The sequence below is a fragment of the Corynebacterium sp. HMSC063A05 genome (assembly GCF_001809695.1).
Taxonomy (GTDB): Bacteria; Actinomycetota; Actinomycetes; order Mycobacteriales; family Mycobacteriaceae; genus Corynebacterium; species Corynebacterium amycolatum.
Genome location: NZ_KV798509.1, coordinates 57,672 through 114,731, shown reverse-complemented (window position 1 = coordinate 114,731; position 57,060 = coordinate 57,672). Strand labels below are relative to the sequence as shown.

Annotated in this window: 50 protein-coding genes (1 of these 50 cut by a window edge); 29 read left to right on the top strand and 21 right to left on the bottom strand. The window is 58.9% G+C overall.

The annotated features are described in order from the left end of the window. Window positions 1-448: 448 nt before the first annotated feature. The gene (locus tag HMPREF2651_RS08805; RefSeq protein WP_049181217.1) at window positions 449-1,264 is read left to right on the top strand and encodes a hypothetical protein; all 816 of its coding nucleotides are present in this window, start codon (window positions 449-451) and stop codon (window positions 1,262-1,264) included. A 38-nt stretch (window positions 1,265-1,302) separates the two neighbouring features. On the opposite strand, the gene HMPREF2651_RS11180 is transcribed toward HMPREF2651_RS08805, so the two are convergent. Beyond that, window positions 1,303-1,425, bottom strand: a complete 123-nt coding sequence (locus HMPREF2651_RS11180) for a hypothetical protein (RefSeq protein WP_255463556.1) — start codon at window positions 1,423-1,425, stop codon at window positions 1,303-1,305. Window positions 1,426-1,549: 124 nt separating this feature from the next. Further along, a complete protein-coding gene (locus HMPREF2651_RS08795) occupies window positions 1,550-2,812 on the bottom strand; it encodes an aminotransferase class I/II-fold pyridoxal phosphate-dependent enzyme (protein ID WP_070559946.1) in 1,263 nt (420 codons plus the stop codon). Here HMPREF2651_RS08795 and HMPREF2651_RS08790 point away from each other — a divergent pair. Beyond that, a complete protein-coding gene (locus tag HMPREF2651_RS08790) occupies window positions 2,811-4,184 on the top strand; it encodes an aminotransferase-like domain-containing protein (protein WP_070586031.1) in 1,374 nt (457 codons plus the stop codon). The two genes, HMPREF2651_RS08795 and HMPREF2651_RS08790, sit on opposite strands and share 2 nt — an antisense overlap. Window positions 4,185-4,208: 24 nt before the next feature. On the opposite strand, the gene HMPREF2651_RS08785 is transcribed toward HMPREF2651_RS08790, so the two are convergent. Further along, a complete protein-coding gene (locus HMPREF2651_RS08785) occupies window positions 4,209-4,625 on the bottom strand; it encodes an iron chaperone (RefSeq protein ID WP_038627139.1) in 417 nt (138 codons plus the stop codon). Between the two features lie 59 nt (window positions 4,626-4,684). Between HMPREF2651_RS08785 and HMPREF2651_RS08780 the strand changes: the two genes are divergently transcribed. Further along, complete coding sequence (locus tag HMPREF2651_RS08780) at window positions 4,685-6,067, top strand: DHA2 family efflux MFS transporter permease subunit (protein WP_049181218.1); 1,383 nt, start codon at window positions 4,685-4,687, stop codon at window positions 6,065-6,067. On the opposite strand, the gene HMPREF2651_RS08775 is transcribed toward HMPREF2651_RS08780, so the two are convergent. After that, window positions 6,051-6,743, bottom strand: coding sequence for an AAA family ATPase (locus tag HMPREF2651_RS08775; RefSeq protein ID WP_049181219.1), 693 nt, complete (start codon window positions 6,741-6,743; stop codon window positions 6,051-6,053). The genes HMPREF2651_RS08780 and HMPREF2651_RS08775 overlap by 17 nt on opposite strands. Further along, window positions 6,740-7,753: an App1 family protein gene (locus HMPREF2651_RS08770; RefSeq protein WP_049181221.1), complete on the bottom strand. Its 1,014-nt coding sequence runs from the start codon at window positions 7,751-7,753 to the stop codon at window positions 6,740-6,742. The genes HMPREF2651_RS08775 and HMPREF2651_RS08770 overlap by 4 nt, the downstream gene beginning before the upstream one ends. 93 nt (window positions 7,754-7,846) lie before the next feature. On the opposite strand from HMPREF2651_RS08770, the gene HMPREF2651_RS08765 reads away from it, so the two are divergent. Then, entirely contained in the window at window positions 7,847-8,173 is a 327-nt protein-coding gene (locus HMPREF2651_RS08765; protein ID WP_005511827.1) for a transglycosylase family protein, read from the top strand. Here the strand turns inward: HMPREF2651_RS08765 and HMPREF2651_RS08760 are convergent. After that, the gene (locus tag HMPREF2651_RS08760) at window positions 8,170-9,399 is read right to left on the bottom strand and encodes an HNH endonuclease signature motif containing protein (protein WP_049181222.1); all 1,230 of its coding nucleotides are present in this window, start codon (window positions 9,397-9,399) and stop codon (window positions 8,170-8,172) included. The genes HMPREF2651_RS08765 and HMPREF2651_RS08760 overlap by 4 nt on opposite strands. A gap of 281 nt (window positions 9,400-9,680) precedes the next feature. On the opposite strand from HMPREF2651_RS08760, the gene HMPREF2651_RS08755 reads away from it, so the two are divergent. Both HMPREF2651_RS08755 and HMPREF2651_RS11245 read left to right on the top strand, forming a co-directional pair. Further along, window positions 9,681-10,115: a GNAT family N-acetyltransferase gene (locus HMPREF2651_RS08755; RefSeq protein ID WP_311199634.1), complete on the top strand. Its 435-nt coding sequence runs from the start codon at window positions 9,681-9,683 to the stop codon at window positions 10,113-10,115. Then, window positions 10,037-10,201, top strand: coding sequence for a GNAT family N-acetyltransferase (locus HMPREF2651_RS11245; protein ID WP_311199636.1), 165 nt, complete (start codon window positions 10,037-10,039; stop codon window positions 10,199-10,201). Before HMPREF2651_RS08755 ends, HMPREF2651_RS11245 begins: the two co-directional genes overlap by 79 nt. Here HMPREF2651_RS11245 and HMPREF2651_RS08750 read toward each other — a convergent pair. Next, entirely contained in the window at window positions 10,158-11,111 is a 954-nt protein-coding gene (locus HMPREF2651_RS08750; protein ID WP_049181223.1) for an NAD(P)-binding domain-containing protein, read from the bottom strand. The genes HMPREF2651_RS11245 and HMPREF2651_RS08750 overlap by 44 nt on opposite strands. A gap of 54 nt (window positions 11,112-11,165) precedes the next feature. Between HMPREF2651_RS08750 and HMPREF2651_RS08745 the strand changes: the two genes are divergently transcribed. Then, window positions 11,166-12,149, top strand: a complete 984-nt coding sequence (locus HMPREF2651_RS08745; protein ID WP_016421769.1) for an LLM class oxidoreductase — start codon at window positions 11,166-11,168, stop codon at window positions 12,147-12,149. Here HMPREF2651_RS08745 and HMPREF2651_RS08740 read toward each other — a convergent pair. Then, window positions 12,133-13,170: an aldo/keto reductase gene (locus HMPREF2651_RS08740; RefSeq protein ID WP_016421770.1), complete on the bottom strand. Its 1,038-nt coding sequence runs from the start codon at window positions 13,168-13,170 to the stop codon at window positions 12,133-12,135. The two genes, HMPREF2651_RS08745 and HMPREF2651_RS08740, sit on opposite strands and share 17 nt — an antisense overlap. A gap of 146 nt (window positions 13,171-13,316) precedes the next feature. Here HMPREF2651_RS08740 and HMPREF2651_RS08735 point away from each other — a divergent pair, with 146 nt between their 5' ends. Together HMPREF2651_RS08735 and HMPREF2651_RS08730 are read left to right on the top strand one after the other, a co-directional pair. Beyond that, entirely contained in the window at window positions 13,317-14,645 is a 1,329-nt protein-coding gene (locus HMPREF2651_RS08735; protein WP_049181224.1) for a PepSY-associated TM helix domain-containing protein, read from the top strand. Between the two features lie 78 nt (window positions 14,646-14,723). Beyond that, window positions 14,724-15,224, top strand: coding sequence for a hypothetical protein (locus HMPREF2651_RS08730; protein ID WP_049181225.1), 501 nt, complete (start codon window positions 14,724-14,726; stop codon window positions 15,222-15,224). Between the two features lie 29 nt (window positions 15,225-15,253). Here HMPREF2651_RS08730 and HMPREF2651_RS08725 read toward each other — a convergent pair whose 3' ends face one another. Then, the gene (locus HMPREF2651_RS08725) at window positions 15,254-15,589 is read right to left on the bottom strand and encodes a type II toxin-antitoxin system HicB family antitoxin (RefSeq protein WP_038627166.1); all 336 of its coding nucleotides are present in this window, start codon (window positions 15,587-15,589) and stop codon (window positions 15,254-15,256) included. Window positions 15,590-15,591: 2 nt separating this feature from the next. Then, a complete protein-coding gene (locus HMPREF2651_RS11240) occupies window positions 15,592-15,945 on the bottom strand; it encodes a hypothetical protein (protein WP_316247734.1) in 354 nt (117 codons plus the stop codon). A gap of 38 nt (window positions 15,946-15,983) precedes the next feature. Here HMPREF2651_RS11240 and HMPREF2651_RS08715 point away from each other — a divergent pair, with 38 nt between their 5' ends. Continuing rightward, window positions 15,984-16,319 (top strand): YciI family protein, encoded by a 336-nt coding sequence (locus HMPREF2651_RS08715; RefSeq protein ID WP_038627170.1) that lies wholly within the window; start codon window positions 15,984-15,986, stop codon window positions 16,317-16,319. Window positions 16,320-16,332: 13 nt separating this feature from the next. On the opposite strand, the gene HMPREF2651_RS08710 is transcribed toward HMPREF2651_RS08715, so the two are convergent. Beyond that, window positions 16,333-17,184, bottom strand: a complete 852-nt coding sequence (locus HMPREF2651_RS08710; RefSeq protein ID WP_038627172.1) for an SDR family NAD(P)-dependent oxidoreductase — start codon at window positions 17,182-17,184, stop codon at window positions 16,333-16,335. Continuing rightward, window positions 17,181-18,398, bottom strand: coding sequence for a saccharopine dehydrogenase family protein (locus HMPREF2651_RS08705; protein WP_038627174.1), 1,218 nt, complete (start codon window positions 18,396-18,398; stop codon window positions 17,181-17,183). Before HMPREF2651_RS08705 ends, HMPREF2651_RS08710 begins: the two co-directional genes overlap by 4 nt. A gap of 106 nt (window positions 18,399-18,504) precedes the next feature. Between HMPREF2651_RS08705 and HMPREF2651_RS08700 the strand changes: the two genes are divergently transcribed. Continuing rightward, the gene (locus tag HMPREF2651_RS08700; RefSeq protein ID WP_049181226.1) at window positions 18,505-19,713 is read left to right on the top strand and encodes an MFS transporter; all 1,209 of its coding nucleotides are present in this window, start codon (window positions 18,505-18,507) and stop codon (window positions 19,711-19,713) included. Between the two features lie 183 nt (window positions 19,714-19,896). Next, entirely contained in the window at window positions 19,897-21,135 is a 1,239-nt protein-coding gene (locus HMPREF2651_RS08695; protein WP_239393049.1) for a Fic family protein, read from the top strand. Here HMPREF2651_RS08695 and HMPREF2651_RS08690 read toward each other — a convergent pair. Both HMPREF2651_RS08690 and HMPREF2651_RS08685 read right to left on the bottom strand, forming a co-directional pair. Next, a complete protein-coding gene (locus HMPREF2651_RS08690; RefSeq protein WP_016421777.1) occupies window positions 21,126-21,512 on the bottom strand; it encodes a Rieske (2Fe-2S) protein in 387 nt (128 codons plus the stop codon). The two genes, HMPREF2651_RS08695 and HMPREF2651_RS08690, sit on opposite strands and share 10 nt — an antisense overlap. 30 nt (window positions 21,513-21,542) lie before the next feature. Continuing rightward, entirely contained in the window at window positions 21,543-22,265 is a 723-nt protein-coding gene (locus tag HMPREF2651_RS08685) for a YggS family pyridoxal phosphate-dependent enzyme (RefSeq protein WP_038627181.1), read from the bottom strand. Between the two features lie 84 nt (window positions 22,266-22,349). Between HMPREF2651_RS08685 and HMPREF2651_RS08680 the strand changes: the two genes are divergently transcribed. Then, entirely contained in the window at window positions 22,350-23,516 is a 1,167-nt protein-coding gene (locus HMPREF2651_RS08680; protein ID WP_224792251.1) for a glycosyltransferase 87 family protein, read from the top strand. Window positions 23,517-23,528: 12 nt separating this feature from the next. Here the strand turns inward: HMPREF2651_RS08680 and HMPREF2651_RS08675 are convergent, their stop codons facing one another. Next, on the bottom strand, window positions 23,529-25,946 hold the full coding sequence (locus HMPREF2651_RS08675; protein ID WP_070586030.1) for an ATP-dependent RNA helicase: 2,418 nt from the start codon (window positions 25,944-25,946) through the stop codon (window positions 23,529-23,531). A 43-nt stretch (window positions 25,947-25,989) separates the two neighbouring features. On the opposite strand from HMPREF2651_RS08675, the gene HMPREF2651_RS08670 reads away from it, so the two are divergent. The 4 genes from HMPREF2651_RS08670 (at window position 25,990) to HMPREF2651_RS08655 (ending at window position 29,163) form a co-directional block, all read left to right on the top strand. Then, window positions 25,990-26,883, top strand: a complete 894-nt coding sequence (locus HMPREF2651_RS08670) for a cation diffusion facilitator family transporter (protein WP_016421781.1) — start codon at window positions 25,990-25,992, stop codon at window positions 26,881-26,883. A gap of 153 nt (window positions 26,884-27,036) precedes the next feature. Beyond that, the gene (locus HMPREF2651_RS08665; RefSeq protein WP_038627187.1) at window positions 27,037-27,984 is read left to right on the top strand and encodes an alpha/beta hydrolase family protein; all 948 of its coding nucleotides are present in this window, start codon (window positions 27,037-27,039) and stop codon (window positions 27,982-27,984) included. A 12-nt stretch (window positions 27,985-27,996) separates the two neighbouring features. Then, window positions 27,997-28,497 carry a methylated-DNA--[protein]-cysteine S-methyltransferase gene (locus HMPREF2651_RS08660; protein ID WP_048731960.1) on the top strand — a complete coding sequence of 167 codons (501 nt, stop codon included), beginning with the start codon at window positions 27,997-27,999 and terminating at the stop codon, window positions 28,495-28,497. Between the two features lie 3 nt (window positions 28,498-28,500). Then, window positions 28,501-29,163 (top strand): nitroreductase family protein, encoded by a 663-nt coding sequence (locus tag HMPREF2651_RS08655; RefSeq protein WP_049181229.1) that lies wholly within the window; start codon window positions 28,501-28,503, stop codon window positions 29,161-29,163. Between the two features lie 5 nt (window positions 29,164-29,168). Here HMPREF2651_RS08655 and HMPREF2651_RS08650 read toward each other — a convergent pair whose 3' ends face one another. Then, a complete protein-coding gene (locus HMPREF2651_RS08650; protein WP_049181231.1) occupies window positions 29,169-31,229 on the bottom strand; it encodes an NADPH-dependent 2,4-dienoyl-CoA reductase in 2,061 nt (686 codons plus the stop codon). A 183-nt stretch (window positions 31,230-31,412) separates the two neighbouring features. On the opposite strand from HMPREF2651_RS08650, the gene HMPREF2651_RS08645 reads away from it, so the two are divergent. Both HMPREF2651_RS08645 and HMPREF2651_RS08640 read left to right on the top strand, forming a co-directional pair. Beyond that, on the top strand, window positions 31,413-32,174 hold the full coding sequence (locus HMPREF2651_RS08645) for an SDR family oxidoreductase (RefSeq protein WP_048731966.1): 762 nt from the start codon (window positions 31,413-31,415) through the stop codon (window positions 32,172-32,174). A 24-nt stretch (window positions 32,175-32,198) separates the two neighbouring features. Beyond that, the gene (locus HMPREF2651_RS08640; protein WP_038627199.1) at window positions 32,199-32,930 is read left to right on the top strand and encodes an SDR family oxidoreductase; all 732 of its coding nucleotides are present in this window, start codon (window positions 32,199-32,201) and stop codon (window positions 32,928-32,930) included. A gap of 30 nt (window positions 32,931-32,960) precedes the next feature. Here HMPREF2651_RS08640 and HMPREF2651_RS08635 read toward each other — a convergent pair whose 3' ends face one another. Next, on the bottom strand, window positions 32,961-34,658 hold the full coding sequence (locus tag HMPREF2651_RS08635) for an AMP-binding protein (RefSeq protein WP_038627201.1): 1,698 nt from the start codon (window positions 34,656-34,658) through the stop codon (window positions 32,961-32,963). A 539-nt stretch (window positions 34,659-35,197) separates the two neighbouring features. Continuing rightward, window positions 35,198-36,055, bottom strand: coding sequence for an HNH endonuclease family protein (locus HMPREF2651_RS08630; protein ID WP_053088409.1), 858 nt, complete (start codon window positions 36,053-36,055; stop codon window positions 35,198-35,200). Window positions 36,056-36,368: 313 nt separating this feature from the next. Between HMPREF2651_RS08630 and gltB the strand changes: the two genes are divergently transcribed. Together gltB and HMPREF2651_RS08620 are read left to right on the top strand one after the other, a co-directional pair. Next, the gene (gltB, locus tag HMPREF2651_RS08625; protein WP_049181271.1) at window positions 36,369-40,991 is read left to right on the top strand and encodes a glutamate synthase large subunit; all 4,623 of its coding nucleotides are present in this window, start codon (window positions 36,369-36,371) and stop codon (window positions 40,989-40,991) included. Next, the gene (locus HMPREF2651_RS08620; RefSeq protein WP_049181232.1) at window positions 40,984-42,525 is read left to right on the top strand and encodes a glutamate synthase subunit beta; all 1,542 of its coding nucleotides are present in this window, start codon (window positions 40,984-40,986) and stop codon (window positions 42,523-42,525) included. The genes gltB and HMPREF2651_RS08620 overlap by 8 nt, the downstream gene beginning before the upstream one ends. A gap of 8 nt (window positions 42,526-42,533) precedes the next feature. On the opposite strand, the gene HMPREF2651_RS08615 is transcribed toward HMPREF2651_RS08620, so the two are convergent. Both HMPREF2651_RS08615 and HMPREF2651_RS08610 read right to left on the bottom strand, forming a co-directional pair. Further along, window positions 42,534-45,098 carry a multicopper oxidase domain-containing protein gene (locus HMPREF2651_RS08615; RefSeq protein WP_065422979.1) on the bottom strand — a complete coding sequence of 855 codons (2,565 nt, stop codon included), beginning with the start codon at window positions 45,096-45,098 and terminating at the stop codon, window positions 42,534-42,536. A 132-nt stretch (window positions 45,099-45,230) separates the two neighbouring features. Beyond that, complete coding sequence (locus HMPREF2651_RS08610) at window positions 45,231-45,434, bottom strand: hypothetical protein (protein WP_049181234.1); 204 nt, start codon at window positions 45,432-45,434, stop codon at window positions 45,231-45,233. A gap of 366 nt (window positions 45,435-45,800) precedes the next feature. On the opposite strand from HMPREF2651_RS08610, the gene HMPREF2651_RS08605 reads away from it, so the two are divergent. The 6 genes from HMPREF2651_RS08605 to HMPREF2651_RS08580 are packed head-to-tail and all read left to right on the top strand — an operon-like array spanning window position 45,801 to window position 53,548. After that, on the top strand, window positions 45,801-47,678 hold the full coding sequence (locus HMPREF2651_RS08605) for a polysaccharide biosynthesis protein (protein WP_049181235.1): 1,878 nt from the start codon (window positions 45,801-45,803) through the stop codon (window positions 47,676-47,678). A gap of 18 nt (window positions 47,679-47,696) precedes the next feature. Beyond that, window positions 47,697-48,941, top strand: a complete 1,245-nt coding sequence (locus HMPREF2651_RS08600; protein WP_049181237.1) for a lipopolysaccharide biosynthesis protein — start codon at window positions 47,697-47,699, stop codon at window positions 48,939-48,941. 3 nt (window positions 48,942-48,944) lie between these two features. Next, a complete protein-coding gene (locus HMPREF2651_RS08595) occupies window positions 48,945-50,135 on the top strand; it encodes a glycosyltransferase family 4 protein (RefSeq protein WP_049181239.1) in 1,191 nt (396 codons plus the stop codon). Beyond that, complete coding sequence (locus HMPREF2651_RS08590; RefSeq protein ID WP_049181240.1) at window positions 50,135-51,313, top strand: DegT/DnrJ/EryC1/StrS family aminotransferase; 1,179 nt, start codon at window positions 50,135-50,137, stop codon at window positions 51,311-51,313. Before HMPREF2651_RS08595 ends, HMPREF2651_RS08590 begins: the two co-directional genes overlap by 1 nt. Beyond that, a complete protein-coding gene (locus HMPREF2651_RS08585; RefSeq protein WP_070586029.1) occupies window positions 51,310-52,872 on the top strand; it encodes an O-antigen ligase family protein in 1,563 nt (520 codons plus the stop codon). The genes HMPREF2651_RS08590 and HMPREF2651_RS08585 overlap by 4 nt, the downstream gene beginning before the upstream one ends. A 10-nt stretch (window positions 52,873-52,882) precedes the next feature. Then, on the top strand, window positions 52,883-53,548 hold the full coding sequence (locus HMPREF2651_RS08580; protein ID WP_049181242.1) for a sugar transferase: 666 nt from the start codon (window positions 52,883-52,885) through the stop codon (window positions 53,546-53,548). Here HMPREF2651_RS08580 and HMPREF2651_RS08575 read toward each other — a convergent pair. Next, window positions 53,532-54,227, bottom strand: a complete 696-nt coding sequence (locus HMPREF2651_RS08575; protein ID WP_049181272.1) for a NeuD/PglB/VioB family sugar acetyltransferase — start codon at window positions 54,225-54,227, stop codon at window positions 53,532-53,534. The two genes, HMPREF2651_RS08580 and HMPREF2651_RS08575, sit on opposite strands and share 17 nt — an antisense overlap. A 376-nt stretch (window positions 54,228-54,603) precedes the next feature. Between HMPREF2651_RS08575 and HMPREF2651_RS08570 the strand changes: the two genes are divergently transcribed. Then, complete coding sequence (locus HMPREF2651_RS08570) at window positions 54,604-56,577, top strand: hypothetical protein (protein WP_065422980.1); 1,974 nt, start codon at window positions 54,604-54,606, stop codon at window positions 56,575-56,577. A gap of 81 nt (window positions 56,578-56,658) precedes the next feature. Next, window positions 56,659-57,060, top strand: partial view of a class I SAM-dependent DNA methyltransferase gene (locus tag HMPREF2651_RS08565; protein ID WP_049181246.1) — the start only. The gene runs 1,209 nt beyond the window's last position; only the first 402 of its 1,611 coding nucleotides appear in the window; the start codon lies at window positions 56,659-56,661; the stop codon falls past the right edge of the window.

Here is a 57,060-nt window from a genome sequence, read left to right as displayed (position 1 = left end):
TTATCGATGGTTTTTCGGCACTTATGCGCACGCTGTGGGCCAGGCTCTCTCACTTGTCGATGCGCTATTCACTTGTGGACACGCTACAGCGCATCGATAGGTGAATAGCGTGGCCACAAGTCGTCGGATGTGTCGGCCATCTAGCATTGCAGCCAGCTCGCGAGAAGGGAAGTATAAATCTCGAAAACTGATTTTGTATTGAAAGTGGAAGAAAACACGAATAGTTTTGAGATGTGCATGAGGGCAGTCGGCCCCCCATCTGCGACATTGGTATAGCGGTGTTCAGTCATGAATTTGGCTCACGGCCATATTTTAACGATCATTTGGTACCTGTTTATATCGTGAAAAATCAACTCAAGAATGTGTAAGAAATATTAAGAGAGAGAGCTTGCATGGTGAGGAATCTTCTTCCGAGGAAAGCCTGTCCGTTCATAGTCGGAAGGTAAGCATGAAAATTATATTTAGAGCAATTCTGGTTACCGCAATTATTCTTGAAGTAGTTCTTATCCTTCTTATGAATGTGGTATCTGGTTTGCCGGATTGGGTATTCCTGTTACCACTTGCCGTTGTAGTTGCGGCTCTTCTCTTACTGTTTGGAGGTATGCGGCAAGACTATCTCAGAAATGGTAGGTCATGGGCTGCTTCGCTGTCCGAGACGTCAAAGAATTTTGGCGTACCTCGAAAAATACTAGCGCTACTTGTTTCGGAAGTTAGCTCACTGATAGCTGCTTTTACATTCTTTAGACTTCAGAAAAATGTCGACAGTGAAGTCAGATCCTTTACTGTGCACAAAAATCTTCGAACTGTTGTTTTTATGGTATTAGCGCTGAGCATTGTAGAAATCGGCATAGTGCATTTCGCTATTTCTAATACATTTTGGCGATATTTCTTGCTGGTAATTAGCGTTTATGCAGTAGTTCTTCTATCCGGGTTTTACGTAACTGTTCGAGACCAACCACATCTCATAACACCGCAGGGACTAGTACTGCGAATTGGACGGAGGCTTACTTGCGAAATTCCATGGTCACACCTGCGTCAGACGAGCTCCGTAACGGCAGGCGAAGGAGGGGACGTAGCAATTGACGAGGATGGCAATCTCAGGGTGCCTGTTTTGAGTGAAGTGAACGTTAGGCTAGAAGTGGATTCGCCAGTCGTGGCAGAAGATCTTTACAAGGGGCTAATGATGGTTTCCTCGATTGAGATATACTGCGACGACAAAGACGCATTCCTCCGTAATCTCGCTGAGGAAAGGAATGCGCATTAAATGCTTGACAGCTTCCAGGTCCGGCAACCAACCCCGACCTATCGCCAGAACTTGGTCATCCCGCGCTTGTCTTCCATGTTGAACTCAATCATCTTGGTTTGCAGGTCCAGCGGCGTGGACTCGGCCTTGCCGTCCTTTGGCCAGGGGAAGCGGACCATCATTTTGCCGTAGGAGAGGCCGCGGGCATCGAACTCGTCGGCGAACTTTTCAATACCTGCGCGGGTCGAAGATGGACGGCCATTATTGATGAGGATGCCCTGGCGGATTTAGCGATGTAGGTGGGGGCTAGCGCTTAGCGTACTTCTCCAGGTGAGCTGCGAAGCGAGCGGCGAAATGTTCCATTGTCTCGACCTCAGGAAGAAAAGTAATCCGGACATATGTCCCGCCTTTCACATTGAAAGCGCTGCCTTGGACGATGTGAATGTGTTCTGCTTCCAGAAACGAGAGAACGAAGTCCTCATCCTTATCAATTTCGTAAATATTGCCGTCTAGTCGAATGAAAATGTACAGCGCCCCTTGCGGCTCGATGAACGAGATTCCGGGAATCTTGCTGAGTGCTGTAGTGGCAGCAACTTTTTGTTCGAAGAGGCGGCCACCGGGTCGTACTAAATTGTCGATGCTGTGTTCTTTGCCCAGCACGGCAGCAATCGCGTGCTGGGCCGGAATTGAGGCGCACATCCGCATTGAGGCCAGTAGTCGAATTCCTTTAAACAGGGTGTCCTGTTCGCGAAATCCAGTTGCAGTCACCCATCCAGCTCTCAATCCGGCCAAGCGATGCGTCTTGGAAAGGCCGGAGAACGTTAAGCAGGGGACATCCTGCGCTAGGCAAGCTGTTGGAGTGAATGAGGCTCCAGGGTACACAATGCGGTCGTAGATTTCGTCGGAAAGCAGCACTAGATTGTGCTCACGTGCGAGCTGGGCAATCTGGGAGAGAGTCTCCGGTGAGTAGATGGTGCCTGTGGGATTGTTTGGATTGATGATGACAATCGCCCGAGTTTTGGCTGTGATGGACTCGCGTATGTCATCGACGTCTGGCTGCCAATTATTTTCTTCTAGGCAGGGATAGTGCACGGGGACTCCGCCGGCGAGGGTGGTGGATGCGGTCCAGAGTGGATAGTCGGGTGAGGGGATGAGGATCTCATCACCGTCGTTGATGAGAGCTTGTAGACATAGGTTTACCAGCTCCGAGACACCATTTCCGACGAGAACGTGATCGCTATCGAGGGCGGGGAAGTCCTCATTCTGCGAGTAGTAGTCCACGACAGTCTGACGGGTGTCACTCAGGCCGAGGGAATTTGAGTATCCAGAAGTTTCCTCGAGGCCACGGTGCATAGCGGAAAGTACCTCTGCAGATGGCCGGAAGCCGAATGGGGCAGGATTTCCGACATTGAGGGGAATGACCTTTACGCCCTGACGCTGTAGCTCGTCGGCCTTGTCCTGAATTGGTCCGCGCAGGTCATAGAGAACATTGTCGAGGTGATGCGAAAAATGGATTGGGCAGGATAGCACTGCGCGCTTCGATACGATAGCGCTACTATGTATATTCATGGTTAACAGTAGCACGTCTATGTTGGTCGGCGAGCTGGAAACGTGGATTGCGCAACACAAAGCCGGAGAAAAGCTGCCATCCAGCCGTGAAATAACACGGTCGTATTCGGTTAGCCCGGTGACAGTGCGAAACGCTATCCACGAACTGGCTACCCGCGGACTGGTGGAAGTGCGAGTCGGCGTGGGGGTATTCGTCAGGCATCGCCAACAACTCCCACGGGCGGACTTTAGCTGGCAAGTCGGAGCGCTGGGACCTCAGCCCAATACCGGAAGGGTTCTGGCCGCCACCCAGAGAGCTTCCACCGATGAGGCAATCAGTCTGCATTCCGGTTATCCGGATGAATCTCTGCTGCCAACGAACTTGGTACGAAGAGCGCTTACCAGAGTCAGTAAATCGCACGATGCCTATCGACGAGCACCGGTGCGGGGGATGGCAGAACTGCGGCAGTGGTTTGCTTCGCAACTGGTACGGGCAAATGAGCGCGATGTGGTTATTGTTCCAGGCACACAGAGCGGGCTCGGTGCCATTTTTCGTGCCATTTCACCGAAGGAACTCATCATTGAGTCGCCTTCATATTGGGGTGCAATCCTGGCTGCTCGGCAGGCTGGGATTTCTCTGCTACCAGTGGAAAGTGATGATGAGGGGCCAATCCCCGAGAGTCTGGAGAGGCTGCTACGAACGAGTTCTGCACGAGCTTTTTATGGTCAACCCACGTTCGGTAACCCTCATGGGAAACGGTGGTCGACAGCTCGTCGTAAAACAATTATTGAAATCATAAGAGCGTTCAACGCTTTCCTCATTGAGGACGATTGGGCACATGATTTCGCATTCGACGCACCTGATGTTCCGATAGCGGCGGATGATGCCGAAGGGCATGTCATCTATCTGCGATCGCTGACAAAGGTGATTTCGCCTGCAGTTCGGGTAGGGGCAGTAATTGCCAAGGGGCCGGTTCTTCAGCGGATACTCGCAGAAGTTTCAGCCGAAGCGTTGTACACCAGTGGAATTCTGCAGGCCGTGGCGCTGGACGTCGTCAAGCAAAGTGCGTACGCGACGCACCTCAAAAATATGCAGGTCGCACTACGACAGCGACGAAATGATTTGCTTGAAGCTTTATCCAGATATGCGCCGTCGGTGGAAACTCCACACGTGCCTCAAGGAGGACTCAACTTGTGGTGCAGGCTTCCCGATGGCATAGACCCCCAAGAGGTTGCCGAACGTTGCGAAGGACGCGGACTGATAGTTGCGCCAGGACGGGACTGGTTTCCCTCCGAGGAAATCGGCCCGTATTTACGCCTGAACTTCGCGGGTCCCCATCCCGAGAGATTTGTTGATGCAGCGATGATTCTGGACAGCGTGGTTTCGGGCTAGCCACTAAATTCGACGGAGACCTTCCTACCGCCAAAACGTGGTCATGCCACGCTTGTCCTCCATGTTGAACTCGATCATCTTGGCAAGCAGGTCCAGCGGCATGGACTCGGCCTTGCCGTCCTTTGGCCAGGGGAAGCGGACCATCATTTTGCCGTAGGAGAGGCCGCGGGCATCGAACTCGTCGGCGAACTTTTCAATACCTGCGCGCTCCGGGGCAATCGCCATGTGCTTCTTGGCGTAGGAGAAGCCGATAATGAACGTGCCATCAAGGGTGAACATCGGCTGGCTCCAGGCGATTCGAACGCCCAGTTCAGGATACTTTTCGTGGACCCACTCGAGCACCTCGAGAGCCACCGCGCGCTGCATGTCATCATCTACGCGCGAGAGGTGGTCGGCGAAGAACTCGGCGATGGTTTCGTCGGTCATATGCTGAACAGCCATGGTCTGGATTTTACTGTGCCATCAACTAACAACCGAGCCATCAACTAACATGACTCCGAGTGGCTACAGATTTGAATACTCAGTTTGATCCCAAAAAGGCGTGGCCAGCGCTGTGGACCGTATTGCTCGGCTTCTTCATGATTCTGGTCGACGCCACCATTGTCACCGTTGGTATTAACACCATCCAGCATGAACTGGGCGGTGAGCTCAACCAGGTCATGTGGGTGACCAGCGGTTATTTGCTGGCCTATGCTGTGCCGTTGCTTATTACTGGCAGGCTCGGTGACCTCTGGGGAGTCAAGCACACCTATGTAGCGGGCCTGGTTATCTTCGTGTTGGCGTCGCTGGCGTGTGGGTTGGCGCCGTCGTTAAGCATGCTGATCATTGCCCGCGTGGTGCAGGGACTGGGGGCCGCGCTGCTGACACCGCAGACGATGGCGCTGATTACGCAGATGTTTCCACCGGCGCACCGCGGTGCGGCGATGGGGCTGTGGGGCGCGGCGGCCGGAATTGCCTCGCTGACGGGGCCGCTGGCTGGTGGCGTGTTGATTGAGCTGCTGAGTTGGCGCTGGATTTTCCTCATTAATGTGCCGATTGGCGTGGTCGGGCTCGTTTTTGCGTTCCGCTATCTGCCGACCTTTGAGACGCACCGCAACAAGATTGACTATCTGGGCGTCGTGCTCAGCGCGATTGGTATGTTCCTGCTGGTCTTCGGCATTCAGGAGGGGGAGAGTGCCGGCTGGTCCGGTTGGATCTGGGCACTGATTGCCGCCGGTGTGGTGATTCTTGGCCTGTTTACGGTCTGGGAGGCCAAGACCACGGCCGAACCGCTGATGCCGCTGTCCCTTTTTAAGGATCGCAACTTCACCGTCTCCTCGTTGGCCATTGCCGTGATGGGCGCGCTGGTGGTCGCGGTTGGTTTCCCAATCATCCTCTTCGCCCAGAATGCTCGCGACCTATCGACCATCCAAGCCTCACTACTGCTCGTGCCGCAGGCGCTGATTTCCGGTGTCATGGCACCGTGGACTGGGCGAATGCTGGATCGGCTGAAGTTCCGCGAGTTCGCGCTGATCGGTTTTGGGTCCTCGCTGGTGGGCATGCTCGGGTTTCACTACCTCATCCACGAGGACCTCTCCGTGCTGTGGCTGCTACTGCCGGGCGCTGCATTCGGTGTGGCCAACGCATTTATTTGGGGCACGCTGTCGACGGCCGCGACCCGCAACATTGACCCGATCCTCGCCGGTGCTGCCTCCGGTGTGTACAACACCATCCGCCAGATCGGCAGTGTGCTGGGTAGTGCGCTGATTGCCACCGTCATGGCGGCGGCGCTCAGCAGCAACCGTGGCGACTTCATCACCGCCATGAGTGACGCCATGTGGCTACCGGTGGCGCTGTCGGCCGTGGGCGTCGTGGCATCGCTGGGGCTTAAGAATCCGAAGTAAAACGCTCCACCATGTAGTCCGCGATGCCGACGGGATCGGCTAGGAAATCCCTGGTCGCTCGTACCGCGAGGGTGTCTTCGAAGTGGGTGGTGTCGGCGTCGTCAAGCGAAATGATCGTTGCTTCCGGTGCGGCGAGCAGGATGGGGGAATGCGTCGCCATGATAATCTGTGCGCCGGCTTCTGCAAGCGCGCCGAGACGGCCGAGGAGTTCAAGCTGGCGCAGTACCGACAGTCCGGCCTCGGGTTCGTCGAGGAAGATCAGTGATTCAGCACCGAAGCGACGTTTGGCCAGCGCCATGATGGATTGGCCGTGACTCATCTGGGTGAGGTCCGCCATGCCGTCACCGCCGGGGAGGCTGCCGATCGATGCGTAGAAACGCGCGAGGTTCAGGTGCGCGTCGCCGCGAAAGAAGAACGTATCCGGGGGATTGCGCTTGGTCAGCGCGAGCGGAATCGGAGAGGTGCGCTCCTGCGTTTTAAACCGCGAGCCGCCGTCCGTGTCGACCCCCATCGCCGACGCCAACGCCTCCAGCACCGTCGACTTTCCCTTGCCGTTTTCGCCGGTCAAGATGGTAATCGGCGTGGTGAAGGCCATGGGGAAGGGCAACGCGAGCTTTACGACGTAAGCCGGGAGCTCGGCATCATCGTGAATACGGGCCTGGCGGAGGTAGATCATGGTTGCGGCAGTTGGTCGATTTGTTTGAGCAGCTTAAAGCCGTGGGCACCCTCGATGAATGGAACCTCCTTGTTCTCCAGTTTTTCAATTGGCACTGCGGTGCCGTGGGAGAGCACGTGCTCGCTGGGAGTGAGGTTGCGGATTGCGATTGCCGCGACCTTATCCGGATGCTCCGCCGCGGCTGTGCCGTAGATGAGCGGGTCGTATTGGCCGTCATCACCGACGAGAATCCAGTTGATTTCGGGGAAGTCAATAAACAGGTCCCGCAGTCGCACCTTCTTATGTTCCTTGCCCGAGCGGAACAGGCCAGTGGGCGTTGGCCCCCAATCGGTGAGCAGTAGCGGGCCCTTCGGCAGGTTGTTGCGGTGCAGGAACTTTTTTAGTGTGCCGAAGGTGTTCCATGCGCCGGTGGAAAGGTAGATGACGGGAACGTCCGTGTCCTCATCGGTTTTGCTCGCGTAACGACGGCGAAGTTGCGCATAGAACTCGCTGAAGCCAGCGACGGCTTTGCGCTCGTCTGTCTCTTTGACCCAGGAGTTGTAGGCGGCGATGAGGGTGCGCGGCAGCATGGTGACCAAAACAGTGTCATCAATATCGGAGACGATGCCGTATTTGGTTTCCGGGGAGAGGATGAGGGCCTCTGCGGGAGTGTCGTTGATGGTGATCTCGTGCCAGCCGGGTTCGAGGCCGTGATTCCGAATCAGCACCTCGATGTAGCCGTTGCTATCCGCGGTGGTTTCCACCGTGCGATTGCCGGCAGTGATGGTGACGGGAAAGTCCGCGAGTTCGACGGTAAAGAACTGCCAAAACCCGCGTTTTTTGTTTCGTTCTTCGTCTCGTTTTTTGGCCGGATCCTTCATAAGGACACGGCCGAGTACGCGAACGCGCTCTGCATTTCCGTACCCGGTGAATCCGATGATTTCCGGTTCCCAACCAGCGTTTTTGGAACGCTTGGCGGCCAGCGCGTTGATTCTTCTCTCGGTTTTGCGGACGACATCTGCCACGGACATGCTTTCCAGGATACGGGTTGACAGGGTGGGGGAGGGTGCGCGTAGGTTGGTCGGCCAAGAGAAAAGTCAACCCTTTAGGAGTGTTCTCTGCTTATGCGTTTTTCCGGTAAGTTCATCGCATCCGCCGCCGTGGCAGCAGGCATGATTGCTGCCCCGACCGCCGCCGCTAACGCTGCATCAGTCAGCGCCTGGGATCAGGTTGCGGCATGTGAGTCCGGCGGAAACTGGCAGACCAATACCGGTAACGGCTACTACGGCGGACTGCAGTTCTCGCAGCAGACCTGGAGCGGCCACGGCGGTGACCAGTACGCACCAACGGCTGACCAGGCCACCAAGGAGCAGCAGATTGAGATTGGCGAGCGCGTGCTTGCCTCCCAGGGTGCTGGCGCATGGCCGAACTGCGGTGGCCCGCTGGGTTAATCCTCCCCATCATCAAAGACTAGATCTGGCACCGCCGCGAATGACAGCCACCACTTCATGTAGTGGTCATGGCGTGCTTTCGTCTTCTGAGTAGCGCGCTTGTCAAACGTCTGTCGCCCGAACCCGGCTAACGGTCCGGCCGGGACGGTCGCCGCGGTAACGCCGTCGGCAGAGGACCACACCTCTGAGCCGTCCTCATAAGCCGTGATATCCCAGAGCTTGTGGGTTTTCAGGTTGTGGTGCTTCCGGCATAGGCAGTGCAGATTCTGTGTGTCGGTGGGGCCACCGGCTTCGGGGTCTTCCTGGTTGTACGGTGCGATATGGTCAATATCGCACTTGTACGCTGGGACTTCGCAGCCGGGGAAGCGACACGTGCCGTCACGACCGTGAACGCGGGCGACCTGCGCTGGGGTTGGGCGGTAACCATTGGTGGCGCTGTCTGCTGAGAGGCGGACATGCGTCACCTTTTGCATCCACTCTTCCGTGACCAGCGCGCCGAGCCAGCCGGCGCCGTCCAGCCAGGCGTCATCACTGTGGTGCTCGCGGAAAACATTGAGCACAACCTCCGCATCGGTGCGTTGGTGGATTAGTTCCACAAATGCATCCGCCTGCGTCATTTCTTCATTCGCGCGGAAGACCGTTTCAATTGCGCACATGGCGAAATAGGCGCGGTCCGGGCGCAGCGTGAGAATGATTTGGGAGTAGCTGTCGGGACGTTCCACCAGAGTTACCGATTCCGTATCGGTAATAGTGGGAATTGTGCCGTCGGCGCGAGCACGGTCATCCAAGTCCGCAGCAATATCACCAATTTTGGTAGTGAGCGTGCGAGGTCCGATCATTGCTTGACGACGTTTCCGTGGCGTGACCAATGCCAGAATTTTCTTTTCCGCATCGGGTATTTGATCAGGCTCGATGCCGACCACGCCATGTGCAATGATGCCGAGTTGCCGCACAGATAATGCGCAGCTTTCCCGGGCGTAGGCCGCTAGCTGAGGCATTTTCTCCAGCAATAGGCCAATGTCACAGATACGCAGTGCTTCACTGCGGGTGATTCCCAGGCGAACGCTGATGCGAGCGGCATGGTTTTCAACGTCATCATCGCCTGCAGGGCAGCAGGCTTCAATCAACTCAAGGTGGGTGCGGTTGGTAGCCCGCGCGAGTGCTGAGAGCTCATCTTCGGGATTCTCATGAGCCCAATATGGTTCGGGTACTTGTTCGGACTTCATTGGATCCCCCTGGTGTTCCAATGGTTGTCGGTTTTCTTTCGAACTTACTTGCTATCGTACAGGTGCCGTTCTGCTTTGTAAAGAGAAATGATGAGAGATTTTGAATGGTTTTTGTAGATGTCGGCTGACCATAAAAGCGTTTGCTACCAGGTTGTTTGCGGGTGACGTATGGAGGGTTGCGGAAAAATATAAATAAAACACCCGTTCGAAACCGGAAGCTTGATAATCTCGCATCTATAAAGGCGGAGTGCAGAAACCAGCGCAGAAAACGGGGCAAAACCATGATTATTCGGCAAGCAACGCGGGAGGACGCCGAGGCAATCGCGGAGATTTACAACGAGGCCGTGATCAACACCGTCGCCATCTGGAACGATGACACGGTCAGCGTGGAGAATCGCATTGCATGGATGGAGGTGCACTGGGACAAGGATTACCCGGTTTTCGTCGCCACGCTTGACGACGAAGTCGCTGGAGATGCCACCTTTAGTGACTTTCGTGACTTCGACGGGTTTCGGTACACAGTGGAAAACTCCATCTATGTACATCCGAGCTTTCAGGGCCGGGGCATTGGCGGGACGCTTCTACAGGTGACCATTGATGCTGCTCGTGAGGCGGGAAGCACGTTTTGGTGGCAGCGATCGACGGCAGCAACGAGGGGTCGATTGCGCTGCACGAAAAGTATGGTTTCCAGCGTGTTGGGCTATTGCCTCAGGTAGGGACAAAGAACGGGCGTTGGTTGGACATGATGTTGATGCAGATCATGCTGACAGTCGAGCAGCCACCCGCTCAGCCGCGCGCTTAGCGAAGGGGCCAACACCCATAATCGTGGCTGCACCGGGGCCAACCCAGTCGCCGTAGCCGACGAACTCGATGAGGTCGGAGTCGACGCTGCGGAAGGGGCTGAGCGCGGGGCGGAAACCGGTGCACCAAATGAGGTGGTCCGCGTGGACGTCGTCAAGCGAAGAGAACATGGGTGTCCAGGTGAGGGCACCGGAGTCGCGGGCTTTGCGGACGGACGGCAGGACAACGATGTCGCCGATACTGTCGGAGGGGCCGGGGTCGAGTTCGCCACGTGCGATGGCGAGTGCTCGCTGACGGTTGCGTTCGAACAGGACGCGACCGTCGACGTCGTCGGGCATCCAGCGCGGTTCGTGGCGGGTGAACCAGGTGGTGTCGATACCGGAAAGTATCAGTTCAGCGGCGATTTGGGCGCCGGAGTTCGCCGCGCCGACAACGGCAACGCGGGAGCCTTCGAATGGCTCGGGGCCTGGGTAATTGGCCGAATGCCACTGTTTTGCGGAGGTCGTGCCGGGGTAGTGGGGGACGAAGGGGCGGTTGCCGGTGGCGGCGATGAGTTGGTGGGACTCGAAGTCTCCGGCATCGCTGGTGAGGTGGAAGGTGCCGTCGTGGGTGACGTGGGTAACGTTAACCGGGCGCTGAACGCGCAGTTCGTAGCGCTTTTCGTAGGAGCTGAGGTAATCAATCACATGGGAAGCGGGCGGGAAGCCGTCATAATCGGGCATCTGGATGCCCGGAAGGTTGGAGAAACCCGGGGTGGAAAAGAGCGTCATTGAGGGCCAGACATTGCGCCAGGAGCCGCCGGGAGCCGACTGATTGTCCAGAATGAGCGGATCAATGTCGTGTTTGTGCAGGTAGTAGGCGGTAGCGAGGGCAGCTTGGCCGCCTCCGACGATGATGGCATCCTCAAGCATGGTCCCAGTTTAACTGCGAGTGCCGTGGCTCAAGCTGTACTACCGTTAAACACCATGAGCTCGCTGTTTGATCTTTCGGACAAGCCCATTGACGAACTACCCGGTTACCAGCGCACATTCGCGCCGGGCCGACTCACTGTGGGTCTCAGCCTGCCCATCGAACAGGACGCCGAAGCCGAACCCAAGGACGTGCTGAGCAATCAGATTCGGCTGATTCAGAAAGCCGAACGCGCAGGCATCGCGGCAGTGTGGGCGCGCGACATCCCGCTGCGTGTGGAAACATTCGGCGACGTCGGCCAGGTCTACGACCCCTGGATGTACCTCAGCTACATCGCCGCACACACCACCGACATAGCGCTCGGCACCGGCGCAATCGTTGTGCCTTTTCAGCATCCGTTGGTGATGGCTAAGCGCGCGGCCACGCTGGACAGGCTTTCCGACGGCCGTTTCCTCTTCGGCGTTGCCACCGGCGATCGACCCGAGGAGTTCCCCGCCTTTAACCAGGACAAAGGCAAGCGCGGTGAGCGTTTCCGCGAGCATATCGAGGTCTATGAAAAGGCCCTCAGCACCAGTGACCGGCCTATCCGGTGGTCCGAGGGCAAGATGGGCGGATCCGATGTGGTGCCCAAGCCGCTGGCACGCCGAGTTCCGCTGTTGGCCACCGGCTCCTGTCAGCAGAGCCTGGAGTGGAAGGCCGCGCATACCGACGGGTGGTTCATGTACCACAAGGGTTTGGAAATGCAGAAGAAGAACATCGCCAACTGGCAGGAAGCGGTGGCACAAGAGTGTGGTGAGGACGTGTTCAAACCCTTCCTGGAATCACTGTGGATCGACCTGCATGAAGACCCCGACGCGCTCGCGCAGGGTGGCCACTTCGGGTACCGCCTTGGCCGCAACAAGCTCATCGAACTGCTGCACTCCCAGCGACAGCTCGGCATCAATCACGTCAGCATCAACTTCCGCACCTCTAAACGGGATGCGGAAGAACAGATTGATGAGCTGATTGAGTATGTGCTGCCGGCTATACAGACTCCGTAGCGCCCTGCCACTGATTGATTCCGCGGTCGACGGCCCACTTGTCGATCTCCGCGAGTTCTTCATCGCTAAACGGCGCAGCGTCCAGGGCGCCGAGGCTGTTTTTCAGCTGTTCCACCGACGATGCCCCAATTAGGGCGGAGGTCACTTCGTCACGGCGGAGAACCCACGAGATGGCCATCTGTGCCAGGGACTGGCCTCGTCGTAAAGCAATGGCGTTGAGCTCACGGATGGCGGTGAGCGTGTCGTCGTTGAGGAACCCCGAGTTCATCTTGTGCGCGCCGAGACGCGAGGACTCCGGCACGCCATCCAGATATCGGTCGGTGAGAAGACCCTGCGCAAGCGCGGAAAAGGCGATGACGCCCATGCCTTCGTCGGCGCAGGTCTCCAGCAATTCGTCCTCGATCCAACGGTTGAACATGGAGTAGCTCGGCTGGTGAATAGTCAACGGAGTGCCCAGCTCACGCGCGATTTTCTGCGCACGGCGAGTGAGCTCGGGGGAGTAGGAGCTCACGCCGACGTAGAGCGCGCGTCCCGAGCGGACGAGGAAGTCGAGGGCGGCGACGGTTTCCTCGATAGGCGTATCCGGGTCGGGCCGGTGGTGGTAGAAAATGTCCACATAATCCAGGCCCATGCGCTTCAGCGAGGCATCGCAGCTGGCCACGAGGTATTTCCGCGAGCCGCCGAAGCCGTAGGGGCCATCCTGCATGTACCAACCGGCCTTGGAGGAAATGATCATTTCATCGCGGTAGGGAGCGAAATCCTTGGCCATGATGCGACCGAAATTCGCCTCCGCAGAGCCCTGTGGTGGGCCGTAATTGTTGGCGAGATCGAAGTGCGTGACGCCGTGGTCGAACGCGGTGCGCAGGATTTCACGCTGCGTCTCGAGCGGCCGGTCATCACCAAAGTTATGCCAAAGTCCCAGCGTAATGGCTGGAAGCTTTAGCCCCGTGTCGCCGGAGCGGTTGTACGGCATCGTTTCATAGCGGTTGTCATTGGCGTGGTACACGTCTGGATAAGCCATGTGTTCGAGGGTACGCGGGCTTTACGACGAATAGTTGCGCACGAGGTGGCCTTCAACGGGGCGCGTGGCCAAATGGTTACCCCTGGAAGTTAATAAAAGTGAGCTTGCTGGGGAACAAGTGAGACGGTTCGTCCGACTAATAGAGCATGACTTCAATAGCCACAGGCGATGCCGCTGGAACGCCAGCCGCAAACCCCGTCGCACAGACTCAGAAAAATGGTGGACCACGAGCATTACTGCACCGAATCCATGTCGTTGCAGGCATCCTCGTTGCGCCGCTACTCGTTATTGCAGCTATCACAGGCGTGGCATATGCCCTCGCTCCGAGCATAGAAAAGGTGGTTTACCACGAAGAACTAACTGCAACTTCAAGCCTTCCCGCACAGCCTCTGGAAAAGCAGGTTGAGGTCGCGCAGCGCGTGCATCCTGAGCTGCCGGTGACCGCAGTGCAGGTCCCGGAAAAGCCGGGGCAGACAACGCGAGTCATGTTCAATGATGAGCAGTTGAAGTCGGAGTCCTACCGACATGCGGTGTTCGTCGACCCAGGCGACTTGAGCATCAAGGGTGACCTGGTGCAATACGGTTCCTCGGCGGCGCTGCCACTGCGGGCCTGGATCTCGGAAGGGCACCGCAGGCTCTGGATTGATAGCAACTTTGGTCGCCTCTACTCTGAGACAGCAGCATCCTGGATGGGCGCACTGGCTATTGGTGGCCTCTGGCTCTGGTGGGACCGTTCGCGCCGCAAGCGGACACAGGGAACAAGTAAGAGGGCGCATCATATGCGTCGTCACGCGAATGTTGGTGTGGCGGTCAGCGTTGGACTTTTGTTCCTGACCGTCACCGGCCTGACGTGGTCGTGGGTGGCTGGAACCGGCATCGCAAAGCTACGTGAGACGATGGACTGGTACGCGCCGAAACCAGCTGTGACTGCGACTGCTCCAGCGAATTATGAATGGTCAGAGGCGGATAGTGTTATGAACCTCGCACGTGCCGAGGGGCTGTCCGGGAAAGTCGAACTGACACCACCGGAAGCTGGCACAGTGTGGATGGCCAAGGAAGCCCGCGAGGAATGGCGGATGGGCATTGAGACCGTCACCGTTGACGGGTCGACCGGAGCGATGGTTGACCGGATTCATTTTGCGGACTGGCCGCTGCCGGCAAAGCTGACCGAATGGCTGATTAACGCGCACATGGGAATCCTGTTCGGGTGGGTGAATCAGCTGGTCCTGGCACTGATCGGTGTTGCTCTGCTGGCGATGATTGTGCGCGGCTACGCCATGTGGTTTGGGCGCGGTCGCGGTGGTCGTCCGGGCAGATTCCCGGCGCCAACGCGCTGGCGAGATATTCGCCCGGGTGTCGCAGCGGCTGTTGTGGCGCTGTTGATTGCCTACTCGGTAGTTGCACCACTGTTCGGTGTGACGCTCGTTGGCTTCGTGATTATTGATTGGGCCTGGCGGAAGCTCCGGAGAGGTTAGTGTAGGTTCTGTCGCCTTCGGGTTCCCTGTACCTAACGGCGTAGTAAGACCCACAGAAACACTCAGAAGGGTAAACGCATGACGAAGTACTGGAATCACAACGGCAGTATCTACAAAGACGACGGCCAGGAAGATTGGTGCGTTTATAACCCGTCTTTGCGTGATTGGGAGCGCACCCCGCGTGCTAAGGAAGCCTACGACAAGGCAGGCCAAGCCCCGTTCGACCCCATCACCGAGCAGCAGGCACTCGTCGATATTGCAGAGCAGCAGGAACGCTACAACAAAAAGATTCAGGACAAAATCAAGGATCTGCGCGCGAAAATGAAGGCTGTCGGTGCGCAGGCCAGACAGGCTGCTGAACAGCTGTACCCAACCTTTGCCGAGCAATCTGCCGCATACCGCGAGGGCGCGCAGGCCTACAACGAGGGCAAATCTTGGCGCGATAACCCGCATGCCCCCGAGTCAGGTCTAGCCGCCCCGTGGCGCATGGGGTTCAATACCCGCAAGCAGCAGGTAGCGGAGATCAGGGCACAGCGAGCCGCCACTGCGAAACAGGAATTGGCGAAAGAACAAAACTAGGCCCTGCCCGCAAAACGCCCGATCAAAACCTATGCAGCGCCTGCGAGTGTCTGCGCTACGTAAGTATTGAGCGAGACTCCTTCGCGGGCAGCTGCCATTGCCAGTTTCCGGTGCAGTGAACTGGGGATTCGGACGTTGAATCGCCCCGAGTAGGAACGGTGACCGAAGGGCTCTGGGACTGCTTCATCGGAGGCTTCCATATCCATAAGAACCTCAGTAACGAGGTCTCGAAGTTTTTGTTCCGCTTCCGACGAGTTTTCAGCTACCCACGACAGTGAAGGAAACTCCAGTACCGTCGCCACATATTCTTGATCAGGTTCTGACCAGAAGACCTGGTAGGTGTACTTTTCAGCAGGATAAGACATTGTTATTTTCCTTCGAGTAGAAGTTTGTCGATGGCGGCTAGTACTTGATTGACCTGGTAGGGCTTAGCTTTCCCATTTCGGTTTTGAATGTTGACTCGAGGGTCGCCGCGCCACGGTGTTTTGTATGTTTCATGATCGCCCCCGCGCGAAGGGCGTCGTTCGAAGTAAAAGTCGCAGACCTTCTTCAGATCTTGGTAAGAAACGTTGGCGTTTGAAGCGCGCATAGATGTAAGAATTTTTTCTATTTTGTCCCCCACATCTTTGATAGTACCACCTGTAGTACCACCCCGGTCAAAGGGTAACCAGCGACCAAAGCCAAAATTCCCCAAAAATTCCCCAATGCCAACCCCATCCAATCTGTTACACTTAGCAAAACGAAACTCAGGAGCTTGGTGTGCAGTACTTTTTCACGGTCCATGGCCGCAGAGATATCAACGCGTATGACTCTGATGAGGAAATGCACGCTGCCTTTGAACGAATCGGACGCTTCAATCAGAAGCTGCAGGACGAAGGCCACTGGGTTATGTCCGGCGGGCTGGTTCCGCCAGAGGATGCCATGACGGTGCTGCCGGATGGTTCACATAGCGATTTGCCGTATTACAACGCGATGACGTTCCCGTCGGCTTTTTGGATTGTCCAAGTCGCAGATGAGCAAGAGGCTATCAACCTAGCCCACGAAGCTGCGGAGGCGTGTGCGCAGGCCGTCGAGATGCGCGCTATCGCTGAATAGCACGCCGATTAACTCACCGCAGCCCGTGCACCCGGCGCATGATGGTCAACATCGCTTGCGTCGGGATCCGCCGCATGAAGGGCACCGCCACGCTTGCCGACGACCCCCGCGCCACCAGGGCCAAGGGTCGTTCGGCGGCCACCTCGCGCATCACTACCTCCGCAATCTCGGAAGCGGGAATGCCCCCTTCCTCGTTGGCATTCAACTTCGTCAGCATGCGGTGGACATCAGCAGCGTAAACGGAACCCTCATCGCTATATGTCGTCCGACGTGCAGAAATACCGGTGTTTATGGAACCCGGCTCGACAACGGTCACGCCGATACCGAACTGCGCGACTTCACCGCGCAGCGAGAGTCCAAAGCCGCGGATAGCGGCCTTGGTCGCCACGTAGGAAGAACGGTAGGACAGCGGTAACCCGCCGAGCATCGAGCCCACCAGCACAATTCGGCCACGACCGGCCTCACGCATGCCGGGCAGCAGCTGTTGTAACAGCTCCACCTGCCCCAGAACATTGACCTGGAAGAGACGCTCAAGCGCCTCGCGGGGTAGCTCCTCGAAAGCGCCCGACTGGCTCTCACCGGCGTTGGCGACGACGACGTCGTAAGGCCCGTGAGCGACCACAGCGGCGATATCGTCAGCGCTGGACATGTCGAGCGCCACCATCTGCACGCCCTCGGGGTGCGGCGCATCGGCGCCTCTGCGGGACGTGCCAACGACCTCGAAACCGGCCTTGACCAGTGCCTCCGCGCATGCCCAGCCGATGCCGGAGGAAGCGCCGGTCACTAACGCACGGCCACCACCTACACTCGGCAGCTTCGGTCCGCGGGTGAGATTCGCAAAAGCACCGGTCAGGCCACCAATCATCGAGCCTGCACCGTCTCAATGGTCATGCCGCCAGCGCGGAGACGGCGGGACAGGGCGTCGCCAAGCGCGACAGTAGGAGTGAGCACGCCAGTGGTGTCCGGCAGATCGTCGTGGACGAGCGCGAGGGCGGCGCTGGAAATCATAATCGCGGTGCCTGTGTACCCTGGGTCTTCCTCAAGGGACACCTTGGAACGCCAGTGAATGCCGGAGGTATCGACGGTGTAGGCCTCGATGGTGAAGCGGCCCTCGGCCTGTGCTTCAGCGCTCGGGCCCTCGCCCGGCTTCGGTAGTTTTTTATCAATGAGCTTGGCCGTCGGCCCAAATGCCATCGCCGCCAGCGCCAACCTGCAGACAGCTGCGAAAGCATTCGCGCGCACGAAAGCCCTCGGACCGCGGCCGACATTGAGTAGTTCGCGGTAGCGGAAGGAATCACCGTAATCCGCCAGCATCGCTGAGCGCTGAACAATGCGGGTGTTGAAAGGCGACATGAAGAAGGGGGCTCGCCAGTGGCTGCGGAAGCGCGCCGGGCGCAGGTCGACGCCGAACTTACCCTGGTCGGGTCCCGGCTCAGCCAGCGCGTACTGATCGGCGATGATGCGACGCAGCTTGGGATCCTTCTTGGCCTGTTCAAGCTGAACGCGGACCGAATCGATAGTGCCGCCGGAGACGCCACCCTTGACGTGCTTGAACAGCAGGGTTGTCTCACCGAGCTTGGTGTGAGCTGCTTCGTGGAGCTCGCGGACAGCGACGTCGGAGGGAATCGAGTCGAAGCCGCAGGAGTGAACAATTTTAGCTCCGGTCTGCTGCGCTACCTCGTGGTTGTTTGCAATGGAGTCGTGGACGAACAGCACCTCGCCACACAGGTCGACGTAGTGAGTACCGGCCTTGGCACACTCGGCCACCAGGGTGCGGCCGTACTTTGCGTACGGTCCAACAAGGGTCAACACCACCTTTGTGCTGGCAGCAAGCTGTGCCACCGCCTGCTGGTCGGCGGCATCCGCAACAATGACCGGCCAGTCCGATACGCCTGCGTTCTCCGCGACGTCGGCAAGCTTCTGAGCATTCCTACCTGCGAGCGCCACCTTTGTCTGACCGGCGTGTTTAGCCAGATAGTCCACAATCAAGCGGCCCACGAAACCCGTGGCACCGTAGACGACAATGTCGTACTCGCGGTCGTGATTGCGACCCTGTGGCTGTGCGGAAGAAGTAGTCATGCCTACGAAACTAATAAAACGAAAGCGATACCGCGGGCGAATTAAAAAGGTTTTTTGGTTTGGTGTATTCAGCGAGGGGTTTGGAGGGAGGGCTAACGTAGGACAAGTGACTAGCGCTAACGAAAACCCCGAACAGATCGAAGGACTGCGGCCAGAAGATCCCGGATTCCGCCGCGCGCTTATCGCTGTGCTTTTCGCCGGCCTGGCATCGTTCCAAGCGCTCTACGCAACGCAGGCGCTACTGCCCACGCTTTCCGACGAGCTATCGGTCGACCCAGCCACCGCCGCACTGACGGTATCCGCCACCACCGGTGGTCTGGCCTGTGCGATTATCCCGGTGTCCATATTGTCCGAACGCTTTGGACGCAGGCGCGTAATCGTCATCAGCGCATTTGTGGCAACGCTGCTGGGGCTCGTGGTGTCAATCGCGCCGGGCATCGGTTCGATGATTGCGCTGCGCCTGCTGCAGGGCATTGTCATTGCCGGTGTTCCCGCAGTGGCTATGGCCTATGTCAGTGAGGAAGTCCACGCCGACCACGTCAGTCGCGTGATGGGGCTGTATATCTCGGGCACGACGGTCGGTGGTCTGCTCGGCCGTATTATTCCGTCCATTGTGCTGGAGTTCGCCTCTTGGCGGATGGCGATTGCGGTCTCAGCGACGGTGGCGTTTGTTTTCGCCATTCTGACCTGGTACTTCCTGCCGCAACAGCGTAGGTTCCAGCCGAAGCAGCTGTCGTTTGCAGGGGAGGGGCAGGCCATAGCGCGGCACTTGCGCGACCCGCGCATTCTCGCGCTGTGCGCCCTGGCGTTCCTGTTTATGGGGTCGTTTGTCTCTCTGTACAACTACCTGGGCTTCCGACTGGGCGATAAGTTCGGGCTCTCCCCGGCACTGGCAGGGTTCGTATTTATTCTCTACCTGTCGGGCACGTGGTCGTCGGCACGCGCGGGCGTGTGGGCGAAGACGGTGAGCCGCCGTCGCCTCATCGCCATTGCGACTCTGGCCGCGTGCGTGGGCTTGGGGCTGGCGCTGCTGCCGTGGCTGCCCACATTGGTTGTGGGCGTGCTTGTATTCACGGCATCGTTCTTCGTGGCGCACTCGCTGTCCTCGTCCGGCGTGGGGCTGGTGGCGCAGCGCGACCGCGCCGAGGCGTCATCGATGTACCTGTTCAGCTACTATGCGGGTTCGTCCATTGTCGGTTGGGTATCCGGGATGGTGTTCAGCCGCTTTGAGTGGGCAGGGCTGATTCCGTGGCTGGTGGCGCTGTCCTTCGTCGCGGGCGCGTGTGCTGTGGCGGGGCTGAAGCCGCGGCGGTAGGGGCAATATCGGCAACATAGCGCATTTAGGCACCGCGTAAAGAACCCTTAATGTAAAAAACAGTGATTTTTTACATTAAGGGTTAGTTTTTAGGGCACTATATGTAAAAAGCATCATGTAAAGAACGCCGGGGAAAGAAGGGAGCTCGCCGTGAAGCACTATCCGCTTAAGAGGATCTTCCACATGTCCGCACATGATGCGGAACAGACATTGGAAGGCGAATACCAGTCACGCAAAGACTCCCCGTCGACGATTCAGTGGCACTTTCCGCTGGGGCAGTGGCCGCTCTTTTGCTGCATTACAAGCGATCTCGCGGCCAAGATTGAAAAGATTCTGTCTCTAGAGCTACAGATCTCACAGTTGTGGAATCGCCTGCCGGATGCCGCGCGGACTCACTATCTTTTCAATCTGCTCCTGACCGAGGTGGTAGCCACCAATGAAATTGAGGGAATTCACTCCACACGGCGAGAAGTCGCGGAGGCGTTGGACAACACTTCGGGAACCCAGCACAAGCGCTTCCATGAATTCAGTCAGCTCTATTTCCGGTTGGCCAACGATGAGCGGATTGAGTTTCCGACAACGCTCACAGAAATCCGTCAGCAGTACGATCAGCTTCTCGGCGATGAGATTGCCGCCGAAGATGAGTTAGACGGTGAACTCTTCAGGGCAGCAACGGTCACGATTACCGATGGGCAACAACAGGTTCATCGAGGTGTTGAAAGCGAAGCTGCCATTCACCAACTCCTCAATGAGTTCCTGGCAACGGTGAATTCCGCAGAGGACAATCGGCTGATTCGAATCTTGGCAAGCCATTTCATGTTCGAATTCGTTCACCCGTTTTATGACGGCAACGGCCGGATGGGACGTTTTCTACTGTCCGTGGCTTTGCGGGAGGCACTCTCGACCTCAACTGCGCTGACTATTTCCCGCCAACTCGCTGAGGATAAAGCGAAGTATTACAAGGCTTTTACCACTACGGAAGACCCAATGAACCGGGGAGAAGTCACTTTCTTCGTCGAGGCGATGGCTGATGTCATTCTGAATGCACAGCAGTATTTGCTGGAAGAGCTGCAGATGAAGTCTTACCAGTGCGAAAGGCTTGAACAGCGGATAGCTGAGCTATCTAACTCGCCCGAGCGGGTGCTGCCTGTGTCGCTTACAGGAAACGAGATTGGCACGCTATACGTCCTGGCACAGGTTCGGTTGTTCGGGCCCGAATATGGAATCAAGCTCGAACACGTCGCTGACACCGTCGGCAAGGAAAAGCGGACAGCGCGAAAGTATCTCGCCGAGTTAGAGGCGGCAGGATTGGCAATGCCCACGAGCCGCCGCCCGCTGCGATTCCAGCTGGCACCGGCGGGACTAGATCTCTTAGGCCTTGAACCCGCCGACCATGAATCTGCTTCCGGAATCTACTTCTGACCCACAATCAGCTCAGTGCCATCGGCCGACAGCGGAGCCTGGCCAGCGGGCTTACGTGAGGGGCCAGAAACAACCTGACCAGTAGCAATATCAAAGTGGGAGTTGTGGTTCGGGCAAATCATCACACCATTGCTGACCTCAGTGATGCGACCATTCTGGTGCGGGCACGAACTGGAGAAAGCGGCGAACTTGCCCTCCTCCGGCTGCGTGACGACGTAATTGCCGATAACCACACCGCCGCCAACCGGAATGTCGGCAGCGTCAACTTTCTCCACCGCAGACTTTGGTGCACAAGCGGCTACGAGTGCGCCAGCTGCAGTGGCGGCAGTTCCCAGGAGGAAACGACGACGGGAGCACGGGGAGACATCAGAACTCATGGCACTGAGATTACCTTCATTTGATTACCTTTATTTTTTATACGAGCGTTCACCGAAGATAGCGCGTCCCACACGCACGGTGGTCGCTCCCTCGGCGATGGCTTCGCGGTAGTCGCCGGACATACCCATCGACAGTTCGTCGAGGCTGACGCCCTCCGGCAAATCCCCGAGCAGACTGTCGCGCAGATCGCGCAGCTCCGCGAAGGTCTCGCGGACATTCGGGTCATTCTGGGCCGCGATGGTCATAAACCCGCGCAGGCGCAGGTTCGGGTACTCGCCATCGGGGCCGAACATGCGGACAAACTCCGCTGCGTGGCTCGGCGCCAGGCCCGACTTCTGCGGCTCGCGGGAGACATTGACCTGAATCAGCACATCAAGTGTGCGCTCGGAATCAGCCAAGTGGCGCTGCAGCGCTCCGGCCACCTTCGGTCGGTCCAGCGCCTGAAACTCATCAGCACAGCTGACTAAATGGCCTGCCTTATTCGTCTGCAGTGGACCAATGATGGCCATATGTGGTGCTTTCTCGCCGAAGGCCTCCCGGAATACCTCCGCCTTGGCCACCGCTTCCTGGACGCGGTTTTCCGCCAGGCCAGCGCAGCCGGCTGCCGCGAGCTCCGGCCAGGATTCCACCAGGGCGTCGACAGGCACAGTCTTGCTGACGGGCAGCAGACGGACCTCGGAGGGCTGACGCCCGGCTCGTCGGCAAGCGTCGTCGATCTCGGAGCGAACCTTGCGATAGTTTTCCACGAACATACCTCCCACTCTAAGGCCTGAGTAGGAAGAACTGTGCGGTAGTGTCGAATCATGCTCATGGACAGACTCTCGACGCTTTCCGTCATGCAGAGACGGATCTTGGCAATTGTATTTGGGCTGGTGTCGCTGGTCGTTGTCATCGACTTCATCTATCTTGCGGCAACTGCCTACATGATGGACCTCGAGGTCTTCCAAGACGCCGGCTGGGCGCTACGACGAGACCAGGATCTCTACTCCCCAGAGTTTCCCACCAGATCGGGTTTCCGCTTCATCTACCCACCGTTTGCAGCGCTGCTGTTTTACCCGCTGACCTGGGCGGGGCCGGTTACCCTGCAAATCATCTGGACGTTCGCCACGCTGGCGGCGGTGTGGGCGATGCTGTGGATGGTCTTCACTCGTCTCGGCTCTGAGTGTCCGAAGCTGATGGCTACCTGCCTGCTCGGGGTGGTGATGCTGCTCGACCCGCTGCGCGCTAACGTGCTCTTCGGGCAGATCAACGTCTTCCTCGCGCTGCTGGTGGTCTCCGATGTGTTGGGCTTTTTGCCCAAGAAGCTACGTGGATTGGGCGTGGGTATCGCGGCGGGTATCAAGATCACCCCTGCGGCATATGCGCTGGTGTTCCTCATGCGCCGTGACTTTGCGGCCGTGGCCAAGAGCTTCTGCTGGTTCCTGGTGACCGTCGCCATTGGTTTCGCCGTGCGCTTTAAAGAGTCGATTTACTTCTGGACCGATGAGTTCTTCGCCGGCAACCGCGGTGGCGCCCCGGCTTACGAGGCCAACCAGGCGTTCAGTGGTCTGCTCGCCCGCGCCGGGGTGGAGGGCACTGCGCTCGATATTGGCATCTACGGTTTCTTCCTCTTTGGCGCCATCGCTGCCGCTTTCGTGGCGTGGGTCTACCATCGCGATGGCTATGAGGTCGCAGCCCTCGGTTTCGTCGCGCTGGCGGTCAGCTTTGCTGGACCGTACGCGGTCAGCCACCACTGGTCGATTGTCATGGTCTTTGTGCCGCTGGTGCTCTTCGTCCGCGAGATCGGGAACATCGTTGTCGGCACCTTGTTCATGATCGCCCATTGGTGGGCGCCGTACAAGGTCTTCGTGGGCAACGACTTCGGCCATGCTGCGGGCGTGGGGCAGTGGTTCTACGGCAACATGCAGGGAATCATGGGCGGCGTGCTCTTCTTCACCTGCCTGGGCTACGCAATCTACCTCTGGTACAAACCCAGTCGCGTGCGGGCGCAGGCAGCTGCTTAACGACGAGCCTGCTTAACGACGGCGCTTCGTTCTCGCAGTAGCCTGCTCCTCCCACGGGTTCTCCGGCCACGGATGCTTGGGGTAACGGCCCCGCATCTCGGAGCGAACCTGTGCGTAGGCGCCATTCCAGAAACTTTCCAAGTCTCCAGTGACCGCGAGTGGTCGCTGAGCCGGTGACAGCAAATGCATTGTCACCGGCTTTTCCAATACCTGCGGGGTCTCCGCCAGGCCAAAGCACTCCTGCAACTTCACAGCCAGGACAATCTGCGCCTCTTCGTCGGTGGGGTCCTCCGGGTACTCCAGGCGAATCTTCGAACCGGATGGGACCTCCAGGCGTTCGGGTACCAGCCGGTCGAAGTCCGTGGCCTCCGGCCAGGGCAGCAGGCGGCGGAGATGCTCGGCATCCAAAGTCGGAGGGGTCGGGCGGTCCAGCTCGCCAGCGAAGAGGAGCTCGGCCTGGGCCGCAAGCCCTGCGGGGGAGACATCCGGCCATGGGGCACCGCGATGAGTGTGGAGAAAGGCCATGCGGCGGCGGAGCTGTTCGGTGTCGCGGTCGAGGTTGGGGCTGGCGTCGGCAAGCGTGCCGGCAAGCCAGGCGGAGTTGGCGGCAATGCACTGCTCGGGCGTCGGGGAGACCTGGCGGGAGGACAGCTCGATGGCGCCGAGCAGGTCGCGCTCACGGGCGCGAACGCGGCCCTGTTCGACGCGCGCCGTGGTCTCCGTGCGGACGAGGTGGCCGGCGGCGAGCATGGCGATTTCCATGTCGATTGCCTCGCCGTCGCGGATTAGCGCACGACCGTGGGAGAGCCGCGAGATGTCGGCGGCCGCGATCCACTCGTGGCCGTGCAAGTCAGAACCGCGGGCGAGTTCCGCTGCGGTGCCGCCGGTGAAGAGGTACTCGTCGGAGTTCACACTGCGCCGTCGCCCGATGAAATCCGGCCAGGCCAGGGCCGTGACCAGCGCGGGGATGTCCGAGGACAGCAGGTTGGCGGGGGCTTCAGTATCCAGCTCAATGCGGCGCACCTGCTTGGCCAAGCCGCGGGCATCGGTGAGTTTCTCCACCGCGCGTGCGACCGCGCCGGCGTGCTCCGGCATCATGGCCGTGGCGGTCAGCAGCGCGCGTCCCATGCGTGGATGCACCGGCAGGGTAGCCAGGGTGCGTCCGAGCTCCGTGATGTCACCGGTCTCATCAACAGCACCCAGGCCAGCGAGAATGCGGTTTGCAGCCTCCGTGTGGTGGGGTGGTGGGGCGTCGAGAAGCTTGAGTCCCTGCATCCCTGGCGTGCCCCACGCGGCGGCGTCGAGGAGCGCTTGGGTCAGGTCGGCGACCTCGATTTCCGGCGCGGGCCAGGCGGGAAAGGACGCGAACTCCGACTGAGAGACGCAGCGCACCACGATGCCCGGGCCCTCACGTCCCGCACGGCCCGCGCGCTGGTTCGCGGAGGACTGCGCACACGAGCTGGTGACCAGGCCGGAGAAGCCACGCGCGATGTCGAGTCGCGGCCCGCGCGTGAGGCAGGCGTCGACAACGGCGCGCACGCCCGGCACGGTCACGGATGATTCCGCAATCGCGGTGGACACAATCACGCACCTACCGTCCGCTTGTCGACGGAACACGCGGTCCTGCTCTTCGGAGCTCTGCTGGCCATGCAGCGTTAGCACTGTCGCATCTGAGGCGTCGGCGATATAGCCTGCGCAGCGTTCCACCTCGCGGATCCCGGGGAGGAAAACCAGCACATCACCGGCGGCTTCCTCCACCATTGTCCTGGTCTGCGCTGCCACGTGCTGCAGGAAATCGTCGGTCACACCGCGCGCATCCAGCCGCTGTGGGAAGGGCGAGTAGCGAATATCCAGCGGGTGGATTGCCGCCTCCGCCGCCACAATGGGAGCCGGGGTGGAGCCACCGAGCAAGGCCGCGAACTTCGGTGCGTCCACCGTCGCAGACATAGCGACAAGGCGCAGGTCATCGCGGATATCCCGCAAGTCGCGCACCATCGCCAACACCAGGTCGGTGTCCAAGCCGCGCTCGTGCACCTCGTCGATGAGCACCGCGCTGGCATCCACGTCGCCGTCGCGCAGCAGTCGACGCAGCAGCACACCGGGAGTGACAAACTCCACGCGGGTGGCGTGGGAAACTTTGGCGTCGCCACGCACCGAGTAACCAACTTCCCCACCGAGCTTCGTGCCCGACAGTTGGGCCAACCGCCGCGCCGCCGAGCGCACCGCCACGCGCCGGGGAGCCGTGACTACAATGCGTCCGCCTAGGGTGTTGGCCACCGCCGGTGGAACCAAAGTGGTCTTGCCGGTACCCGGTGGGGCCTGGACTACTACGTCGTGGTCGCGCACGGCGTCGGCAAGCGAGGCGAGCTGCGACGCGAACGGCAGGCCTGCAGAAATGTTCTGCAAATTGAACTGGAAATCGGTGCTCATAGAACTGGTAGTAACTCCGGACAGGCGGGTAAAGTGCCCGCATATGCAGGACTTATCTCGTTTTGGTTGGCTTTCAGTGGGGGCGGCGGTCGTCACCATCGCGCTGAAGTTTTGGGGCTACACTCTAACCGGATCGGTGGGCCTGCTTTCCGACGCGACGGAGTCGATTGTCAATCTGGTTGCGGCAGTTGTCGCAATTATTGTGCTCAAGGTTATCGCGCGGCCCGCGGACCGCGACCATGAGTTCGGCCATTCCAAGGCAGAGTACTTCTCGGCCGGGCTGGAAGGTGCCATGATCTTCGTGGCGGCGGCGGCGATTATTTATGTCTCTATCGAGCGTTTGGTGCACCCGCAGCCGATTGAGCAGATCGGCCTGGGCCTCATCGTGACCGTGATTGCCTCGGTGGTTAATGGTGCGGTGGCGCTGATTCTGCTTAGGGCCGGGCGTCAGCATAACTCCCTGGCGCTGACCGCCGACGGCAAGCATCTTATGACCGATGTGTGGACCTCCGCCGGTGTTCTGGCGGGTGTGGCTCTGGTGTGGATTACTGGCCTGTGGTGGCTCGACCCGATTATCGCGCTGGCGGTGGCCGTAAACATCCTGGTCACCGGTTTCAAGCTGCTGCGCGATTCCGGTAACGGCCTGATGGACAAGGCCATGGAGGGCGAGGACCGCGTGGCGGTGGACGAGATTTTGGCCTCGCACCGCAATCGGAGTCGGGGCATTGACGTTCACGAGATTCGCACTCGTGTGTCGGGGCATCAGCAGTTCATTGAGTTCCATGTGCTGGTGCCGGGCGCGTGGAGCGTCGAGCGCGGCCACGATGTGCTCACTGCGATGGAGGATGAGCTGCGGGAGCGCTTCCCGGGTGTGCATATTTCCTCGCATCTGGAGCCGATCGAGGACGAACGCGCCTATGGGGATGTGCAGTTGTAACGCGCGTGAGGCAGCTCGTTAGAGGCTAAAAGAACGCGCAGTACCCAAAGTGAGCCAAATTCCACGAAAGCGCTGAAAGTGATAAGCCTTACACTTTAAGATTGTGTATACAAAATCATGCACTTGTTAAGTCCACTCGAAGGAACTGCATAAATGACCTCCGAAGCCTCAACCACTTCCACTGGAATTAGCCGTTTTTCCGCGAAGAGCCCGAAGTTGCCGGAGCCGTGCCCTCGGCAGGACATCATTATCCCGGCTAATGACCGCGTCCTGCTGCGCGGAACCATGTTCCGCCCGAAGGAGAACCCAGAGAACATTCCCAACGGCATCATCACCGTTCACTCCGGTACCGGTGTGCCGCAGGGTTTCTACCACCGTTTCGCTGAGACCGTGGCAGAAAAGGGCTACGGCGTTATCACCTATGACTACCGCGGAATTGGCCAGTCCGCTCTGAAGACTGACCAGAACAATGAAGACATCCGGATGTCGGACTGGATTACCAAGGATATTCCGGGTGTGATCGAGTGGGCCAAGGAGACCTACCCGGACGTGCCGCACTTCGCTGTCGGCCACGCGGTTGGTGGTCACGGCATCGCCTACGCCGGCTCCGAGGGCACCTATGACGCAGCAGCACTGGTCAACTGCCGCGGTATGCGTATTTCCAAGGTGCCGTCCGTGGCGGGCAAGGTCCGCGCATTCTTCATCTTTAACATTCTGGGCCCGATAAGCGGTTTCATTACTGGCCACATTCCGGCGTCGGCGTGGCGTCTGGCTGTTGAGCCGCCGAACGGTGTCATGCGTCAGTGGGCGCGCTGGGCTCGCAAGGAAGGCTACTTCTTCGACGATTCCGAGTTTGACTTCGCTAATCGCTTCTCCAAGGCTCCGCAGCCGTTCCTGTCCATCCGCGTTCCGGATGATTACTGGACTGAGGAGTCCTCGGCAGACCTGATTACCAATGTGATGAGCTCTGCTGAAAAGATTGAAAAGCGTCAGGCTCAGCCGGCTGGCGGCAAGGGTGTGGGGTACGGTGGTTACTTCCGCTCCGGTCACGAGAAGGAGTGGGACGAGCTGCTGGACTGGTTCCAGACCAACAAGGACTAAGTAGGAGGTTTCATGGCGATTGCCAAGGTGGAAACGCCCTTCGGTGCGCTTGGAATCGCCACCTCCGCTCGCGGGGTCGTCGAAGTCAATCTCTTAGGTCCCGTGCTTGACGACGACCCCAGCGCCGCCGACCCCGAAGCGCAGGCGGTGGCGGAACTGGCGGCGCAGCAGTTCCGCGAGTATTTTGCCGGGCAGCGCCGTGAGTTTGCGCTGCCGCTGGACTGCGACGTATTCACGCAGGATTCTTTCCGCGCTCGTGCTCTGACCGCACTGCGCGATGTGCCGTATGGCCAGGTTGTGACCTATGGCGAGCTTGCCGAGATGGCCGGCTCACCCCGTGCCGCCAGGGCTGCCGGGTCGGCCTGTGCCACCAATCCGCTGGGTATTCTGATTCCCTGTCACCGCGTGGTGCCCGCCAGTGGGGGAGCGGGATCTTTCGGTGCCTATGCCGGTGGCCGTGAAATGAAGCGCTGGCTACTCGAACTCGAAGGTTGGCCACCCGCTAATCTCTAATGCATGACTTCACATTCTCCGCGCGACCAGTTCGCCACCGAATTTGAGAACATCGTCCGCAACCGTCGTGCCACACGCGTCTATGCGGACGAACCTCTTGACGACGCTGACGTGCGCCGCCTCCTGGAGCTATCTCTGGAAGCTCCCAGCGCCTTTAACATTCAGTCCCGCGCGATTGTGCGTATCGAGGATCCTGAGGTGCGTCAGAAGGTAGTGGAAGCTGCCGGTGGTCAGAAGCAGGTTGCCAATGCGCCGCTGCTACTCGCTTTCATTGGTGAGCCGACCGGCTGGAAGCGCGGTATTCCGCGCCTGGTTGAGACCAACAAGGCCACTGGTCTGTGGGACGAAGTTGCCGCCGCTGAGCGGGAGGCCTCGATGACCTCCTTCCACGAGGCCCGCGAGAAAAAGGGTCTCTCCCGCGAGTTCGCAATCCGCGACGCCATGATTGCCGCTTCTTTCGCTATGGTCACTGCCAGCGCCTTTGGTTGGTCTAGCTCCCCGATGACGGGCTTTAGTGAGCAGAAGGTCAAGGAAGCTATCGGTGCCGGTGACACCGATGTGGCGGTAGCGCTGTTGCTGGCCATCGGTGTCCCGGGTGAGTTCCCGGCTCACCCGGGCCGTTTCGAGTTCGAGCAGCGCGCCTACACCGACCGCTACGAGGGGTAGCGGCCCTACAGCGCGAGCGCTACTTCGACGGCCTGGCGGATGGCACGCTTTGCGTCCAGTTCAGCGGCCACGTCTGCGCCACCGATGATGGTGACATTGGAGTTATCGCCGGTGACGCTTTCGCGATCCTTGTCGCCCAGGCAGTCCAGATTGGATACCTGGCCAGTACAGACAATCACGTTGTCAACTGCGATGACCTGTGACTTTTCATCGATGGTGATGTGTAGACCCTCGTCATCGATACGGTTGTAGGTGACGCCGGTGTACTGCTTGACACCGGCCTTCTTAATCTCCGCACGGTGAACCCAACCAGTGGTCTTGCCCAGGCCCTTGCCGATGCGGGAGGTCTTGCGCTGCAGCAGGTGCACCTCGCGCTCGACCTCAAACTCCTCAGCCGCGCCAGAGACCGTGCCCGGCTTGGTCAGACCCGCGCGGAACTCCGCTGGGTCACCGACGCCCCAGGCGTCCTTCCAGGCCTCGATGGTCTGGTTCGGCTTGCGCGTGAGGTACTCACACACGTCCACACCGATACCACCAGCACCGATGACGGCCACCTTGTTACCGGCCTGCTTCGCACCCGAGAGCAGCTCGTCGTAGCGAATGACCTTCTCGTGGTCGATACCGTCAATGCCCGGGATTCGTGGGGTGACACCCGTGGCCACAATCACGTGGTCAAACTTGGTCTTGAGCTCGTCGACGTCGGCACGCGTGTTCAGGTGAACCGGAACTTCGAGCACCTCCAGGCGACGTGAGAAGTACTTCAGCGTCTCGCCGTAGTCCTCCTTGCCCGGAATCTGTGCGGCGAGGTTGAACTGGCCACCAATCTGATCGGCGGCCTCGAAAATCTCCGGCTGGTGACCGCGCTGAGCTGCGGCTTCCGCGAAAGCGAGTCCAGCCACACCAGCGCCGATGACGGCGACGCGCTTGGCCTTGTCCTTCGCAACCGGCACGGATACCAGCTCGGTTTCGTAAGCCGCCTTCGGGTTGACCAAACAGGTGGAGCGCTTGGCCGCGAAGGTGTGGTCCAGGCAGGCCTGGTTACAGGCGATACAGGTGTTGATCTGGTCAGCTCGACCATCGCCCGCCTTGATGGCGAAGTCCGGGTCAGCCAGCAGTGGGCGGGCCATGGAAATCAGGTCCGCATTGCCGTCAGCGAGGATCTTCTCCGCAACCTCAGGGCGGTTGATTCGGTTGGAGGCTGCGACCGGGACGTCGACAAGCGAACGGAGACGACCAGTCAGATCCGTGAATGCGGCGCGCGGCACGGACGTAACGATGGTGGGGACGCGTGCTTCGTGCCAGCCGATGCCGGTGTTGAAGACATCGACGCCAGCCTCGACCAGACGCTGCGCGAGTTCAGTGGTCTCGGACCAGGTCTGGCCGTCTTCCACCAGGTCAAGCAGCGAAATGCGGTATTGAAGCAGGAAGTCCTCGCCCACTTCGGCGCGAATGCGGCGAACAATTTCGATGGGCAGACGCATGCGAGCCTCGGCGCTGCCGCCCCAGTTGTCCGAGCGGTGGTTAGTGCGCTCGGCCAGGAATTGGTTGAGCAGGTAACCCTCGGAGCCCATAACCTCAATGCCGTCGTAACCAGCGCGTTTCGCGAGCTTCGCGGCGCGAACATAAGCGCCAATGGTGCGTGAGACATCAAAGCCGGTGAGGCGATGAGCCTTAAACGGGCTAATCGGTGACTGACCGGTATTGGCGGAGCGAGCCAGCGGGCTGTAGCTGTAACGACCGGCGTGCAGCACCTGCAGCACGATGTGGCTGCCGTGGGAGTGCACGAGGTCAGTAACGCGGCGGTGATTGTCCGCCATGCGCTTCGACGCCATCATCGAACCGGCCGGAGTCAGCCAACCCTCGATGTTGGGAGCATAACCGCCGGTGACGATGAGTCCCACGCCACCTTCGGCACGCCGACCCAGATAGGCAGCCAGCTTGGGGATATCACGGGTGCGATCTTCCAGACCGGAGTGCATTGAACCCATGATGATGCGATTGCGCAGAGTTAGAGGACCGACGTCGAGAGGGGAGAGAAGATGTGAGAAGTGAGGCTGGTCAGACATGCAACCAGTATCGCGGTTTTAACGGCTGTGCATGCGGTGAATCGGAAAAATTTTGGCACAGTTTTATATACGTTTCACGTGGAACATCAGGTGTAAAGCACACGCAGTCTTCGGCGGAGGAAGGTGTCCTATGACTACAGTCGGGGATATCAGTAGACGCATGTAGCAAGGAGTTGAGCCCTCATGACCTCTGAAACTTCAACTAATGGCAGGAAAGTAGCTGTAGTTACCGGTGCTTCTTCCGGTATTGGTGCAGCCACTGCCAAGCAGTTCGCAGCTGAAGGTTTTCGCGTTGTGTTGGGAGCCCGTCGCGAGGACAAGCTCGAGGCTGTCGCGGAGGAGATCCGCGCTGCCGGTGGTGAAGCGACAGTCTACAAGGTTGACGTCACCTCTGACGACGATGTGGTGGCGCTGGCTAAGGCTGAACCGCGTGTCGACGTGCTGGTAAACAACGCCGGTGGTGCCTGGGGCATGGAGTCGGTTGAAGGCGCTGTCGAGGAAAAATGGCGTTGGATGTACGACGTCAACGTGCTGGGCACCCTGCGCGTCACCCGCGCACTGCTGCCCGCACTGAAGACCACCAGCGGCATTGTGCTCACCGTCGGCTCGATTGCCGGTCGCCAGGTCTACACCGGCGGTGCCGGCTACAACGCCGCCAAGCACGCTGAGCGCGCCCTGGTGGAAGTCCTGCGTCAAGAGGTTGCTGTCGATGGCGTGCGCGTCACCGAAATCGATCCGGGGCGCGTCCACACCGACTTCTCACTCGTGCGTTTCGACGGCGACGAGACCAAGGCCGCAGCGGTCTACGACGGCGTTGAGTCGCTGACCGCCGATGATGTTGCCGACATCATTGTGTTCGCGGCCACCCGCCCGAATCGCGTCAACATCGACTTCCTGCAGGTGACCCCCATCGACCAGGTGGGCGGCGCGAAGCCGAAGAAGTAAACCGACTACATAGAGGAGCCGTATATGAGCATCGATATTGCCGCTGATACCAAGATTGCCCTGGTCACGGGCGCAAGCCGTGGTATTGGCCTGGCGGTCGCTAAGGATCTCTCCCGTGATCACCACGTCATTGTGGGCGCTACCAGTGCTGAGTCTGCTGAGAAGGTGGCGTCGCAGTTGCCGTCGGCAAGCGTATTCGTTGCTGATCTGGGTGATGCCGACGCCGTAAACGCGGAAGTGGCAAAGCTGTTGGAGGCGCTCGGTGGGCGCGGGCTGGATGTGCTCGTGCACTCGGCGGGTGTGTACGTCGATGGGGACGTGGCGGAGGTTTCGCGTGCGGACTGGTCGCGGATCATGGACATCAACGTCGTCGCCGTCGCCGACCTGACCCGCCAGCTGCTGCCGGCGCTGCGCAAGGCGGAGGGCACGCTGGTGACCATCAACTCGGGCTCGGGATTCCGCGCTTCAGCTGGTACTTCGCCGTATGCGGCGTCGAAGTTCGCGCTACGGGCCTTCACCGATGCGCTGCGCGAGGAAGAGCGTGGCGCGGTACGAGTCAGCTCCGTGCACCCCGGGCGCGTCGATACCGATATGCAGGTTCAGCTGCAGTCGAATTGGCACCGCGATGATGCGGATTGGCGTTACGACGGCACGAAGTTCATGCGGCCTGAATCGATCGCAGCCGCAGTACGTCTGGCCGTTGATACCGGAGCGGATGCCAACGTGGATGAAATCCAGGTGCGCCCGCGCGGATAGCCGGTGGGCACACTTTCGTGTACAGGCTTCTTACTGAGCGTCCAGGTTCAGGCGCTCGTGCATTGCCTTGACTTCGCGCGGGACAACCTTGCCGATGGCGTTGCGCGGCAGGGAGTCGACGAAGAAGACGCGGTCCGGAGTGGAGTGCTCGGCCAGAGTTTCGCGGACGTACTCGCGCAGCATGTCCTCGGTGAGGTTCTTGCCGGCCTCATTGTCCTCGCGGACAACGTAGAGGAACAGGTCAGCGAAAATCTCGTCGTTTTCGTTGCTGCCGTGGCAGAAGACGTCGGCGATGCCCGGCACCGGGCCGAGAATTTCTTCGACCTCGCGTGGGAAGACGTTCTCGCCGCCCTTGATCACCATGTCGTCGGAGCGACCACAGATGTACAGGTAGCCGTCCTGGTCGATACGGCCGAGGTCACCGATCTGGAACAGGCCATCGACGGTGGTGAACTTGTCCTTCTTGTTCAGGTAACCGATGAAGGAGAGCTCCTGAGCGGTGTGGATCATGCCAACCTCACCCGGCTCGACTTCCTTGCCGTCGTCACCCAGGATGCGAACCTTGGCGCCAATTGCCGGTCGACCTGCGGAGTCCGGGCGAGCTGCGAGGTCCGCGCCGGATGCGATGGAGCACAGGCCGGCCTCGGTGGAGCCGTAGAAGTTACAGATAACCGGACCGAAGCGGTGAGTCAGCGCGGAGACGAGCCAGCCCGGGATGGCGTTACCAGAGGAGACGATGAAGCGGAACGGTCCAATCTTGCGGTTCGGCTCCTCATCCAGAACGTCCTTAATCTGGCGCAGGAAGAAGGCCGCGGAAATCATGCCGTTACAGCCGTACTGCTCACACTGGTCAACAGCCTTCTTCGGGTCGAAGACACGCATGGTGACAATGGTGGAGCCGGTAGCCATGCCAATCAGCACATTTGCCCAGCCCCAGGCGTGGAACATGGATGCGGACTGGTGAATGACCATGTTGCGGCGCCACGGAATACGCTCGGCGATTGCACCCACAGTTGCCGGTGTCTTCGGCTCATTGCGCAGGACACCCTTCGGGATGCCGGTCGTGCCGGAGGACATGATGATGATGCGTCCCTGCTCCGGCTTCGGATCTAACTTGGCGTTCGATGTACGACCTTCTTCAATGAGGTCTTCCATGAACAGGAAGTTCTTGCCTGCGTTCTTGCGGGTCTCCGGCTTGGTCACGGAGGTAATAACGACGGTGACATCGTCGAGGTCTTCCGGCAGATTGCCCAGGAACTCGTCATCGACGAACAGGAACTTGGCCTTATTCTGGTCAACGACGCCGCGGATCTGAGTCGGGCCAGAGCCGATATTCATCAGCATAATTTCGGAGCCGATGAATCCCTTGATGGCCATCGGCAGGATGATGCCGCGGCCGTTACGTGCGATAACGCCGAAGCTGGACTTCTGGGTCATGCCACGGTCTATCAAGGCGCGAGCCAGGGCGTGAGAGTTGTCGAGCAGCTGAGAATAGGTGAGTTCACCGTCATCGTCGACAAGGGCGAGGCGATCCGGGTAGCGCAGCGCACTCATGGAAATAAGGCTGGCGACGGAGAACTTCAAGCGACGCAGGTAATCGAGGATCTTCGGCGCCGTCTTCGGAGTCATGTACAGGGCGCCGGTACGCAGGAGTGGTGGAATCGACTGGGCAAAAGCCTTGATTTGGAGCCCAAGTGGTACTTCCGGAGCCTTCATTTCAGCTGCCATGGGTGAGAATCCTCCAAGATGATGGACAAGCGACTAATAGCGCCAAGCGACTCTCCAGTCACATTGACACCATCAACCACGATAGTGCGATTTTGTAACAACCAGACTTTAACAAACCTGTGCCGCGTCAAAAAGTAGTTTCGAAGAAGAAACGTGAAAGATGTGCAAGTAGTGTGCACAGTGCTTTACGACGGATACCTTTTCGCGAACGGACTCGAGGATACAGTGTTATCAAACGGTTATAAACCGATGGAAAGTGGCAAACGTAACGAAATGATAACACTGTGGTAACGATATCAATTCCGATATTGACCTATATAACTCTATGAACCCAGGGGTTTTCGGTTGGTTTGTTTGAGGGGAGTGGGCCGTGAGTGAATGGCGGTCGCCCCCAGAAATTAGGGGCTAGGATTCTTCAGAAAAACAGAAACGTTCGCGACTAGGAGGGGCGGGGGTTGCGAGCGCGTAGCTAAATAGGTGACATATTCGCCGGCTTGAGCCTAGAAGTGTGGTGTCGGTGTGTGTCGGAAACGGTTGCCCTAATTCAGGGTTAGAGCGGCAAGCGCGGGCTCATCCTCTGGTGTGCAGGTGGAGAGCCAATGGTCGATGGCATCGGACTCCGCCTGCGTGACCCACAGGTTGTATTTCTGTTTTACCGCCACCTGGCGAGCGACATACTGGCAGCGAAATGGTTTGTTGGCGGGTACCCAGGATGCGGCATCGCTATCTCGCTTTTGCTGATTAGCGGGACCATCGACGGCCAAGAGGTTGAGGGGGTCATTGGCAAAGTCCTGCCGAACCTCAGGTGAGAGCTGCTGTGCTCCCTTTTGCCAGGCGTCGCTCAAGGCCACAACATGGTCGATTTGCACGGCGGAAGAGGTGTCGCGGCCGCGCTGAAACTCAATCATCGTGCCAGTGTAGGGATCCAGTAGTTGCCCCGAAAGTACGACGCAATCGCGGGTATTTGGTTTGTACTCCTTATTAATAAGGTCACGATTCAAAATGTCGTTCCGTGTGTCACATCCGTTGTGGCCAAACTCGGCAGAGATGTCATCGCTCCAACGTTGCCCGAATTCGTCGCGCGCATAGCCGGTTTTCGGTGCGCGCCCTTTTATCTCCAGCTGGTTGAGGGCGCTACGGATGCCGTCGATAGGCGATGTGCCGGGCGCTGGGGTGCCGGGGGAGTCTGGGGTGTGGGGCGCTTCAGGAATCTCGGGCGCGGGTTCCGCTGGCTCGGGCGTAAAAGCGGGTGCCGGGGCCGGGCTATGCGACTGGCTCTCTGGAGTGGGGTCTATGGGATCCGTGCAGCCGCTGAGGATTGTCGCTGCGCCGATAAGGAGGGCGAGGCCCTGTAATGGCGAGCGGAAACGACGGTTGGCGAGCATGGAGCTAACCATAGCGGTAGGAGGGGATTGGGTATGGAGGGGGTTTGCTAAAGAATCGAACAACTGTGCGTGGATAGTGGGGGTGGTAGCTCGATTAGGGGGTTATGAGATTAAAACGGGTAGTAAAAGCCCGGTTTTATTCGGGCTGGCAGGCTGGTCTAGCTCCTTCGGGGGTGGGCAAATACAGTTAATTCCCTAAATACGTATTGCAATACGCCTAGATGAAAGTGCATTGTTAAAACAGTTGGAAATATAGATAACCCGTGTCCCCCAATTGGCACATTGCACCTATAAGGGGAAAACAGCCATGACAGCTAAGACAGCCATGACTCTGACCGAAACAGCGGCCACATTGCCTCGTGGTCCTCAGAGGGAAGGTCTCTACCACCCGTCGAACGAACACGATGCGTGTGGCGTGGCCTTTGTCGCCGACATTTACGGTCGCCAGACCCATGACATTGTGGAAAAGGGCATTCAGGCACTGGTCAATCTCGACCACCGCGGGGCCGCCGGTGCAGAGAAGACCACTGGCGACGGTGCCGGCATTCTCATTCAGGTTCCGGATGCCTACTACCGCGCTGAGCTGAGCAAGGAAGGCGTTATTTTACCGCCGGCGGGAACCTACGCCACTGGTATCGCCTTCCTGCCGCAGTCGCGCATGGCCACCCTCGATGCCATTCGGGCTATTGAGGACATCTGCGCTGAAGAGGGCATCGAGATCCTGGCATGGCGCGATGTACCGATCGACGCTGAAGGGCTCGGCCAGATGGCCCGTCAGGCTATGCCAGTGCTCCGTCAGCTCTTCGTTACCGCGAAGAACTACGAGGGGCGCCAGCTCAGCGATATTGATCTCGACCGCAAGATGTTCTTCCTGCGTAAGCGCTGCGAGCGTGAGCTGGGCGAACGGGGCGCCGGCGAGGGCTCTGGCGGCGACACCGTGTACTTCCCGTCGCTGTCCAGCCGCACAATTGTCTACAAGGGTATGCTCACTACCCCGCAGCTGAAGGATTTCTACCTTGACCTGCAGCAGAAGGAAGTTACTTCCGCGCTGGCCATCGTGCACTCGCGCTTTTCCACGAACACTTTCCCGTCCTGGCCGCTGGCACACCCGTACCGCTACGTCGCTCACAATGGTGAGATCAACACCGTGCGCGGCAACGAAAACTGGATGCGCGCCCGCGAGTCGCTGATTCGCTCTGGCAAGCTGGGCAATATCGACCGCGCGCTGCCGGTGTGCGACCCCAACGGTTCTGACACTGCGCGTTTCGACGAGGCCCTGGAGCTCCTGCATCTCGGTGGTCGCAGTCTCCCGCATGCGGTCATGATGATGGTTCCGCAGGCCTGGGAGCACGATGACAACCTCAGCCCGCAGGTTCGCGCGTTCTACGAGTACCACGCCTGCCTGATGGAGCCGTGGGACGGCCCCGCCGCTATCTGCTTTACCGACGGCCAGGTCATCGGTGCCATCTTGGATCGCAATGGCCTGCGGCCGGGACGCATTTGGGTGACTGACGAGGGCCTGGTGGTGATGGCCTCCGAAGCTGGTGTCTTGGATATCCCGCCGGAGCAGATTGTGCAGCGCACGCGCGTACAGCCGGGGCGTATGTTCCTAGTGGACATGAAGGCCGGTCGCATTATTGAGGACAAGGAGATTAAGTCCACGCTGGCCGCCACTGGGCCCTACGAGGAATGGATCAAAGAAGGCCTGGTCGACATCGCCGATTTGCCACGAGAGCGCTACCAGTACATGCCGCATGCCCGCGCGGTGTTACGACAGCGCGTCTTCGGCATCACCGAAGAAGACGTTGACCTAATCATCCGCCCGATGGCACTCACCGGCGCGGAGGGCCTGGGTTCGATGGGCTCGGACACGCCGATTGCGGCGCTGTCCAACCGACCTCGCATGCTGTTCGACTTCTTCTCGCAGCGGTTTGCACAGGTGACCAACCCGCCGCTGGACTCGCTGCGCGAAAAGTCCATCACCAGCATGAATACGTTGCTGGGGGCAGAGACCAACATCTTGGAGCCCACTGCCGATGCCGCCCGTCGTATCCGGCTAGAGCATCCAATCCTGGACAACCACGACTTTGTCACCCTGTGTCAGGCGGGCAAGAACGAGGAGTACTCCGAGTTCCGCGCCGAGGTCATCTCCGGCCTGTACCCGGTCGCCCGCGGTGGCCGTGGCCTGCGCAACGCTATTCGTCGTGTCCGCCGTGAGGTCTCTGAAGCCATTGACCGTGGTGCCCGACTGATTGTGCTGTCTGACCGTGAGTCCAACGAGCGCTTTGCGCCGATCCCCTCGCTGCTGCTGACCTCCGCGGTCCACCACCACCTGGTGGAGGAACGCACTCGGACGCGTGCCAGCCTCATCATTGAGGCTGGCGACGCCCGCGAGGTGCACCACATGGCCATGCTGCTGGGCTTTGGTGCCGATGCCATTAACCCATACATGGCTTTCGAAACCATCGATGAGCTGCGCATGAAGGACCAGCTCGGTGATCTGACGCTGGATCAGGCCTGCTCGAACTACTGTAAGGCCGCCTCCAAGGGCGTGCTGAAGGTCATGTCCAAGATGGGTATCGCCTCACTGCAGTCCTACCGTGGCGCACAGCTGGCCGACACCGTCGGTCTGTCGCAGGAGTTCCTGGACGAGTACTTCACCGGCGCTGTTTCTCCGCTGGAGGGCATTGGCCTCGACGAGGTCGCAGAAGATGTTGCCGCTCGCCACCGCAGCGCATTCCTGCCGCGTCCGGAAGAGCAAGCACACCGCGAGCTGGATCTCGGCGGCGAGTACAAGTGGCGCCGCGAAGGCGAGTACCACCTATTCAACCCGGAGACCATCTACACGCTGCAGCATGCGACCCGCACTGGTCAGTACGCGGTCTTCCGAGATTACACCAACAAGGTCGATGAGCAGACCAAGCAGCTGGCAACTCTGCGCGGCATGCTCGAGTTCGTCTCGGATCGCGAGCCGATCGACATTGGAGAGGTTGAACCGGTCTCCAGCATCGTCAAGCGTTTCTCCACCGGCGCGATGAGCTACGGTTCCATCTCCGCGGAGGCGCACGAGACGCTGGCTATTGCCATGAATCGCCTGGGTGGCATGTCCAACTCCGGCGAGGGCGGCGAGGACCCGGACCGCTTCGAGATGGAGGCCAACGGCGACTGGAAGCGCTCTGCCATCAAGCAGGTCGCATCGGGTCGCTTCGGCGTGACCAGCCACTACCTGTCCAACTGCACCGACATCCAGATTAAGATGGCCCAAGGCGCAAAGCCCGGCGAAGGTGGCCAGCTGCCACCGAACAAGGTCTACCCGTGGATTGCGGAAGTCCGCATCACCACCCCGGGCGTGGGCCTGATTTCGCCGCCGCCGCACCACGACATCTACTCGATCGAGGATTTGGCGCAGCTCATTTACGACCTCAAGAACGCCAATCCGCGCGCCCGCATTCACGTGAAGCTCGTCTCCGAGCAGGGTGTGGGTACTGTCGCCGCTGGTGTGTCGAAGGCGCATGCCGACGTCGTGTTGATCTCCGGCCACGATGGCGGCACTGGTGCCTCGCCGCTGACCAGCCTCAAGCACGCCGGTGGTCCGTGGGAGCTGGGGCTCGCTGAAACCCAGCAGACCCTGATGCTCAACGGGCTGCGCGACCGCATCCGCGTGCAGTGCGACGGTCAACTCAAGACCGGTCGCGATGTCGTGGTCGCGATGCTGTTGGGCGCTGAGGAGTTCGGTTTCGCCACCGCTCCGCTGGTGGTGGAGGGCTGCGTCATGATGCGCGTCTGCCACCTGGACACCTGCCCAGTCGGTATTGCCACCCAGAATCCGACGTTGCGGAGCAAGTTCACCGGCCGTGCCGAGCACGTGGTCAACTTCTTCACCTTTATCGCCCAGCAGGTCCGTGAATACCTCGCTGAACTGGGTTTCCGTACCATCGATGAGGCGGTCGGACATGCCGAGTGCCTGCGTCCGCGCAAGGATCTGGGCAACCTTCCGCGCGTCGCAAAGCTTGACCTGGAGCGAATCCTGCACGTTGCCGAAAGCCCCTTCTTTGCGGACCAGGATTCCTACTGCACGAAGACGCAGGATCATGGCCTCGAGGGTGCGCTGGACGAGCGTCTCATCGACGAAGCGCAGCCGGCCCTGCGCACGGCGCGCGCGAATGGGTTGGCGCCGACGCCAGTGGCGCTGCACCACGCCATCAGCAATGTGAACCGTTCCGTGGGCACGCGGCTCGGGTACGAAGTCACCAAAGTCGCAGGTAAGCATGGGCTTGCCGACGACTCCATCGTCGTCAACCTGCTCGGTTCCGCCGGTAACTCGCTGGGCGCGTTCCTGCCGGCCGGTGTGACTATCAAGCTGGAGGGCGATGCTAACGACTTCGTCGGCAAGGGACTGTGCGGCGGGAAGATTGTGGTCCGACCTTCACGTTCGGCTCCGCCGACCGCGGATCTGGCTACCGACACCATTGCCGGCAACGTCATTGGTTTCGGTGCCACCAGTGGTGAGATCTTCGTCCGCGGCACTGTCGGTGAGCGCTTCTGCGTGCGTAACTCCGGTGCTACGGCCGTGGTCGAGGGCATCGGTAACCACGGTTGTGAGTACATGACCGGTGGCCGCGTCGTAGTGGCGGGTCCGGTAGGTCACAACTTCGGCGCCGGTATGAGTGGCGGTATCGCCTATCTGCTGGATAACGAGGCGACGCGGGCGAACATCAACACCGAGCTGGTCGACATCGTGCCGCTGGGTGATGAGGACATCAGCTGGCTGGAGGCCACGCTGTCGAAGCACCGCAAGCTCACGGGTTCCAAGACTCGGTTCCCGGCTGCACAGTTCATCAAGATCATGCCGCGTGATTACGCCCGAATTCTCGACGTAGTCGCGAAGGCAAAGGACAACGACGCTGACATCAACGAGGCAATCATGGAGGCAGTAAGCAATGGCTGATCCGAAGGGTTTCATGAAATTCCAGCGCGAAGAGCCTGCTCATCGCCCGGTTCCGCTGCGTCTGATGGACTGGAAAGAGGTCTATGAGGAGGCTAGCAACGGGCAGGTGCAACAGCAGGCGACCCGCTGTATGGACTGTGGCGTGCCGTTTTGTCACTCGACCTGCCCGCTGGGCAACATCATTCCGGAGTGGAATGACCTGGTTCGTCAGAACCGCTGGCACGAGGCTTTCGAGCGCTTGCACGCCACCAATAACTTTCCCGAGTGGACCGGTCGCCTGTGTCCGGCTCCGTGCGAGGGCGGTTGTGTGCTCGGCATCAACGACGATGCGGTGACCATTAAGAGTATTGAGCTGGCCATCGTTGAACGCGGCTTCGATGAGGGCTGGGTGCAGCCGATTGTGCCGACTTTCGACACCGGTCAGCACATCGCTGTTATCGGCTCCGGTCCGGCGGGCCTTGCTGCAGCACAGCAGCTGACTCGCGCCGGGCATGATGTCACGGTCTTCGAGCGTGACGACAAGATCGGTGGTCTGATGCGCTACGGTGTACCGGACTACAAGATGGAGCAGCGCTTCCTCGACCGTCGCCTTGAGCAGATGGAGATTGAGGGCACCGAGTTCCGCACCAACGTCTCACCGACCGCCGCTGACCTGGCCGAATTCGACGCGGTTGTTCTAGCTACCGGTGCGTCACTTGCCCGTGACCTACCTGTCGATGGTCGTGACCTCGAGGGCATTCACCAGGCTATGGAGTACTTGCCGGGCGCCAACCGCGTTGCCGTAGGCGAGCTCGACACCCCGCCAATTGATGCCAAGGGCAAGAAGGTTGTCGTCATCGGTGGTGGCGACACCGGCATTGACTGCTTCGGTACCGCGCTGCGCCAGGGAGCGGTGTCCGTCACGCAGTTCGATATCCGTCCGCGGGCTCCGAAGTCCCGTGCGGCGTCGACTCCGTGGCCGATGTATCCGCTGGTCTGGCGCGTAGCTACTGCCCACGAAGAAGGTGAGTACACCATCACCGGTTCCGAGCCGCCAGAGGTTACCGAGGCGCTCGGCCTTAACGCTCGCGTCACCGGTGAGACGCTGGGCAAGCGCGTCTTCAACGTCAACACCGTCTCCTTCCACGGCGAGGACGGTCACGTGACCGGTCTGTCCGCCAACGAGGTCGAGGTCATCGATGGGAAGCGCGTGCCCATGGAGGACACGGATTTCGAGCTCGATGCCGACCTAGTTCTCATTGCTCTGGGCTTCTCCGGCCCGGAGCGCGGGGGCCTGCCGCATGAGCTGGGGATTCAGTTCAATGATCGCGGTGTGATGATGCGTGACGACGACTACCTCGCCGTGCGCAGCGACATCGAGCAGAACTTCGACGGTCCGGTGTTCGTGGCCGGTGACAATGGCCGTGGTGCCAGCCTAATCGTGTGGGCTATCGCCGAAGGCCGCGCCTGCGCCGAGGCCGTGGACCAGTACCTGATGGGCGAGTCCAACTTGCCTCGCGCGGTGGAGCCAGAAGACGCTCCAATTAAGTTGTAAACCCTGGTTTAGTTCACCACTATGTCGCCGCGTGCTCCCATTTCGGCATGCACCATCTGGTGGTCAACAAAGCGGTACGTGCCCGGCTCCGGGAATTCGGCCTCAACATAACCACCCTGCGCGGCACCGAGGTCAAGGGCTTGGGCGCCGCCCACGCCGTCGTCAAGCAAAAGCGTTCCCTCTTTGTACACGCGATGGAACTGCGTACCGACGATGTGGAAGCTCGTGCCCTTGTTGGGGCCTGCGGCCAGTAACCAGAAACGTACCGTCTCACCTGCGCGAATGCGGATGGGGTGGGTGAGATACTGGTCGGGGTAACCGTTGAACTTGTAGATATCCGGATCCTCGGCCATGACCTTGTCGGCATCGGGGCCGGCTTCGCCCCAGTAGCTTTCGGACTGCACCAGAAGAACTTCGTGGTCGACTTCTGCGAGGCTCGGCGGGTCAATGATGACCGCACCGTGCATGCCGGCAGCGATGTGCATGGACATGGGCATGGTTGCGCAGTGGTACATCCAGATGCCCGCCCGGTCGGCGCGGAAGCGGTACTCAAGCTTCTCGCCAGGGGCAATGTCTCGCATCGGCTCATCCGGCGAGACAATGCCCGCGTGGAAGTCGATGGAGTGACTCATCGTGCCATCGTTAATGAGCGTGACGACGAACTCGTCGCCCACCTTGCCGCGCAGGGTTGGCCCCAGCGGTTTGCCGTTGAATACCCAATGCTGCTGCTCGACGCCAGGGGCAGCGTAGCCGGTGAACTCGCTGGCTCTCAGGGTGACGTGGTGGACTGTAGTGTCCTCGGCGGGCGCCAATATTGGATTAATAGTAGGGGAGTCTGGGCCGGGTTGCTCGCCGACATTCCCGAGCGCACCGGGAGTGGCATGGTCAGCGTGGTTGCCACGTCCGGTGTGGTGTGAATGATCAGTGCTACCTGTATTGACCGTGAGCGTCATGCCCATCTGGCGGTGACCAGCAATGGTGCACCAGCCGTCAATGTCACCGGGAACAACCGGCACTTCAATGGTGGCGGAGTTGCCAGGGGCGACACGTCCGGTGTCCTCGCCGGTGGCCAAGCGCAGATCGTGGACCTGGGAATCAGCGTTGACCATGGTGATGACCAGGCGGTCACCGGGGTTGACCTCGATGATGTTTGGGGTGTACGTCATATCGTTGGCGGTAACCGTGACCTCGACGGTCTCGCCGGTGGGTGCGATATCGCCGGTGGTTTCAATGCTGCCCGTTCCGCCGCCACCGCTCAGCGCAACACCAATAGTCACTACCAGGCCCAATACAGCCAGAGCGGCGGTAGTTTGAGCACCGAGTCGACGTGCAGTTGCGTGCAGTTCGACCGGCTTCGGCGTTGCTTCTTTGTTGGCCCGTGCCTTCTGACTTTCTTTCAGCGCACCAATCTGAGCCTTCGCGGCACGGCCGACAAGTGGCAGATAAGACACCAAGGCAAGGGAGACCATTGCGGAGACCGCCACTTTGGTCCAGGAAGGCAGCGGCATTAGCCACAGTGCCAGACCAATATTGATGATCGACCAGCGGAATGCGCCCGCGCGGTCAAGTTCCTTCATACCGGCAGAGACTGGGCCAGCACCTCCGCCGATGGTGGCGGGCAAGAGTTGGCTCATCATGCCGATAAGCAATTGTGCGCCGAAACCGATTACCAGCGGCAGCGTAAGGGATGAGATTACGAAGCTGCCGTCAAGCGCCTTGACTGTGGCAACTGTGAGTGTGCCGATCAGCCAGACGGCCGCAGCCGCAACAGACAGCGCCGGGTAGCTGAGGCGGTCGCGGGGGTCTTTAGCGACAGTCATGACGTTGTGCGCCCACGGAATGGCGGCTATGACCCAGCCGATAGTGATGATGCCAAGGCCGACGGAGGCGAACCAGTTGAAGCTGGTCAGCGCACCGATTGTGGTAGTCGCGATACCTATGAGCTGTACTGCTAGTGCCAGCTTCGGGCGGGAATGCGGCGACATCTGGGTTCGCCACAGCGCTGGGAACATGGTGATGAGCGTGCCGCAGGCCGCGAGCCCGAGGAAGCCAATAATGTTGATGGCTTCATGTGCCAGTAGGAGGTCGTCGTGAAGCGCTTCGCCCTTCGGAGATGCGAGGATGGCGCCGAGCGTGGCGCCGATCGGCAGTAGGCATGCCGACGCGACGTAGTACGCAACAGAGATGGCGAATGGTCGATCGCGCTTCGCTACCAGGTCGCGTCCGAGGGAAATCGCATGCCATGCGACGGCGACGCCGACGACCGCCGCGCCGGCCGTGGTCACTGGCCACCAATCGCCCAGCTTGCCGACGACCGTTGCGACAATGCCCGCGTTGAGCAGGTAAATGTTTGCTAACTGAATGTGCCGATTGCCATCGGGCACATCGATTTTCAGTAGTTTCTCGGTGAAGTGGCGGCCCCAGATAAGGATGGAGTTAGTGACGGCGCCGAGGGTAAAGAGGTGCACCAACAGCCAGCGCCCATCGGTGACAAATGGGTGGACTAATGCGGCCACAATGATGGCAGCGAACCACCAGCGCACCGGCATACCGGCCTTGCGATGCCAGGACATGCGGTGACTCTTGCCAGGTTTAGAAGGGGGTTTGGTTGTGGGGGCTTGGGGCTCTGGTGTGGCGGGCGACGACATATATCAATAATACGCATACTGGTTGCGCATTTAATAGGGGTACATGTAAGAGTGCTTTTATTTGGGCAGGTCTTCGCCGTTTTTGTAGGCCTGCCAGAACTGTGTGGTCTGCTGTGTCTGACTCATCCGGTTTTGAATCAGCATCAGGGTAGCAAGCAATAGCGTCATCACCGTTAGAACTGAAACGGCAGTAATCAATGCAGCAAGGAAGGGCTTCCGGATGATGAAAGCGTGAGCCCGACGCGTTGATGATGTGCTCACGGGGGAAGTGTAACCCTTTTGTCAAAAACGATTATTTGAGTATTCACGCAAATACTTCCGTGAATAAGCATCTCAATAAAGAGGCGATTTTGCATTAATTGGAATCGTCGGGAAGTGGTTACGTTAGAAGTTAGTTTGTACAGCTAGTTATATGAATGTAAACAGATTGAAGCTTCGGTAAATAGTTGGCGAAACATTGTTTTACCAGGGGGAATGATGGATGGAAAGGGTGGCTTTTTGGCCACCCGAACGATGGGGTAGCCCTTTGGGGTAGGAGCTGTAAATGTAGTTCATATCGCATAGTATGCCAAGCCTGTGGAACGCATTGTGCGTAGGAAAATTTAACCAGCAATAAAAGGCATAAGAATGTTTATCCGAGACTGGAAGCAGCTCGCCTGGTGTGTATTTGATGTACTCGCCTGGCTGGTTGCGCTGTCCGCCGCTAATGGAATCGTCCGCGGTGAATTGGTATCTTTCTCTGAAATATCAGGCACTAATTTTTTGGTTGTCGCTGTCGCCGTGGTAGTCATCGTCCTGCTTGGCCTGCTGCTCGGGGAGTACACCAACCCGCAACGCGTATGGCCCGGCAGTCGAACTGAAGATATTGTTCTGCTGAGCATCAGCATGGGCGGCGCTACCGCAGCCACTGGTTTGGCTCAAATTCTGAAGACCTTCCCGGAAATTGCGTGGTACGTTCCGTTCGCCGGTGGCTGTGTCGCAACTTTGGCAAGTATCTATACCCGAACTCTCGCTCGCTGGATTACCGATAACTTTGGCACCCGCCAGACGGATGATCGCTTGATTGTTCTCGGTGCAGGCCGTCGAGCCAAGTTTTTTATTAACAGCCTTACGGGTTCCGGTATTTCCCGTGAGAACCGCTTCCACTTGGTTGGAATCGTCGATCCCGAAGAAAGCGGTGAGAACCATATTTCTCGTATCCATGGTCTCCGCGTGATTCGTGGCATTGATCAGTTGGGCGAAGTCGCATCGCGCACTTCGGCGCAGTCGGTCATCATTGCGACTAATGAGCCACTGTCCACTGAGTGCATCAATGTCCTCAACCACATTTGTGAGGAATCGTCCCTGCGCCTGCTTATTCTGCCGCCGGTGGAGGAGTACTCGCGCCACCGTGGCGCTGTCGCTACCTCGCAGGTGCGCGAAATTAACATCGCCGACCTCATCGGCCGCCAGCCGCTGCACCTGGATGAATCCAAGGTCGCTTCGATAATCCGCGGTAAGAAGGTGCTGGTCACAGGCGCTGGCGGTTCTATCGGTTCCGAGATCTGCCGACAGGTTCACCGCTTTGAGCCGGCAGAACTTATCATGCTGGATCGCGATGAGGGCGGCTTGCATGCCACTCAGCTGTCGCTGACAGGTTCGGCGCTTCTCGACGGCTCCGATACCGTCTTGGCTGATATCCGTGACGCGGAAATGCTGACGCAGATTTTCACCGAGCGCAAGCCCGATGTTGTCTACCATGCTGCAGCTCTCAAGCACCTGCCGCTGCTGGAGAGCTACCCTGCAGAAGCAGTGCAAACCAATGTCATCGGAACCCAGAACGTCCTGGATGCAGCCGCTGCAGCCAATGTTTCAACCGTTATTAATATTTCCACGGACAAGGCTGCGAACCCAGCCTCGATTCTGGGTGAATCCAAGCGCGCCGCAGAACGTCTGACTGCGCACATGGGGCAAACTCACGAAGGTGTCTGGGCATCTGTCCGCTTCGGTAACGTGTTTGGCTCGCGTGGCTCGGTCATTACGACTTTCCAGCGTCAGATTGAAGAGGGCGGCCCGGTTACGGTGACGCACCCTGACGTTCAGCGCTACTTCATGACCATTCCGGAGGCATCGCAGCTGGTGCTGCAGGCTACCGTTATTGCAGAGTCCGGTGAGACTCTGGTGCTGGAGATGGGTAAGCCGGTCAAGATTGCTGAGCTGGCGGAGAATCTTATCAGGCTCCATGACGCAGACGTAGAGATTGTCTACACGGGTCTTCGCGAAGGTGAGAAGATCTCCGAGGACTTGGTTGATGACCGCGAGGTTCCCAAGATTGGTGATCGTCATCCGCTGATTACTGAGGTACGTGTTGAGCCGGAACGGCTGAATTCGCGGATTCTCCCGTGCACACATAATCACGATGCTGCACGTCGTTGGCTTGTAGAGCACGGTGGGGCGCAAAGCAGTATTGCGGCGTATACCGCTGGTGCACAATCACTTGCAACCGCTAGCTCGAAGGCAAAATAGTTAGGATGACTCCCCACCGTGACAATCACCAGCTCCTCTAACTCCGGGCAGCTGGCACAAAGAGTTCGAACAGTTGCGACGATTTCGGCAGCTTCAGCGCTCGCCGCAGTCGTCGCCTTTGTGGTCAGTATTCTTTCCGCGCGAGTGCTGGGGCCCGCCGGTCGAGGCGAGGTCGCTACCGTTTTGCAGTTCGCCTATATTGTGGCGCCCTTCGTCGGCTTTGGGGCCGATCGGCTTTTGCTGCGCCGCGATGATTACGACCACGGTCTCATTCCGAGTGGTTTCGCCATGACTGTGGTCGCTCTGATTGCCTGTGCCATCGCAGGTGTCGTCTACGGACCGTGGACGGCAATGGCCGGCGTTGTCGCCTTGGTTACCGTGTCATTTTCCATGGTTCGTGCGATGGCTATCAGCCGCCATCGAGTGTCTTTCTTTGTCGCAGTATTCGTCGGTTTCCAGGGCTCAGTACTGCTGATTAGCACTGCATTGTATTTTGCAGGAGTCGAGGACTGGCGCTGGTGGGCTGCGGCCTATATCTTCCCGGCGCTGCCCCTGGCAATCTGGTCGCTAGCGAAGTCACGCAAACACACCGATTCCCGTGTTGGCGGAGTGGTAGAGACGGCTCGAACAAATGCCCCATTCATCGCATCGGGCCTGGGACCGCTGACGACGACACGCTTGGGGCGCGTTTTACTGCCGGCGCTGGCCTCACCGGCGTCGTTAGGCCTTTTCGTGGTCGTGGCGACGGCGACAGAGCCGCTGTATTGGGTCGCGCAGTCGGTCGCCGATCAGCGCACCAGCGACCAGAGGGGGCGCGAACTCACCCCGTCTCGTGTGCTCCGACACCTTGGCATAGTCACTGCAGCGTACGGCGCGCTTGGTGCGCTCGGTGGTGTGGCACTCTACTTCCTCATCGTGCCGGTATTCGGCCATGAGTTTGAGCCTGCCCGGGAGTTGGTGCTGCCACTGACTATCGCGGCCGTGGTGCTCGGCTGCTACCGACACCTGTGCGGTGAAATTCTCGGCAGCGACAATCCCCGTCGAATTGGCCGAGTGGAGCTCATTTCCGCCGTTATCGCTGTCATTTGTTACCCGATTGGCATTCTTCTCGGAGACGCCCTCGGCCTCGCGTGGACTAGCGCAGTTGTCTATTTTGCAGCAGCCGTGGTTGCGGCAGTGGCGCTAATGCGGCCAACCGGAGGCCAGAAGAATCCATCAACTACCACCGAAGAACTCCCCGTCGACGTAATCGAGGAAAGCTAAACAATGCGAATCACTTATATCCACCAGCACTTTGTTCTCCCCGGTGAGCCGGGTGGTTCTCGACCCTACGAGTTTGCCCGCCGAATGGCCGCTGCAGGCCACGAGGTGACAATGATCTGTGGTCGCGATGAGGCCATGGATAAAACTGTTGATGGCATCCACGTGCGTCGTCTAGCGATTCCGTACCGCAATGAAATGTCGAAGCGCGAGCGCATCGTCAGTTTCTTCAACTTCCTGGTGCGCGCCTCCGCGGTTGCTGCTCGTGTGCCTGCCGACGTGATTTACGCGTCCTCGACTCCGCTGACTGTGGCGGTTCCGGGAATTGTGGCGAAGTTTACCCAGCGTGCGCCGTTGGTGGCGGAGATCCGTGATCTGTGGCCAGAGGTGCCAATCAAGTTGGGCTACCTCAATAATCCGGTGGCGATTTTCCTGGCCAAGCAACTCGAGAAGGCATTTTATGCGGCATCGAGCGAGGTCGTGGCGCTGTCGCCGTCGATGGCCGATGGCGTCAAAGAGGTAGCTCCGAAGAAGCGCGTGACCGTTATTCCGAATGCGTCGGACTTTGAGCGTTTTGATGTCCCGGCCGAGCAGCGTGCAGCTTTCCGCAAGGAGCAGGGCTGGGGCGATGACGTGGTGGCGGTCTACGCTGGTGGTTTTGGCATGTCCTACCAGCTGGAGTGGCTTGTGGATTTGGCGGCGCAGCTGCGTCGTGATGGCGTGGAGAATGTGTGCTTTGTCCTGCTGGGGCAGGGAAGCGACTCGGATGCGTTGTACCAGCGCGCTGAGAACGCTGGCCTCGATGCCGATGCGATGTTCCTCGGCCGTCAGCCGAAGGAAGATGTCGCCAAGTACGTGTCTGCCGCCGATATCGCGCTATCGCCGCTGCGTGATGACCCCTGTCTGGAGGGCAATTCCCTGAACAAGGTCTTCGATGCCATGGCCGCATCGCGTCCGGTGGTGTTCAACCACGGTGGCTGGCTGGAGGAAGCCGCAACCGAGCACGATGCCGGCTGGCGTCTCTCGCGCGATATTCCGACTGCGGCCAAGCGATTCGCTGAGATCATCTCCGACCGCGATGAGATGCGCGCAGCGGGACAGCGAAACCGCGAACTGGGTGAGAAGCGTTTTGCTCGTGACAGCCTGTACAACCAGCTCATCGAGGTACTCAACCGCGTCCGAAAGGTTCAGAAGTAATGACTAACGCCGACACTAACAAGCCCAATGAGCGGATCTTTCTTTCGCTCGCGACAGTCACCGAAGCAGAAGAACAGGCCGTCGTTCGTGCACTCCACTCTGGTTGGGTGGCTCCGTTGGGTCCCGAGGTAGACGCGTTTGAAGCGGAGATTGCCAAGCGCTGCGGTGTTGAGCACGCGCTCGCACTGTCGTCTGGTACTGCTGGCCTGCACTTGGCGCTGCTCGCGCTGGGGATTGGTGAAGGTGACTACATCCCGGTTTCCACCATGACCTTCGCGGCCACGACCAACGCCATCGCTTACGTCGGCGCTACGCCGGTGTTTATCGATGCCGCAGAGGACGGCAACATCGACCCTGAGCTGCTGCTCTGCACCGTCGATGAACTGCTTGCCGAGGGCAAGAGCGTTCCCGCCGTGATGATTGTGGACCTCTTCGGCCGCTGCGCCGACTACCCGGCCTTCGCGCCACGCCTGGAAGAACTCGGCATCGCGCTCATCGAGGACGCCGCCGAGGCGCTCGGTGCTAGCGTCGATGGTCAGCCGGCCGGCAGCTTTGGCCGTGCCGCCGCGCTGTCGTTCAACGGCAACAAAATCATGACCACCTCCGGCGGTGGCATGCTGCTGTCCAACGATGCTGATCTCATCGCCCGCGCGCGCTACCTGTCCACGCAGGCGCGTCAGCCCGTCGCTTGGTACGAACACACCGAAATCGGCTACAACTACCGTCTTTCCAATCTGCTTGCCGCGCTGGGGCGGGCGCAGCACTCGCGTCTGGACGACATGATTGCTCGCCGTCGCCAGATTCGCGACGCGTACCTAGATTTGCTCGCCTCGCTTGACGACGATGCCCCTGGTAAAGGTGCCCGCTTGCTCTCTGACTCCGACGAGCGGTTCACCGAGAACTGCTGGCTGACCTCGATTGTGCTGCCACAGGATGCCGTCGATAAGGGCGTGCTGAGCCCGGACAGCGTGATTGCGGCGCTGGGTGAGTCCAACATCGAGGCTCGTCACCTGTGGAAGCCGATGCACCTGCAGCCGGTGTATGAGGGCGCGCGAGCGACCATCAACGGTACCGCTGAGAATCTTTTCTCCCGCGGCATTACTCTTCCTAGTGGTCCGGCGCTGGACGATGACGACGTCGCGCGGGTGATAGGTGTTTTGAAGGAAGTGCTGGGATGACTTCTACTGAGGTAGCTGGAGAAGCTGTAAAACAGCGAAAACCAATACTGCAGTCGCTATTTATTGTGGTGGCCGCAGGAATGTTTGCTGGTGTTCTCTACGTTGGCGACACGACGATGAAGGATGTCTCCGCAGCGCTTCCTGATTTATCTTTGGCATTGCCGATTTTGGTGATCGTTGCAATCCTTACCGCCGTTGGCACGCCTCAATCTCAGCGCCAGAGTTGGTTGAACGCGATGAAAGGCGCTGGCAATGTAAAACAGTGGCCGATTGCAGCGTGGGCATTAGTGGCGTTCTATGTCTGGCTGTTATGGATGATGCTGTCCGGACTATGGGCTCCTGAAGCTGCCGAAGTCGCTCCCGTCGTTACTGCGTTGATAACGCTCGGACTCATCGCCACGGTGTCAGCGATACTGTTCTATTTGCATCCTCAGGCACTGGTGTGGCTGTGGTTAGCAATAGCCATTTGCTCGCTTATTTTTCTCTACGGCGGCTTTACTGGTCCGAAATATGTCGGACGTATGACTGCGTTCGGCGGTGGCCCGAATGTCTTTGCCCGTTTCATGCTGTACGGCATCGCGGCAGCTGTGTTTTTTATGCTGTGGCGTAAGTTCATGTGGGCAGCTCTCTTGTTCGCTGCACCATTTGCTTACGGTCTCGTTGCGTCGGGAAGCCGCGGTGTACTGGTTGCTACCACCGTGGTAGTCCTCTTTACCGCAATAGCTGTGTTTTTTCACTGGGGTTGGAAGTGGGCGACTGTTTTTTACGTCGCTGTCGCCGCAGCGGTCGCGTATGGATACTCGCGATTCATCGCAGGTACCGAGATTGAAGAGTACTTTAAGACGCGCTTTATCCAGTTGACCTTCGAAAAAGAACATGATTCTGGGCGTAGTTATCTTCACGATGAAGCTTTCCGAATCATGGGTGAACACCGCATCTTTGGTGGTGGTCTGCACAGCTTCGTTGTGCTGTCGACACCGAGGTCTTCACGTCCACTGGAGCATCCGCACAATATCTTCTACACAGTCGGATCTGAAGCGGGTGTCATAGGAATCGGTCTGTTTGTGATTGTGCTGGTTGTGTTGGCAATCGCCTGTCGCCACCTATTCAAGTTTCTTCAAGCTGGTCTGACCGCAGCTGTAGCGTTAGCCGTTCTTGTGGCACAGGTTTTTTCCGGCTACTACTACGATTCCCGTTCGCTATGGCTATTTGGCTTTGCAGCAGCATTTGCAATGCTGAGCCTACGGTGCCGCGCGCAGGACACAGCATCGGTAGAACCAGAGCTGGAGCCGCAACCAGAACCCGCAGCCGAGCCCGAACCAGTCATGGTCACCGATACCGCGGAGCCGGTTGTGCCGGAGCTGGAGCCAGCGGTGGCCGTCGTCAAGCAAAGTGCGCCTGACAACAAGAATGACAACAAGAAACTGCGCGTTGCGGCAGCGTCGTTTGCTGCGGCTGGTGCAGCGGGTGCGATTGGTTGGTTGGTCAGAAACCGTTCAAATGCGGAAGTCGATGCGCGTGCCGAAAAGCTTCTGCGCGAAATGTTCAACGAAAAGTAGGAGATGACCAATGGAATCACTGAGCATCCGCGCGCAACGGGTAATTAAGCGTGGCGTCGACATCGCGGCATCTGCAGCAGGCCTGATTGTGCTGTCGCCAGTTATGGGTGCTACGGCGCTGGCAGTACGGCTTTCCATGGGGAAGCCAGTCCTATTCCGCCAGGAACGCCCGGGCCAGGATGGTGAGCCGTTTAATATCCTCAAGTTCCGGACGATGCACCACGTCAATCCGGCAAAGGGGCTTGTCGACGATGCGTCCCGCCTCACGGAGGTAGGAAAATTCCTTCGTTCCACAAGCTTGGATGAGCTTCCGGAGCTCATCAATGTTCTGCGTGGCGATATGAGCCTCGTTGGTCCGCGTCCGCTGCGCATGAAGTATCTGGAGCGCTATTCGCCGCGCCAAGCACGCCGCCATGAGGTGCCACCGGGAATTACGGGGCTTGCCCAGGTCTCGGGCCGCAATGGCATCACCTGGGAAGAACGTTTCGAGTACGACGTGCAGTACGTGGATAATTGGTCGCTACTGCTCGATGCAAAGATCCTGCTCGACACGATCTTGGTGGTGCTGAGGCGCGAAGGCATCTCAGAAGAGGGCCAAGCGACCATGACTGAGTTCACCGGTTCGTCGGACAAGGGGTCGTCGGATAAGGACGTCTCCGCTAACGAAGATTCTTAATCACACTTGCGGGAACACCGGCGACAACGGAGTAGTCATCGACGTCTCTGGTAACTGCGGCTCCGGATCCGATGTACGCTCCCTCGCCGACGGTGAGGCCGGGGTTGATTACGGAGTTGGCGCCTAGGGTGCAGGCTTCGCCAAGCGTGACAAAGCCCGACACGGCATTGAGCGGGAAGATTGTGCAGTAGTCCCGCAGCACCGCATCGTGGCCGATTGTGACATTCATATTGATTTGGGCGTGCTTGCCTACCTCAATATTGCAGGTCAGGCGTGTTCCGGGGCAGATGACCGTGCCCTCGCCGAGTGTGACCAGCGCGCCAATGCTGGTGTCTGGGTGGACCAGGGTCGCGGGCACGAGCCCCGCGGCATCTGCGCGTTGCGCAATCGAACGTCGAGCAGCGCCGCTGCCGATTGCGACTGTGTAGTAGCCCCCCTCGGGCAAGTCCGCAAGGACCTCAGTTTTGCCCAAGAGTTGCACGCCCATTTTGTGGAAAAAGGTCATATCTGGGGTGCCATCATCGATAATGCCTAGGATTTCCCACTGCTTTGGCATTCCGTTTTCCACGGCGTAGTCGTTGATGTCCTTGATGAAGCTGACCACGTTTCGTCCAAAACCACCAGCGCCGACGATGACAATCTTTTCGGTCGTCGTGTTGTTGATCCACTGCTTTGGCATGAGTGTCATTATCCCACTGCAGAGGCAATTATGCGTAATGGCCACGGCCGGAAATCAGCCTGTGCCACCGATACTCGTAGGTGCGGGGAGAGTGATGACAGGTGGGGTGGGCATCGTAATGCATTGCGTGTTTAACGACGCGTCAACTCCGACCCAAGCGGTCTGGAACCGATTTACTACGCGTTGGAGGTTTAGATCCGCTTGGAGACATGATGCCAAGCGGTTCTGCGCTTTTGTTTTCCTCGTACATAGATTTATCTGGGAATGACTGTTAAGTACCCTTAACGGCTACAAGCATATTACAGCTTTTAAACTGGGCTAATCTTAATCTCGAACAAAGAAAAGGAAATCGAGTTCCGAGAGTGAGGTGAAGAAGATGCCCGCCCTAACAATTTCAATGCAACGCATTGCTGACTTAGCGGATGTCCAGCGTCCATTAGTAACTATGTGGCGCAAGCGTCACTCCGGCGGGTCCGATGCTCCTTTCCCGGAACCGCTATTGCCAGTTGAATCCGCTGCAGCGAGAGATACTCAACTGAAGTTTGATGCTATCGAGGTAGCAAAGTGGCTCGTTGAGACTGACCACGGAAACAACTCCGATGCTGTTGCGGATGCGCCTTTCTACAGCGACTTGTTTAACGAAGCTGTCGAGGGTCCTCGAGTGTGGGCGGCGCTTGTTGCACATGCCCGTGGCGGTGAGGAGGTAACCCCGGAGACTGTCCGTGATGAGTTGTTCTCGGAGCCACTGGTGCCATCTGAGATTTTGGAAGGCGACCTAGAGCACGCGGTGACCTCCGCAAATATCCTGGCTGAAGCTGCATTTTCCGCGACCAAAGTGCTCGTCGAGATTATCCGGCGTCGTCGCTCGCAAACGCCAGAAGCGCTCGTCGAGAACGCAGAGGCGCTACTTGCCGTCATTGGCTCGGAGCTCATCAAGGAATTGCACCGTGATAAGGAGACTCGGGAGGTTCTTGCTTTTGGCCCAGGTGGCGGCGCGTGGGCGCAGCACGCTATTGAATCCCACGAGTCGCCACTCGGTATTGGCTTTGAACACGACGATTTCACTCCAGAGCTCTGCCTGAGCTTAGCGCGTGGAATCGAAGTCCTGGAAGTAACTGATGAATGGGACCCGTCTGCGGTTGCATTCCTTCAGTGGGTAAGCGCCAAGCAGGACGACGCCCAAGAGCTCTTCGATCAGATTGGCTACGTGCAATCGGGACTCGATGCGCGGGGTTGCGTCGTTGTTCTTGCTCCGGCTGAGCTCCTCATTGAGTCCAGCAATACTGTGGTGAACCTTGAGCGAAGGAACTTTCTGTGGGGTTCGAAGAATAATCTGCATTCTTCCCTGCGGTATGCGGCGCTGCTTCCTCATGGGTGGACGAGAAGTCTTGGGCAGAGCCAGCTCGCGCTGTGGATTCTGCGAACGCGAGATCCAGAGAAGTTCGATTCCGATCTTGTCATTCTGGCAGATTATTCCTCCCTCGATTTCAGTGGTACTCGCCCGCGTCAGTTCGTGATGGATGTCTTGGCTGCGGTCAATGATGAGGTTTCTCCTCGTCAGCACGCGTTTTATAACTCACTGGTGCTCACCGACGAGAACCTACGCATGCGGAATTCGCTGCGCCCGATCCGCGAACGGGTATCCGAAAAGGAGGAAATCGCAACAATCGCCGAGTTACGACTCCAGGCCGACGCGGTGGGTGTCGACTTGTCGCATGTGCCGAACCTCCAGCAGGCGGGCAATCCCTACGAGATTCACCGCAGAAAGCTCCTTAGCTGGGCTGAGGCGACCAAACAGCCGGCACCGTTGGTGAAGGTCATCAAGGGATCGAAGCTGCAGGACCTGGATACTGGAAACCCGGATGGAACCATCCCGGTTATTGGTCGAAGCGAACTGAGCGGGCTCGCGCCAGCCGGAGCACGGAAAGCCAACATCGTCGATATCAGTGTGAAGCTGCCTCGCTCAACCCTGACCGAGCCCGGTGACGTGGTGTGGATTTACCTCAATAAGCCCGTTGCGATTGTTGATGCGCAAGGAGGCTCGCTGGTCGAGGCACCTGCCCAGATTCTGCGGTGTATGAAGACCAGGGCTCGGAGCAAGACCCCTCTTGAGGAAGTCACATCACCATATCTCTTGGCGGAGCAGCTGGGCCACGCGCAGACCAAGGACAAGAAGGCGTGGCAGGTGCCCGTAATTGAGCAGCGGGATGCGGAAGTGTTCGAAGCAGTGATGCGTGAGGTGGATGCACGTAGAGCAGAGTTGCTTGAGCAGCTCGAGGGCATTTCCGCTTTCCGACGTGACTTCGGTGCGTCGCTGGCAAGTGGCGGTATTCGGGCGGCACCGGAGTAATCGCTGCTTGGCGAGGATTCGTAAATCGTATCTAAACAGCTTAATCAGATAGCTAAATCTAAGAGTTAAGGAAACGAAGTAATGGCAAGAGCGAAGAAGGAAGCGGTCAAGGTCCCTTCCACAATGAGCGAGATCAAGGACATGCTCTGGAAGTCCGCGGATAAGCTGCGTGGGTCCATGGATGCCTCGCAGTACAAGGACGTAGTGCTGGGTCTGGTCTTTTTGAAGTATGTGTCGGACTCTTTTGATGAGCGTCAAAAGGAGATTCGCGTCGAACTTGAGGAGCAGGGCTTCGATGAGGATGTAATCCAGGAGGACCTGGAGGATATTGATTCTTACACCAGTGAGAATGTCTTCTGGGTTGCCCCTGAGGCTCGGTGGGAATTCCTGACGGCTAACTCCAAGGGCCGAATGGGCAAAGACGGCAAGCCACAATCGATCGGCAAGCTCATCGATGCCGCAATGCAGCATTTGATGCAGGAC

Coding starts and splice junctions, on each gene's coding strand:
- HMPREF2651_RS08675 (WP_070586030.1), bottom strand. CDS start 25,946: ATGAGCACCGATTTCCAGTTCAATTTGCAGAACATTTCTGCAGGCCTG.
- HMPREF2651_RS08645 (WP_048731966.1), top strand. CDS start 31,413: ATGACCTCTGAAACTTCAACTAATGGCAGGAAAGTAGCTGTAGTTACC.
- HMPREF2651_RS08580 (WP_049181242.1), top strand. CDS start 52,883: ATGGAATCACTGAGCATCCGCGCGCAACGGGTAATTAAGCGTGGCGTC.
- HMPREF2651_RS08640 (WP_038627199.1), top strand. CDS start 32,199: ATGAGCATCGATATTGCCGCTGATACCAAGATTGCCCTGGTCACGGGC.
- HMPREF2651_RS08760 (WP_049181222.1), bottom strand. CDS start 9,399: ATGAAGTCCGAACAAGTACCCGAACCATATTGGGCTCATGAGAATCCC.
- HMPREF2651_RS08740 (WP_016421770.1), bottom strand. CDS start 13,170: ATGGCTTATCCAGACGTGTACCACGCCAATGACAACCGCTATGAAACG.
- HMPREF2651_RS08605 (WP_049181235.1), top strand. CDS start 45,801: ATGTTTATCCGAGACTGGAAGCAGCTCGCCTGGTGTGTATTTGATGTA.
- HMPREF2651_RS08805 (WP_049181217.1), top strand. CDS start 449: ATGAAAATTATATTTAGAGCAATTCTGGTTACCGCAATTATTCTTGAA.
- HMPREF2651_RS08620 (WP_049181232.1), top strand. CDS start 40,984: ATGGCTGATCCGAAGGGTTTCATGAAATTCCAGCGCGAAGAGCCTGCT.
- HMPREF2651_RS08770 (WP_049181221.1), bottom strand. CDS start 7,753: ATGTCCGTGGCAGATGTCGTCCGCAAAACCGAGAGAAGAATCAACGCG.
- HMPREF2651_RS08765 (WP_005511827.1), top strand. CDS start 7,847: ATGCGTTTTTCCGGTAAGTTCATCGCATCCGCCGCCGTGGCAGCAGGC.
- HMPREF2651_RS08680 (WP_224792251.1), top strand. CDS start 22,350: ATGCAGAGACGGATCTTGGCAATTGTATTTGGGCTGGTGTCGCTGGTC.
- HMPREF2651_RS08570 (WP_065422980.1), top strand. CDS start 54,604: ATGCCCGCCCTAACAATTTCAATGCAACGCATTGCTGACTTAGCGGAT.
- HMPREF2651_RS08685 (WP_038627181.1), bottom strand. CDS start 22,265: ATGTTCGTGGAAAACTATCGCAAGGTTCGCTCCGAGATCGACGACGCT.
- gltB (WP_049181271.1), top strand. CDS start 36,369: ATGACTCTGACCGAAACAGCGGCCACATTGCCTCGTGGTCCTCAGAGG.
- HMPREF2651_RS08755 (WP_311199634.1), top strand. CDS start 9,681: ATGATTATTCGGCAAGCAACGCGGGAGGACGCCGAGGCAATCGCGGAG.
- HMPREF2651_RS08790 (WP_070586031.1), top strand. CDS start 2,811: ATGGTTAACAGTAGCACGTCTATGTTGGTCGGCGAGCTGGAAACGTGG.
- HMPREF2651_RS08725 (WP_038627166.1), bottom strand. CDS start 15,589: ATGTCTTATCCTGCTGAAAAGTACACCTACCAGGTCTTCTGGTCAGAA.
- HMPREF2651_RS08745 (WP_016421769.1), top strand. CDS start 11,166: ATGAGCTCGCTGTTTGATCTTTCGGACAAGCCCATTGACGAACTACCC.
- HMPREF2651_RS08630 (WP_053088409.1), bottom strand. CDS start 36,055: ATGGTTAGCTCCATGCTCGCCAACCGTCGTTTCCGCTCGCCATTACAG.
- HMPREF2651_RS11180 (WP_255463556.1), bottom strand. CDS start 1,425: ATGATGGTCCGCTTCCCCTGGCCAAAGGACGGCAAGGCCGAGTCCACG.
- HMPREF2651_RS08595 (WP_049181239.1), top strand. CDS start 48,945: ATGCGAATCACTTATATCCACCAGCACTTTGTTCTCCCCGGTGAGCCG.
- HMPREF2651_RS08750 (WP_049181223.1), bottom strand. CDS start 11,111: ATGCTTGAGGATGCCATCATCGTCGGAGGCGGCCAAGCTGCCCTCGCT.
- HMPREF2651_RS08590 (WP_049181240.1), top strand. CDS start 50,135: ATGACTAACGCCGACACTAACAAGCCCAATGAGCGGATCTTTCTTTCG.
- HMPREF2651_RS08660 (WP_048731960.1), top strand. CDS start 27,997: ATGGCGATTGCCAAGGTGGAAACGCCCTTCGGTGCGCTTGGAATCGCC.
- HMPREF2651_RS08615 (WP_065422979.1), bottom strand. CDS start 45,098: ATGTCCTGGCATCGCAAGGCCGGTATGCCGGTGCGCTGGTGGTTCGCT.
- HMPREF2651_RS08575 (WP_049181272.1), bottom strand. CDS start 54,227: ATGCCAAAGCAGTGGATCAACAACACGACGACCGAAAAGATTGTCATC.
- HMPREF2651_RS08705 (WP_038627174.1), bottom strand. CDS start 18,398: ATGACTACTTCTTCCGCACAGCCACAGGGTCGCAATCACGACCGCGAG.
- HMPREF2651_RS08585 (WP_070586029.1), top strand. CDS start 51,310: ATGACTTCTACTGAGGTAGCTGGAGAAGCTGTAAAACAGCGAAAACCA.
- HMPREF2651_RS08635 (WP_038627201.1), bottom strand. CDS start 34,658: ATGGCAGCTGAAATGAAGGCTCCGGAAGTACCACTTGGGCTCCAAATC.
- HMPREF2651_RS08670 (WP_016421781.1), top strand. CDS start 25,990: ATGCAGGACTTATCTCGTTTTGGTTGGCTTTCAGTGGGGGCGGCGGTC.
- HMPREF2651_RS08665 (WP_038627187.1), top strand. CDS start 27,037: ATGACCTCCGAAGCCTCAACCACTTCCACTGGAATTAGCCGTTTTTCC.
- HMPREF2651_RS08695 (WP_239393049.1), top strand. CDS start 19,897: ATGTCCGCACATGATGCGGAACAGACATTGGAAGGCGAATACCAGTCA.
- HMPREF2651_RS08710 (WP_038627172.1), bottom strand. CDS start 17,184: ATGATTGGTGGCCTGACCGGTGCTTTTGCGAATCTCACCCGCGGACCG.
- HMPREF2651_RS08730 (WP_049181225.1), top strand. CDS start 14,724: ATGACGAAGTACTGGAATCACAACGGCAGTATCTACAAAGACGACGGC.
- HMPREF2651_RS08785 (WP_038627139.1), bottom strand. CDS start 4,625: ATGGCTGTTCAGCATATGACCGACGAAACCATCGCCGAGTTCTTCGCC.
- HMPREF2651_RS08655 (WP_049181229.1), top strand. CDS start 28,501: ATGACTTCACATTCTCCGCGCGACCAGTTCGCCACCGAATTTGAGAAC.
- HMPREF2651_RS08735 (WP_049181224.1), top strand. CDS start 13,317: ATGACTTCAATAGCCACAGGCGATGCCGCTGGAACGCCAGCCGCAAAC.
- HMPREF2651_RS08795 (WP_070559946.1), bottom strand. CDS start 2,812: ATGAATATACATAGTAGCGCTATCGTATCGAAGCGCGCAGTGCTATCC.
- HMPREF2651_RS08690 (WP_016421777.1), bottom strand. CDS start 21,512: ATGAGTTCTGATGTCTCCCCGTGCTCCCGTCGTCGTTTCCTCCTGGGA.
- HMPREF2651_RS08650 (WP_049181231.1), bottom strand. CDS start 31,229: ATGTCTGACCAGCCTCACTTCTCACATCTTCTCTCCCCTCTCGACGTC.
- HMPREF2651_RS08775 (WP_049181219.1), bottom strand. CDS start 6,743: ATGATCTACCTCCGCCAGGCCCGTATTCACGATGATGCCGAGCTCCCG.